The organism is Neobacillus pocheonensis, from assembly GCF_050477905.1.
GTDB classification, from domain to species: Bacteria; Bacillota; Bacilli; order Bacillales; family Cytobacillaceae; genus Neobacillus; species Neobacillus pocheonensis_A.
In genome coordinates this window covers 57,672-115,342 of sequence record NZ_JBCNAD010000045.1, presented here as the reverse complement: position 1 = coordinate 115,342, position 57,671 = coordinate 57,672, and the positions used below count along the sequence as shown (strand labels likewise).

The 57,671-nt window shown below is 39.4% G+C and carries 51 protein-coding genes (2 of these 51 cut by a window edge); 31 read left to right on the top strand and 20 right to left on the bottom strand.

The features are described from left to right. The 3 genes in view from ABES02_RS23610 to ABES02_RS23600 are tightly spaced (at most 39 nt apart) and all read right to left on the bottom strand, a layout consistent with a single transcriptional unit that may run on beyond the window. A protein-coding gene (locus ABES02_RS23610; protein WP_430140166.1) for a hypothetical protein crosses the window boundary here: on the bottom strand, window positions 1-65 show its beginning. It extends 283 nt beyond the left edge of the window; the window shows 65 of its 348 coding nt (coding positions 1-65); it begins with the start codon at window positions 63-65; its stop codon lies off the left edge, out of view. Window positions 66-104: 39 nt separating this feature from the next. Then, a complete protein-coding gene (locus ABES02_RS23605) occupies window positions 105-965 on the bottom strand; it encodes an IS3 family transposase (protein ID WP_430140170.1) in 861 nt (286 codons plus the stop codon). A gap of 5 nt (window positions 966-970) precedes the next feature. Further along, entirely contained in the window at window positions 971-1,273 is a 303-nt protein-coding gene (locus tag ABES02_RS23600) for a transposase (RefSeq protein WP_430140165.1), read from the bottom strand. Window positions 1,274-2,004: 731 nt separating this feature from the next. Here ABES02_RS23600 and ABES02_RS23595 point away from each other — a divergent pair. Both ABES02_RS23595 and ABES02_RS23590 read left to right on the top strand, forming a co-directional pair. Then, window positions 2,005-3,540 carry a YifB family Mg chelatase-like AAA ATPase gene (locus tag ABES02_RS23595; protein WP_430140164.1) on the top strand — a complete coding sequence of 512 codons (1,536 nt, stop codon included), beginning with the start codon at window positions 2,005-2,007 and terminating at the stop codon, window positions 3,538-3,540. After that, window positions 3,541-4,050 (top strand): REP-associated tyrosine transposase, encoded by a 510-nt coding sequence (locus tag ABES02_RS23590; protein ID WP_430140163.1) that lies wholly within the window; start codon window positions 3,541-3,543, stop codon window positions 4,048-4,050. A 116-nt stretch (window positions 4,051-4,166) separates the two neighbouring features. Here ABES02_RS23590 and ABES02_RS23585 read toward each other — a convergent pair whose 3' ends face one another. From ABES02_RS23585 to ABES02_RS23570, 4 genes are all read right to left on the bottom strand, one after another. Next, window positions 4,167-4,433: a helix-turn-helix domain-containing protein gene (locus ABES02_RS23585; protein ID WP_430140162.1), complete on the bottom strand. Its 267-nt coding sequence runs from the start codon at window positions 4,431-4,433 to the stop codon at window positions 4,167-4,169. A 283-nt stretch (window positions 4,434-4,716) separates the two neighbouring features. After that, window positions 4,717-4,938 carry a helix-turn-helix domain-containing protein gene (locus ABES02_RS23580; RefSeq protein WP_430140161.1) on the bottom strand — a complete coding sequence of 74 codons (222 nt, stop codon included), beginning with the start codon at window positions 4,936-4,938 and terminating at the stop codon, window positions 4,717-4,719. Window positions 4,939-4,980: 42 nt separating this feature from the next. Then, on the bottom strand, window positions 4,981-5,577 hold the full coding sequence (locus tag ABES02_RS23575) for a competence protein ComK (protein ID WP_430140160.1): 597 nt from the start codon (window positions 5,575-5,577) through the stop codon (window positions 4,981-4,983). A 419-nt stretch (window positions 5,578-5,996) separates the two neighbouring features. Beyond that, window positions 5,997-6,788 carry a hypothetical protein gene (locus ABES02_RS23570; protein ID WP_430140159.1) on the bottom strand — a complete coding sequence of 264 codons (792 nt, stop codon included), beginning with the start codon at window positions 6,786-6,788 and terminating at the stop codon, window positions 5,997-5,999. Window positions 6,789-8,786: 1,998 nt separating this feature from the next. Here ABES02_RS23570 and ABES02_RS23565 point away from each other — a divergent pair. Next, window positions 8,787-9,689: a phosphatidylinositol-specific phospholipase C/glycerophosphodiester phosphodiesterase family protein gene (locus tag ABES02_RS23565; RefSeq protein ID WP_430140158.1), complete on the top strand. Its 903-nt coding sequence runs from the start codon at window positions 8,787-8,789 to the stop codon at window positions 9,687-9,689. Between the two features lie 470 nt (window positions 9,690-10,159). Here ABES02_RS23565 and ABES02_RS23560 read toward each other — a convergent pair whose 3' ends face one another. The 4 genes from ABES02_RS23560 to murQ form a co-directional block, all read right to left on the bottom strand. Then, window positions 10,160-10,984 (bottom strand): carbohydrate ABC transporter permease, encoded by an 825-nt coding sequence (locus ABES02_RS23560; protein WP_430140157.1) that lies wholly within the window; start codon window positions 10,982-10,984, stop codon window positions 10,160-10,162. Between the two features lie 11 nt (window positions 10,985-10,995). Further along, window positions 10,996-11,961: a carbohydrate ABC transporter permease gene (locus tag ABES02_RS23555; RefSeq protein ID WP_430140156.1), complete on the bottom strand. Its 966-nt coding sequence runs from the start codon at window positions 11,959-11,961 to the stop codon at window positions 10,996-10,998. A gap of 9 nt (window positions 11,962-11,970) precedes the next feature. Next, window positions 11,971-13,254, bottom strand: coding sequence for an ABC transporter substrate-binding protein (locus ABES02_RS23550; protein ID WP_430140155.1), 1,284 nt, complete (start codon window positions 13,252-13,254; stop codon window positions 11,971-11,973). Between the two features lie 95 nt (window positions 13,255-13,349). Continuing rightward, a complete protein-coding gene (gene murQ, locus ABES02_RS23545; RefSeq protein ID WP_430140154.1) occupies window positions 13,350-14,243 on the bottom strand; it encodes an N-acetylmuramic acid 6-phosphate etherase in 894 nt (297 codons plus the stop codon). Window positions 14,244-14,803: 560 nt separating this feature from the next. Between murQ and pbp4b the strand changes: the two genes are divergently transcribed. The 5 genes from pbp4b (at window position 14,804) to ABES02_RS23520 (ending at window position 19,311) form a co-directional block, all read left to right on the top strand. Beyond that, on the top strand, window positions 14,804-16,081 hold the full coding sequence (gene pbp4b, locus ABES02_RS23540) for a penicillin binding protein PBP4B (protein ID WP_430140153.1): 1,278 nt from the start codon (window positions 14,804-14,806) through the stop codon (window positions 16,079-16,081). A 190-nt stretch (window positions 16,082-16,271) separates the two neighbouring features. Next, complete coding sequence (locus tag ABES02_RS23535; protein ID WP_430140152.1) at window positions 16,272-17,168, top strand: MurR/RpiR family transcriptional regulator; 897 nt, start codon at window positions 16,272-16,274, stop codon at window positions 17,166-17,168. Between the two features lie 20 nt (window positions 17,169-17,188). Then, the gene (locus tag ABES02_RS23530) at window positions 17,189-18,073 is read left to right on the top strand and encodes an N-acetylglucosamine kinase (RefSeq protein WP_430140151.1); all 885 of its coding nucleotides are present in this window, start codon (window positions 17,189-17,191) and stop codon (window positions 18,071-18,073) included. An 848-nt stretch (window positions 18,074-18,921) separates the two neighbouring features. Then, a complete protein-coding gene (locus tag ABES02_RS23525; RefSeq protein WP_430140150.1) occupies window positions 18,922-19,131 on the top strand; it encodes a hypothetical protein in 210 nt (69 codons plus the stop codon). Then, window positions 19,132-19,311: a hypothetical protein gene (locus tag ABES02_RS23520; RefSeq protein WP_430140149.1), complete on the top strand. Its 180-nt coding sequence runs from the start codon at window positions 19,132-19,134 to the stop codon at window positions 19,309-19,311. 72 nt (window positions 19,312-19,383) lie between these two features. Here the strand turns inward: ABES02_RS23520 and ABES02_RS23515 are convergent, their stop codons facing one another. Continuing rightward, entirely contained in the window at window positions 19,384-19,644 is a 261-nt protein-coding gene (locus tag ABES02_RS23515; RefSeq protein ID WP_430140148.1) for a Spo0E family sporulation regulatory protein-aspartic acid phosphatase, read from the bottom strand. 772 nt (window positions 19,645-20,416) lie between these two features. Here ABES02_RS23515 and ABES02_RS23510 point away from each other — a divergent pair. The 4 genes from ABES02_RS23510 to ABES02_RS23495 all read left to right on the top strand — a co-directional run bounded on the left by ABES02_RS23510 (window position 20,417) and on the right by ABES02_RS23495 (window position 21,742). Next, window positions 20,417-20,716, top strand: coding sequence for a hypothetical protein (locus ABES02_RS23510; protein WP_430140147.1), 300 nt, complete (start codon window positions 20,417-20,419; stop codon window positions 20,714-20,716). A 56-nt stretch (window positions 20,717-20,772) separates the two neighbouring features. Beyond that, the gene (locus ABES02_RS23505) at window positions 20,773-20,967 is read left to right on the top strand and encodes a DUF2187 family protein (RefSeq protein ID WP_430140146.1); all 195 of its coding nucleotides are present in this window, start codon (window positions 20,773-20,775) and stop codon (window positions 20,965-20,967) included. 165 nt (window positions 20,968-21,132) lie between these two features. Further along, window positions 21,133-21,315, top strand: coding sequence for a hypothetical protein (locus ABES02_RS23500; protein ID WP_430140145.1), 183 nt, complete (start codon window positions 21,133-21,135; stop codon window positions 21,313-21,315). A 175-nt stretch (window positions 21,316-21,490) separates the two neighbouring features. After that, window positions 21,491-21,742: a Gmad2 immunoglobulin-like domain-containing protein gene (locus ABES02_RS23495; protein WP_430140169.1), complete on the top strand. Its 252-nt coding sequence runs from the start codon at window positions 21,491-21,493 to the stop codon at window positions 21,740-21,742. Between the two features lie 883 nt (window positions 21,743-22,625). Here ABES02_RS23495 and mngB read toward each other — a convergent pair. The 3 genes from mngB to ABES02_RS23480 form a co-directional block, all read right to left on the bottom strand. Next, window positions 22,626-25,235, bottom strand: coding sequence for a mannosylglycerate hydrolase (mngB, locus tag ABES02_RS23490; RefSeq protein WP_430140144.1), 2,610 nt, complete (start codon window positions 25,233-25,235; stop codon window positions 22,626-22,628). A 233-nt stretch (window positions 25,236-25,468) separates the two neighbouring features. Continuing rightward, on the bottom strand, window positions 25,469-27,406 hold the full coding sequence (gene mngA, locus ABES02_RS23485) for a PTS 2-O-a-mannosyl-D-glycerate transporter subunit IIABC (protein WP_430140143.1): 1,938 nt from the start codon (window positions 27,404-27,406) through the stop codon (window positions 25,469-25,471). Between the two features lie 142 nt (window positions 27,407-27,548). Next, a complete protein-coding gene (locus ABES02_RS23480; RefSeq protein WP_430140142.1) occupies window positions 27,549-28,277 on the bottom strand; it encodes a MurR/RpiR family transcriptional regulator in 729 nt (242 codons plus the stop codon). 130 nt (window positions 28,278-28,407) lie between these two features. Between ABES02_RS23480 and ABES02_RS23475 the strand changes: the two genes are divergently transcribed. From ABES02_RS23475 to ABES02_RS23435, 9 genes are all read left to right on the top strand, one after another. Continuing rightward, entirely contained in the window at window positions 28,408-29,550 is a 1,143-nt protein-coding gene (locus ABES02_RS23475; RefSeq protein WP_430140141.1) for a glycerate kinase family protein, read from the top strand. Window positions 29,551-29,701: 151 nt separating this feature from the next. Further along, the gene (locus ABES02_RS23470; RefSeq protein ID WP_430140140.1) at window positions 29,702-30,724 is read left to right on the top strand and encodes a LacI family DNA-binding transcriptional regulator; all 1,023 of its coding nucleotides are present in this window, start codon (window positions 29,702-29,704) and stop codon (window positions 30,722-30,724) included. A 67-nt stretch (window positions 30,725-30,791) separates the two neighbouring features. Continuing rightward, a complete protein-coding gene (locus ABES02_RS23465; RefSeq protein ID WP_430140139.1) occupies window positions 30,792-32,156 on the top strand; it encodes a glycosyltransferase in 1,365 nt (454 codons plus the stop codon). A 36-nt stretch (window positions 32,157-32,192) separates the two neighbouring features. After that, the gene (locus ABES02_RS23460; RefSeq protein ID WP_430140138.1) at window positions 32,193-33,524 is read left to right on the top strand and encodes an ABC transporter substrate-binding protein; all 1,332 of its coding nucleotides are present in this window, start codon (window positions 32,193-32,195) and stop codon (window positions 33,522-33,524) included. 57 nt (window positions 33,525-33,581) lie between these two features. Beyond that, on the top strand, window positions 33,582-34,484 hold the full coding sequence (locus ABES02_RS23455; RefSeq protein ID WP_430067396.1) for a carbohydrate ABC transporter permease: 903 nt from the start codon (window positions 33,582-33,584) through the stop codon (window positions 34,482-34,484). Between the two features lie 11 nt (window positions 34,485-34,495). Further along, a complete protein-coding gene (locus ABES02_RS23450; RefSeq protein ID WP_430140137.1) occupies window positions 34,496-35,314 on the top strand; it encodes a carbohydrate ABC transporter permease in 819 nt (272 codons plus the stop codon). Between the two features lie 11 nt (window positions 35,315-35,325). Continuing rightward, window positions 35,326-36,015 (top strand): SGNH/GDSL hydrolase family protein, encoded by a 690-nt coding sequence (locus ABES02_RS23445; RefSeq protein ID WP_430140136.1) that lies wholly within the window; start codon window positions 35,326-35,328, stop codon window positions 36,013-36,015. A 41-nt stretch (window positions 36,016-36,056) separates the two neighbouring features. Next, a complete protein-coding gene (locus ABES02_RS23440; RefSeq protein ID WP_430140135.1) occupies window positions 36,057-37,697 on the top strand; it encodes an MGH1-like glycoside hydrolase domain-containing protein in 1,641 nt (546 codons plus the stop codon). A 223-nt stretch (window positions 37,698-37,920) separates the two neighbouring features. Beyond that, window positions 37,921-39,621, top strand: coding sequence for a sugar phosphorylase (locus tag ABES02_RS23435; RefSeq protein WP_430140134.1), 1,701 nt, complete (start codon window positions 37,921-37,923; stop codon window positions 39,619-39,621). A gap of 38 nt (window positions 39,622-39,659) precedes the next feature. On the opposite strand, the gene ABES02_RS23430 is transcribed toward ABES02_RS23435, so the two are convergent. The 3 genes from ABES02_RS23430 to ABES02_RS23420 form a co-directional block, all read right to left on the bottom strand. Continuing rightward, a complete protein-coding gene (locus ABES02_RS23430) occupies window positions 39,660-40,565 on the bottom strand; it encodes an ROK family protein (RefSeq protein WP_430140133.1) in 906 nt (301 codons plus the stop codon). Then, a complete protein-coding gene (locus ABES02_RS23425) occupies window positions 40,555-42,339 on the bottom strand; it encodes a class I mannose-6-phosphate isomerase (protein WP_430140132.1) in 1,785 nt (594 codons plus the stop codon). The genes ABES02_RS23430 and ABES02_RS23425 overlap by 11 nt, the downstream gene beginning before the upstream one ends. A gap of 132 nt (window positions 42,340-42,471) precedes the next feature. Further along, entirely contained in the window at window positions 42,472-43,362 is an 891-nt protein-coding gene (locus tag ABES02_RS23420; protein ID WP_430140131.1) for an AraC family transcriptional regulator, read from the bottom strand. A 204-nt stretch (window positions 43,363-43,566) separates the two neighbouring features. On the opposite strand from ABES02_RS23420, the gene ABES02_RS23415 reads away from it, so the two are divergent. Further along, window positions 43,567-44,514: an ROK family protein gene (locus ABES02_RS23415; protein WP_430140130.1), complete on the top strand. Its 948-nt coding sequence runs from the start codon at window positions 43,567-43,569 to the stop codon at window positions 44,512-44,514. Window positions 44,515-44,746: 232 nt separating this feature from the next. Here ABES02_RS23415 and ABES02_RS23410 read toward each other — a convergent pair whose 3' ends face one another. Both ABES02_RS23410 and ABES02_RS23405 read right to left on the bottom strand, forming a co-directional pair. Next, window positions 44,747-45,148, bottom strand: coding sequence for a PTS sugar transporter subunit IIA (locus ABES02_RS23410; protein WP_430140129.1), 402 nt, complete (start codon window positions 45,146-45,148; stop codon window positions 44,747-44,749). 612 nt (window positions 45,149-45,760) lie between these two features. Beyond that, window positions 45,761-46,927 carry a GntR family transcriptional regulator gene (locus ABES02_RS23405; protein WP_430140128.1) on the bottom strand — a complete coding sequence of 389 codons (1,167 nt, stop codon included), beginning with the start codon at window positions 46,925-46,927 and terminating at the stop codon, window positions 45,761-45,763. A gap of 422 nt (window positions 46,928-47,349) precedes the next feature. On the opposite strand from ABES02_RS23405, the gene ABES02_RS23400 reads away from it, so the two are divergent. The 9 genes from ABES02_RS23400 to ABES02_RS23360 all read left to right on the top strand — a co-directional run. Beyond that, window positions 47,350-48,717 (top strand): ABC transporter substrate-binding protein, encoded by a 1,368-nt coding sequence (locus tag ABES02_RS23400; RefSeq protein WP_430140127.1) that lies wholly within the window; start codon window positions 47,350-47,352, stop codon window positions 48,715-48,717. Window positions 48,718-48,804: 87 nt separating this feature from the next. After that, window positions 48,805-49,725 (top strand): carbohydrate ABC transporter permease, encoded by a 921-nt coding sequence (locus ABES02_RS23395; protein ID WP_430140126.1) that lies wholly within the window; start codon window positions 48,805-48,807, stop codon window positions 49,723-49,725. A 73-nt stretch (window positions 49,726-49,798) separates the two neighbouring features. Next, on the top strand, window positions 49,799-50,563 hold the full coding sequence (locus ABES02_RS23390) for a carbohydrate ABC transporter permease (protein WP_430067604.1): 765 nt from the start codon (window positions 49,799-49,801) through the stop codon (window positions 50,561-50,563). A gap of 24 nt (window positions 50,564-50,587) precedes the next feature. Then, complete coding sequence (locus tag ABES02_RS23385) at window positions 50,588-53,698, top strand: alpha-mannosidase (protein ID WP_430140125.1); 3,111 nt, start codon at window positions 50,588-50,590, stop codon at window positions 53,696-53,698. A 137-nt stretch (window positions 53,699-53,835) separates the two neighbouring features. After that, entirely contained in the window at window positions 53,836-54,519 is a 684-nt protein-coding gene (locus ABES02_RS23380) for an MgtC/SapB family protein (protein ID WP_430140124.1), read from the top strand. Window positions 54,520-54,576: 57 nt separating this feature from the next. Next, on the top strand, window positions 54,577-54,807 hold the full coding sequence (locus ABES02_RS23375; protein WP_430140123.1) for a hypothetical protein: 231 nt from the start codon (window positions 54,577-54,579) through the stop codon (window positions 54,805-54,807). 99 nt (window positions 54,808-54,906) lie between these two features. Continuing rightward, on the top strand, window positions 54,907-55,911 hold the full coding sequence (locus ABES02_RS23370) for a Gfo/Idh/MocA family protein (protein WP_430140122.1): 1,005 nt from the start codon (window positions 54,907-54,909) through the stop codon (window positions 55,909-55,911). A 24-nt stretch (window positions 55,912-55,935) separates the two neighbouring features. Beyond that, complete coding sequence (locus tag ABES02_RS23365; RefSeq protein WP_430140121.1) at window positions 55,936-57,036, top strand: Gfo/Idh/MocA family protein; 1,101 nt, start codon at window positions 55,936-55,938, stop codon at window positions 57,034-57,036. Window positions 57,037-57,412: 376 nt separating this feature from the next. Beyond that, window positions 57,413-57,671, top strand: partial view of a LacI family DNA-binding transcriptional regulator gene (locus ABES02_RS23360; protein ID WP_430140120.1) — the 5' end (the start) only. It continues 770 nt past the right edge of the window; only the first 259 of its 1,029 coding nucleotides appear in the window; the start codon lies at window positions 57,413-57,415; its stop codon lies beyond the right edge, outside the window.

Sequence of the window (57,671 nt, the reverse complement as noted above, 5' to 3'; positions counted from 1 at the left end):
ATCGTAAATAAGGAATCTTCAAGAACATCGATCGCTGCTTTTGTGGTTCCGGTGCCTGTGGTCAAGCCCCCAATTTATAGACATATTTAAAATACGACATTATGCTATTTTTTGGTACTTACGATAGTAATCTTTAGGAGAAATGAATCGAGTTTTTGTTGGATTCGTTTCTCATTGTAATATCGAACAAATCTTTTTAAATCTTCCTCAAAGGAAGGAAGTTTTACTTCGTAGAAGCAAGGAAACTCTGTTTTAAGCTGAGAAAAGAAGCTTTCAATAACGGCGTTATCCCAACAGTTAGCTTTTCGGGACATACTAGGAGTGAACTTTAATTTCTTCACTAGTTTATTATGCTCGAAAGATCGGTAAAAGCTTCCTTGATCACTGTGGATTATAACGCCCTCTAATGATTTTAATTTTCTTCTTTTTTGAGCAGCTTCAATTGTAGCTTTAATAAGCTCTTTGTTTGGACTGGAGCTAACCTGTACAGCGAGTAATTCACGGTTAAATAAATCCATTAACGCTGAAATGTAATATTTCTTATCCTCCACCCAAACCTCAGTCATATCCGTCACCCATTTTTGATCTGGATGAGTGGCTTCGAAGTCTCTATTCAGGAGGTTTTCATAGACATAACCAGCAGCCTTTCCTTTGGATTCTTTGGTAGTCTTTGGACGTCGTACAGTTGCTTTGATATTTGATTCTCTCATAATGCGAGCTACTTTTTTATGGTTAACAAGCGTCCCCTTGGCAGATAAATACTTGGCAATTCGTTTTGCGCCGTAGGTGCCTTGGTGAAGAGAAAAGACCCTTTTTATCTTGGTCAGTAACTCACGGTCTTTAGCTGATACCTGAGCCTTTGGTCTTTTAAGATAGGAATAATAACCACTTGGAGAAACTCCCAGGACAGAACAAAGTAGGCGAACTGAATAATCCTTCCTCAAGTACGTAATAGCCTCAAATATCTTGCTTATTCGTTCTCCTTGAGAAAGGCCTGGAACTTTTTTAATATCTCATTCTCCAATTCTTTTTCTTTTAGTTTTTTCTCTAACGCTCTCACTTTTTGACTATTATTTTTAGATTGAGGCGATTGGTGTGAGTTAGGATTTTTAAGTCCGTCCTCGCCGTTCTCTTTATATAAATTAACCCCCCGGTTCACAGTATCACGGTGTAGGCCTAAATCGTCCGCCACTTCTATAACTGATTTCTTTCCTTCTAGAATTTGTTGTACTGCTTCTATTTTAATTTCGACACTTGTATGTTTTTTGGCCATTCTAGTTGTTCCCCTGAGATGCAGATATGTCGTGTTTTAATCTATACTATATGTCCATTATAAGGGGGTCAACCACTGTCACCGCCCGATATTTGTCGAAGATTGATAGGGTTTTATTTTATTAGAAAATGATAGAATAGAGTTGCAACTGAATATTGTGAGGGTGGCCGGTTGTTGATCATCTTTTCCTTTATTAAGGAAGGAGGTGATGTTTCCAGGAAACTTTTCTTGAAATTCTACGAGAGATTTTAAAAGGAATTTTGCGTGAAGTTAGTGCTTATTTCTTTCGGAAAAACGTTCTAGAAAACAAGAAAACCACCCTACGCCGTAAGCAAAAGGGTGGTTCGCTCAAATAACCAACTTTAACAACCATCACCCTAACGGTAGAGGTTGCATGGAGAAGTGTTAGCAGCACTTCTCTTTTTTATTATATGTCTATTATATACAAAAAAATTCCTAATTAAAAGTGATTCCGGTGGTGTCGGAGTTCCGGTGCCTGTCGCCACTCGAATTTTGTCAAAGGTTGATTAACTTTAGGAATCTTTTTTATAACCTTTTGAAGGATTTTAGTTGTTTCTGTAGAAATTTAATTGTAGAAACCTCATTTTTACTACTCTTCTTATTTTCTTTTAACCATCACCCCACATTTTTTCCTAATTATCTGAGTTCATTTCTATGACTTTTCAATTTGTTTTAGAGGAACAATTCAATATTTATTTGGAGGTTTTTTTATGACGGTTAAAGTTTCAAGTATCGGTCTAAAAGGACTGGAAGGATATCGTGTTCAAGTGGAAGTGAAGATTTCACCGGGTACAGAATCGATGGTGATTGTTGGCTTGCCAGATGCGTCGGTCAAGGAGTCCAGAGAAAGGGTGGTAGCTGCCATTAGTCACTTCAAGGTAGATGTCACAGATCAGAAGGTTGTTGTCAATCTATCGCCATCTGAACAGAAGAAAAATGGGCCGCTATTTGATTTAGCCATAGCGATTGCTGTTTTAAAGGAACTGAATGTGATAAAATGTAAAATTCCGAATGAAGCAGTCTTTATTGGTGCTTTATCACTTGATGGGGTCATTGTAAAAGCCGAAGGGATGCTGCCGGCATTGATATCCGCAAAGAACCTTGGAGTAAAAAAAGTTTACCTCCCGTATGATCCGACAATACCGTTTAATATGATAGAAGACTTGGAATGTATTGTTGTTCAACATATTGAAGAAGTAGTACAGCAAATTGACGGACAAGAACTTCTGCCATTACTGCCTATATTTACTTCGAACGAGCAAATGCCTCTTTTCTCTAGCCCCCCACTAAAAGATTTCTGTCATGTAATTGGCCATACACAAGCGAAAAGAGCACTAGAAATCGCCGCTGCGGGTGAACACAATGTTCTAATGAGCGGACCACCGGGATGCGGAAAAAGCTTGCTGGCAGAGACCTTTCCTTCGATATTACCGGCCTTAACTAACCAGGCACAGCTAGAGGTGTTAAGCCTTTATCAACTCGCGGGGGAAAGACGAAACCTATATTCTCATGCACCATATAGACATCCACATCATTCCGCCTCTTCGGTTTCCATTATTGGAGGTGGATCAACACCACGGCCTGGGGAAATTTCACTTGCTCATCATGGTGTATTGTTTCTAGATGAAATAGCCGAATTCACCAAGAAAACCATTGATATGCTCAGACAGCCCCTTGAAACCGGACAAGTAACCATTAGCAGAGCCCATTCAACAGTGACTTATCCTTCATCATTTATCCTTATTGGCGCGATGAATCCTTGCCCATGCGGGTACCTCGGATCTAATCATCATTACTGTACATGTACAGAAAAGCAAGTTCAAACCTATCGAAACAGATTATCAGGACCGGTGTATGATCGGATTGATATTCTATTATCGCTGCAATCGATAAACTTAAATCAGCCAACCAAGCATCAAGAGTCCTCGAGTGAAATTCGAAAGCGGATAGAAGAAGCCAGATCGCTTCAGTATTTACGCTATCAAACTGAAATTTCAAATGCTAGAGTCCCATTTGAAGTCTTAACAGACACAAGTCCATTAACTAGTGACCAGCAAAAAATGATTACAAATGTGGCCGTAAAGCAAAACTGGAGCAATCGGGTTCAAATCAAAATTGTTCGACTTGCTAGAACGATTGCCGATTTAGCCGGCGAGGATAAAATATCTGATATCTCTTTTTGGGAAGCTATGAAATTAAGAAGATGGGGCCAACATAAAAAGCATTCTGTGGCAAGGGAAACGTAGATGTCACGTCAGAAAAGAATATGGATACCAAACCGCTTTTATCACATCATCTGCCGGGGGAATCGCCGCGATCCTCTATTTCGAAATTCAACTGATTTTAATGCATTCTTTCATATCCTGGATCAGTTACATGAAAAAACTCCTTTTGAAATGGCCACCTATTGTTTAATGACCAACCATTATCACTTGCAAATCCGCTCACCAGAAATGCCCTTCTCAAAACTCATGTCCCTTATTAACAAACGATATGCCAATTACTATAATACAAAGTACTGTTTAACAGGGCATGTATTTGAAAAACGTTATTATGATAAAATCATAGACGACAAAGAAGGTATGCTAGAAGTCAGCCGCTACATACATCTCAATCCAGTTGAAGCAAAAATGGTCAGGAAACCGGAATATTATCCGTGGAGCAGCTACTATTTATTTCAGCAACCGGGGGCGGTTCAACCTTGTTTTATGAACATCAATAGTATATTAGATTACTACGAAGGGACAACAAATTAAAAAAAGAGAAGTACTGCCAATCCATATTAATTTCTGTTTAAGTTAAGAGACCATGGGGACGATTCTAGTGGGTTGACACTAACCTCTTCAAAACCAGGCGAACCGTCCCTATGGAGTCATTTTTTAGGTTTATTTGCCTTTTTAAGTATTTCTTCTAAGATGCCACGTTCCTGAATTTCCACAAATAATTCATCAGGGTTCATTTCAAGGTTTATTGCAATATTTACGAAGGTTTCTAAACTAGGTAAACTCTTACCTGTTTCTATGTAACTCATGGAATTCCTTCCGATATTGCATCGAAATGCCAATTCCTCCTGTGAGAGCCTTCTAGAACGCCTTAAATCCTCTATTAATTTGCCAAATTTTACAGTGCCATTATTCAAGGGGATTCTCCTTTTTACCCCATTAGATAATGAGTAAGGAGAATGAACCACGTAGTATACTAGACAAAAGTTTGACAAAGGAAACAATTTTGCTCAATGCTTACTAATTTAGAGTTTGTCATAGGTGTAAGTGGTGTTCCAATTTCAGGAAACCTAAAGTAGATGCCCATTTATAGGTATCTGCTTAATCGCTGATACTTGGAATGTATTCCTTTTGTAGTTTTCGATGCTTCGAGTATCTAGAAACTCGATAATTCTTTGAGCTTGAATTCTACCCAAGCATTCAATCACTTTCACGATCATTTTCCAATTCCATAATAAATTCAGATGCTTTCATACCAAGGCCGAAAGCTATGGCTACAATGGTATTTAGACCAGGGTGCTGATGACCTCGTTCGAGTATACTAATAAATGACCGATTTAAAGAGCTGCGCCCCGCAAGTTCCTCTTGTGAAATGCTCAGGTTTTTTCTCAATCTTTTTAATACCATTCCATAATTCTTCAAAACATCTCTCCTCATTTAATTGATGTGGTCCAGCCTTCTTATTTAATCCTGGCTTTTCTCATCTTCTAAAACGCCAAAGTTATATTTACCTGCTTTCTCTTTGATCAACTGGTTGTTGTCTTTCGCAAGATAAAAGGTAATCGGATTTTGGTTAGTGCCTCTTTCAATCGAAAGGCGCTTTAATTGATTAGCCGACTGTATTTTGCTGTTAAAGTTAGGTAATTTTGAATCTAATAATATGGAATGGCCATTGCTAAATTCAACGATTGTCTTTTTACCGACTGCTTTGGTTTTGACAATATGTTCTGGGTTGAACCAGATGCATTCCTTTTTAAATGGTGATTTGTTTGGAAAGAGATAAATTCCTTGATAGGGATTCACCATGATTGGACACTTAACTTTTTTATTAAGGAGAAATTTCGCTCCTGCCATAGCCCCTCTTAAATCAAAGCCTATGTTTTTTAATGTATCGTCTAAAATTTTTAATGGACTTCTATCCACTAGAAAAGATGATTTTCCTGCCATGGCCCTCGTACACAGCTTCCCATATTGGTCATATTCACCCATCATTAGAATCATTTTCTGATCAATAAAATAGTTTTTAATAAAAATGGTTCTCCACTCCTTAATTGCTATCAATTTGATTTTAGCTGTTCTGGTGTGGATTCTAGAAGAATATACTCTGAAGTTTAAAACATTCCTACTTACCTCCCTTGCGATTGCATCGATTTAAAAATATTTCTTATTTGTGAGGAAATCTGCTTATATACCGTATTAGGACTGAAATCAATTTTGATTATATGTAAGCGGTTACCTTACAAATCTATTAAATAGCAACTGGGACTTTTTGACTATCTACTATAGTTAACATAAATTGCAAAATTCGAGAAAATAGTGACGAAAATGCGACAATTTTTTTATGTGTCTTTGGATAAAACTCCTTATTGAATAATAGCTATTCATAAACTAATCAATCGTTTGATTGAAAATATAATGGACGGATTTTGTCGAATTTCGGTAATGCAAGAAATTTAGGCTTTAATCGCTTCACTTGCTTTTTATTCTGTAGAAAACATATCAAATTTTTCATAGAGATCCTCATAATAACGCTGGAAAAACTTATTGTTCGAAACTCCATAAAAATAGGCGATAGGATTTTTGACGTCTCGGTTGAACTTTAATTTCCGTATCAACTGTTTAAAGGATTCGATTGCGACTTCCAGAACTCGGTCTGTTTCCTTTTCACTATTATTTTGGTAGGCAGCAATCTGTGTCATTCGCCAATACTCTTCAATCATCTTTGCTTCTGGAAAGAAGTAGTTTACCAGCTTTACAAAAGGCTGTGGAACTCGATCACTAACATAGGTAGCATCTAATGTTGACGGTTCTTTCTTACGTTTATTTATCTGTTGATTGCTTGTTTTTAAAAGATTACTAGTTTCATTATGGTGGTTCATTTTTTCCTCTTTGGGTGGTTCATTCGATGGAAAACGATTAAATTGATATAAGTTACTGGACTGTGAACCGTTTTTTCTTTCCGTTTCAAAGACGGAGATGATCCCCAATTCTGTTGCTTTCAAAACCATGCGTTTAAAGGTAGAGCGTGAAATGCCGTTATCATGATATTGTTCGTGAATCGCTTTTAAGATAGTCCCGATTTTGGCATTGCAAACACCAGGGATTTTGGCAGCAAAGCGCACGAGCCTCTTTAATCCGATCAATTCCCCTTTTGAGAATTCATCCTTGTGTTCTAATAACCACATTTCCATATGATGATTAAATTCCTGAAGAGAACTGAACTGCGAAAACTCCTTGAATCCTTCCAAATTACCAGATTTAATACCAACCATTCCATGACACCCTTTCATCGCTTTGTACAAGTTATCCTTTGTGCGGGGTTATTGTGAAAATCACCGCCATTTGCACTTCTACGATATCGGGTTTAGTTGAATGAATCGAATTGCCAAATTTCGTTTTTGAAGCCATTTTGGAGTCTAAACGTCAAAAAAAGCCTTCAAAAACGATTTTTGAAGGCATTTTTTGCATTTTTAGTTGTTTTTGCTATCAATTTATAAGGGATGAAGAGATTGTTTTTTAGCCAGTCGAAACTGAGCAAATAGGTTATATTTTGGTAGGAAATTTTGAAGGAGGATGCCTCATGCATCTGAATTTTATGTGATCATATCCCGAAAGGGATATTACTCTGATACTCATATTTTCTAAGCTACATTCATTCTCTGCTCAACTTGCGATTTATTTGGGAACTAGTCAAGAGAGGCAGTATTGATTGGGCACTATTCTAATTCAGTCACAACCCAGAGTTCCTTTTCAAAAAAAGACGCACTTCGATGTTCTTTTTATAGATTTAATGGAATAAAACCAGGATGGGGAGGGGCTGAAGGCAGTTTTAATTAAACGTTTGTGTAATGTTGAAAAAAGGGAAAGAAGTTGGAATTCTGTAAGTTAGAAAGAATGGAGTCGTTTTCTGGGGAATATTGTTCTTTTCTCTGAAAATGTCTAAAGATTTTCTCGACAAATATTTTTGAACAAAGCTGACTAAAACCCTCTCATAGCATTGCTTTCTTTCTATTTAATCAAACGATTATTTAGTATATCACATACGAAAAATGGTCGATATTTGCCCTTTTAAAAGGATAAGCCGGCAATATTGGGATAGGGATTCATTTTCATACATCTTTCAACAAATTTTTTATGCGTTTGGTAGCGAGGATACTTATGTTTCAAGGAATACAGTATTTCTAATCAAACGTTTAATTGAAAGGGAAAATAGGAGAGAATGGGCGAAGTTTGTCATTTAGAGACCATGGGGATGGTCTAGTGGTGGCATGAGCTTCATCAAAAACTATGAGAACCGTCCCTGAGGAGTTTCATTTGAATTACCAATGGATTAAGCCATATTGGGGGAAATTTTCATTTAACTAAGCACTTGTCCAATCAATTTTAATATCTAGTACATATGTTATTACTACACCAGACCAAAGACATTAAGTTTTACCTCCAAAGAACGTTTGCATTTAATGCAGACGTTTCTTGCATTCGTAAGAAAATGGATGAAATTGTCCCAAAAAGTAATGATTGTCCAACCCTTGCGTGCCTTGAGAAATATACATAGAGTGTGAGTGTTAACTACCGGATACTTTGTTTCGATTAGTGGTGTGGAAAATGGTTACTTCGGATACGGTGGTTATGGTTGGTGGTAGCAGCTTTGTATTAATTGTAGTATAAGTGTACTGTCACAGTAAAAATTAAAAGTAATCGAGTAATCCGGCTGCTCTTTTTTATGCTCATTTTTGACCTTGAAAATTTGCGTCATATGATCCAAGGACGCATTACTAACCTATTGGTCATTCAATAATTTATGCCTATGATAAGATGCTTTCATTAAAAACTTATTTCTTAAATTCTCGCACAAACAATCGTTTGCAAGCATTTTAAAATAGTTTTTTCTCCATTTATGCCATAGATTAAGCATCTAAGCACCCCATAACTATATTTATCTTTGAGTATAAGTTTTAATTGTTAAGTAGCAGTTACAGATAAATTAAGTTACTTTAAATATAGAGATCGAAATCATTTGTTATTGGAAAATGATTTAAATTTAAAAAAATTAATTAACTCTATTTTATGAGCAACTAATCCAATCCAATCCCTCATATTAGGTAAGTACTTTAAAATAGGTTCATTTTTTTGTAAAAATAATTTGTTATTTATATAAATTATGTAAAGTAGTTAAAGGGTTTGTTAAGAATCCTGTAATGTCATTGAACTCTAAGGGTTTTTCTCTAAAATGAAAAAGGTAAACTATTATTACTGGAGGTCTGGAGTTCATGAAAAAAAGTTTGGCTGTTTTAACCCTAATCGTCTCTGTTTTCATGCTATCATTTTCAAATGTTTTTGCTGCCGGTCAAGGTAGTTCTAACCAAGAGACTGTGGTTCCTCTTGCAAAAGCTCACGCACATAACGATTACGAACATACGCGTCCATTAACAGATGCCCTGGAACATGGATTTACCAGTGTAGAAGCCGATGTTTGGCTTGTTGATGGAGAGCTCCTTGTTGCCCATGATAAAGAGGATATTCGACCGGATCGAACATTGAAATCCCTATATCTTGACCCATTGATGAAAAGAGTTAAAGACAATAAGGGAGCCGTCTATCCAGGATATGACAAAGAGTTTATCCTATGGATCGATGTGAAGTCGGAGGATGCAGCAACCTATCAAGTTATCCATGAACAGCTTACAAAATATCAAAATATGCTTACAAAGTTTTTGCCTTCAGGGGTAAAACCGGGGGCGATTACTGTATATATTTCAGGGAATCGTCCAAAAGAACTAATGGAGAGCCAGCCTGTTCGCTATGCAGCCTATGATGGACGAATGAGCGACCTCGAATCAGGTGCCTCCAATGAGTTTATGCCAATCATTAGTGATAACTGGACAAAACATTTTACATGGATGGGTGTAGGTGAGATGCCAAAAAATGAAAGGGAAAAACTAAATCATATCGTCGCAACCGCTCATGCTAATGGTCAGAAAGTCCGTTTTTGGGCGACTCCCGACAGCGCATCTCCAGAAAGAGATGCAGTATGGAAGGAACTTTTAAATGCGGGTGTGGATTTTATCAATACTGATGATTTAGCAGGCTTGCAGCTTTTCTTGTTGAAAAATGATCCTCATCCATCAGAACCTAATATTACTTGGGAAGATAGGAACAAAAATAATTTCTGATGATTGATTGTGATCATTTAAAATAATATTAGTAAATCAACCACTGGTGTTATATGTGAATTATCCATACAAATGTAAGGTGATGGCTGAGTGTCATCGCCTTTTTTTTGTGTAGGTATGACTTCCCAATGCCTTATTGTTTTAATTAGCATCCATTTAACCCCTTTTTTGTATTAACTAGGAATAAAAAACACTTAATAATGGTGCCTGTGCATAATTCTAATTCACTGTCACCGCCCGAATAATCTTGTTTCATAATATGGTTCTACATAAAACCCTCGAGTTTGTCCACAGAGTATATGTAGAAAAATACTGTTTTTACGCGAACCAGATTTTTTATGCAAGGAACATTAAATTCATATTTCTCCATCAACCTTTGAATACGCGCAAGACCATGGGGACGGTTCTTGTGGCTTAAAATAATGCCATATGAAACCATTAGAACCGTCCCCGTGGTTGTATGTGGTGTTCTACTTGACTGCGCCTGCTGTGAGCCCCTCCATGAACTGCCTCGAAGCGAAGAAGAATAGGAGAATCATCGGCAGAGACGACAGGGTTAGTCCTGCAAACAAGGTGCTCCAGTCCGCAGAATGTTCTCCAAACAAGGATAACATGCCAATCGGAATGGTTTTCTTGGCATCATCGGTGATGAAGATGAGCGGGAAGAAAAAATCATTCCAGGCACCGATAAAGTTTACGATCATCACGGTACCCAAGACAGGACGCATTAATGGAAAAATGATACTTCGGAGGATCCTAAAATCGCCGGCACCGTCGATACGCGCTGCTTCTTCGAGCTCATGCGGCAGTGTTTTAAAGAAACTCGTTAATATCAGAACGGCAAGGGGCAGCCCAGTTGCCGTGTACATACAAATCAAAGACAGCAAGTTGTTCGTCAATCCCAAGTTTTTCATTAACATATACAATGGGACAATCCCAAGCTTGATGGGTATCATCATCCCGAGCAGGAAGAAGAACAAAAGTCCTCCATTCCACTTGAAGGAGAAACGTGCAATATAAAAAGAGGCCATTGAACCGAATAGAATCACGAGCAACACACTTGCCACACTCACGATAATGCTGTTCGTAAAATAGGATCCGAATGGGACTTGGTCCAATAATTTCTTATAAGTATCCAAACTCCATGCGGACGGCATGGCAAACGGATTCTTGAAGATTTCAATGGTTGTCTTGAACGAACTTAAGAACATTAACAACAACGGATACAGGGCCAGTAAGGCAAAGATGACTGCGGCCAGGTACCATATTACTCGAGATGACCATGATGATTTCACTGTAACCCCTCCTATTGTTCAACTTCAAAGCGACGCATAAACTTCATTAATAACGCTGTAATCAGCGCGATCATCGCAAACAGAACCACTGCCAATGCAGACCCAAGACCCAGCGCGGAGCTGTCCGCACCCGAACCGCTGCCAAAAGCCAAACGGTAAAAATAAACAGCCAGGGTATCTGTCGAATAATACGGTTCACCCATCGATCCTTGCATCGCATACACAAGTTCAAACGCTTCAAACGATTGAATGAATGTCAGGACGGTCATGATGGTGATGCTCGGCATGACTAATGGGATAATAATTTTTCGTAATAAGGTCCATCCTGTCGCACCGTCTAATTTTGCGGCCTCCACTAGTTCTGCAGGGATATTTTGTAACCCCGCCAAGAATATCAAGGTCGCGAACCCGATGCCGAACCAGCAGTTCACCAAAATGATCGTGATGAGAGCGGTTTCTGGTTCACCAAGCCAGGCATGCTTCCAGGATGAAAGCCCAACCAAATCCAAAAATTTGTTCAGCGTCCCGAAATTTGGATTTAATATGAGTTTCCATAAGAAACCGACTACGATCACCGATAACAGGCGTGGTAAGAAAAACGCAATTTTGAAGAATCCCGTTCCTCGAATCCGTTTATATAACGCATAGGCAAGCAGAAACCCGATGCCGTTTTGGACAACCATTTCAATACCGAAGTACAAAAGATTGTGCTGTAAAGCATTCCAGAACAAACCGCTGAATGGCTCTGTCACAAATAATCTACGAAAGTTTTCAAGCCCGATAAATGCGCCTTTTGAAAACCCCTTCCAGGAAAAGAAGCTATAACTGAACGCCGCAAACAGCGGGTATACCACAAACACACTATAGACAAGTAATGCAGGAAGAGGGAACAGGTGAAGAATCCACCTGTTCCCCCTCTTTTTCTTCGCAGTCAAGACGGTTTTCGTATGAATGGTTAATTTTCCAGGGCTCGTCATCGAGTTCACCTAGTTCTGCGGCTTAAACCATGTATCAGCACTAGCCTTTACTTTTGCTGCTACATCAGCCGGTGTTGTTTTATCAAGGTACATACCTTGTAATTCTGTTTCTAAAGTCCCTTTTGTAGATGGTTCTCCAAGTGCAAAATTCACCAGCCAGAAGTACGGCACTGCGTCGCTGTTTGCCGCTTTTGTCAAGGAATCTACCAACTTATCGTCTGAGGATACACCAGGTACAGCGGAAATCATCTTGAACTCATTTGCGAATTTGTTACCAAATTCTTTCGTTGTCATAAATTCCAAGAACTTTTTCGCTTCTTCCTTATGCTTGGATTTCGCATTCAATGCATAACTGCCGTCCACCCAGCGAGTGACAGTCGGTTTGCCGCCTGTTGCGGATGGGATTGGGAAGAAACCAAAATCAAGATCCGGATTTAAGCTGCGGATTTGTTGAATTTCCCAGCTGCCCATTGGAAGCATGGCTGCTTGCTCTGTTGCAAACAAGGTACGAATATCATCCATTCCTAAACCTTGGGAGTTTTCAGGGAAGTATTTGTCTAAGTCTTTCAATACTTCAAAGCTCTTAACGATGGACGGATCATTCAATTGTTTTTTGCCGCTTACGAGGTCATCAATTGTCGCCTGTCCGCCAAATTGACCAGGACCTACCATGCCATGAAGCAAGGATAGCAGCCAAGATTCTTTTGTACCGTAAGCGATTGGTGTCACTTTTTTGGATTTTAATGTATCAGCCACTTTTATGAATTCATCCCACGTTTTTGGCACGTCAAGGTTGTACTTTTTGAAAATGGCTTTGTTGTAGAAAATTTGTGTCGTGGAGATATTGAGCGGCACCCCGTATTGTTTACCGTCCTTGCTTTGTGACGCCTGCAGCAGTTCTTTATCAAACGTATCGAGTCCTTTCAGACCATTCAACGGCTCTAAAAACCCTTCATCACCAAGTGAGATGCCGCTTCCATATGGACGCAAGTGAATTAAGTCCGGACCTTCTCCGCTTTGTAACGCCGTATTCAGTAGGGTGTTGTATTCTGTGTTTTTCGAAGGCTTGAATTCGATATGAATGTTCGGATACTTTTTGTTAAACTCAGCAATAACCGTTTTGTATGCCTCTGTATCCTCCGTACGCCAGCTTCCCATGGAGAGTGTCACTTCTTCTTGCTTTGAATCCGTACTCTTACCTGTTGTTTTCTCTTCGGTTTTGCTAGAACAGCCTGAAAGAATCAACGTGCCCGCAAATACTGATGCCGCTAACATTTTCCAACCCTTTTTCATCTCATGTCCTCCTTTTTTATCCATGACTTCTGTCATGAATCGTACGATATTTGATTAAAAGATAGATTCCCAACAAACGGAAAGACTCTGCTGTTTTACTTTGTATGTACGCTTTTTCGGATCCATCCGCCATGTTCGGCTAGTTTTTCTCTCGCCGACGCTGCATCACAGTTCGCCAAGATCATCACAATGGCCGTTTTGACGTGTTGATCTGCTTCCTCGAATGTACGGGAAGCCGTTTCGTAATCGACTTCTGTCGCATCCATGATGATACGTTTTGAACGTTCCACGAGCTTTTGGTTCGTCGGCTTCATATCCACCATGAGATTTTTGTAAACCTTCCCGATCCCGATCATGGATGCGGTCGATATCATGTTCAATACTAATTTTTGAGCCGTTCCCGCTTTCAAGCGCGTTGAGCCTGTCAGCACCTCTGGACCCGTTACGATTTCAATCGCGACATCAGCGTATTGACTGATGACAGCGTCTTTGTTGCAGGAAATACTACCTGTCGATGCGCCGATTTCTTTGGCGTATCGCATCGCCCCAACCACATACGGTGTACGGCCGCTTGCGGCGATCCCGATTATGGTATCTTTCGATGTAATAGTAAGCGCGTGCAAATCGTGCCTGCCCATTGCTTCGTTATCTTCAGCACCTTCAACGGCCACTTGGATCGCACTGATACCGCCTGCGATTAATCCTTGGACCATCTCAGGCGGGGTACTGAAGGTAGGAGGACATTCTGCCGCATCCAAAATACCAAGACGGCCGCTCGTGCCCGCACCGACGTATATCAATCTTCCACCTGTTTGAAAAGACGAGATGACACGTTGCACCAATCTTTCAATCTGGAGAATTTGGCCGCGGATGACCGTAGGAACACTGGCGTCTTCATCATTCATGATAGACAAGATATCGTGAGTGTTCATGGTATCGAGATGCATGGTTTGGAGATTAGATTTCTCGGTCGTTAGGGATTCTAACATGGATTTCACCTCTCTTGTGTAAAATATTATTTCATGGAATTATTATAACAATCTGAATTTTTAAATCAATATTAATTTTCAAAAAATATTTCTATGCTTGCTTGACCAGAAACGCGCCCTGTACCTTTTGGATGTGCGCAATCTACGTCAAACCGGCCATCGAGCATAAGCCTTTTATTTGTGAAAATTAAACTTTACAAACTACGAATCTTAAATCTATAATAATATTTGAAATTTTCTATTAATTTAAATTGTGTAAATGATGAAATATAGTTTTATTCATCAAGACAAATCTTCAGTCCAATTGAAATCCTTAAAAATAAAACGCTGCTAACTGAGGTTGTTGCTTTTTTGACAGCGTTTCCATTTTCTTGATTTGTTTTTGGCTCTCACTTGGAAGAATAGCGTCCGGTTTATTGAAATCGATTTTTGGGGGAGGAGAACTAAATTGACCCGAATTGCCCACAGTATTCACAGCAACAACTCTTTCTACAGCCTGGCCTGTCAGCCTTACACAAAGATAATCGACGAAGGAATCTGTTTCTACAGAGTCGAATGTGATGATGCAAGCGAAATATAGAGATCCCTTTCCAGTGTTGAGCAAGGCGAAACATCCTGAAGAAGTTGGATTTTCCTCAGAGAAACTGAAACAGGTTGATGAATGGATTCAGCAAGATGTCGACAATGGGTTTCCAGGCGCTGCTTTACTGATTATCAAAGATGGAAAAGTGGTAAAGAACACGGCTTATGGGTATTCGAAAAAATATGACGGCCTGATGCCAATGAGTCATGCTGAGAAAATAAAAGCCGATACCATGTTCGACTTGGCCTCAAACACCAAAATGTATGCAACCAATTACTCGCTGCAAAAGCTTGTTAGCGAAGGGAAAATCGATTTAGATGCCCGGGTGCGGCAATATATACCTGACTTTAAGGATGAGCCGGAAGACAAGATCAAAGGAAAGGATAGGCTGCGTCTTATCGACATCCTGCATCACAGTGCGGGTTTTCAAGCTGATCCTCAATATCATCATCCCACTGCAGCTGGTAGGCTTTATTCGCAAGATCGCGATAGGACGCTGAAAATGTTATCTAGAACACCTCTGCAATATGAACCAGGCACAAAGAACATATATAGTGATGTGGATTATATGCTATTAGGATATATTGTTGAAAAAGTGACCGGACAATTGCTTGACGATTATGTTGAAAATAACATTTACAGGCCACTAGGCCTTATGCATACCATGTTTAATCCTCTTCAAAAAGGTTTTAAACAAAAGGACTTTGCTGCAACTGAATTATTGGGCAATACTCGTGACGGAGTCATAAATTTTCCAAATATGCGGACATACACCTTACAAGGGGAAGTACATGATGAAAAAGCATTCTATTCGATGGATGGTATTTCTGGACATGCAGGACTTTTCTCTACCACAGACGACTTAGCTGTGTTATTGCAAGTGATGTTAAATGGGGGCGGATATGGGAAAGAGAAAGTATTTGATCAGCAAACCATTCATACTTTCGTCCGTCCATCTGAAACAAATCCAACGTATGGACTCGGGTGGAGAAGAAACGGTAATAGCAGCATGACGTGGATGTTTGGTCCGCATGCAAGCGAGACAGCAGTTGGACACACAGGCTGGACAGGGACAGTTACTATTATTGATTTCGAAAAAAATTTAGCTATTGCTTTACTGACCAATAAAAAGCATTCATCCGTTGTAGATCCAATAAAAGCTCCAAACACTTTTGCTGGGGATGTGTTCAACACCGGAAAATATGGCAGTGTGGTTACTGGCATTTATGAGGCTTTAACAGCAACTCCATCTTAATAAATCACGTTTAAGGTTACTGAAACCTGTATAGAAGCCTTATCTATACAGGTTTTATCATCTTCACAATTGATTAAAAATGGATGCAAATTTTTCTATACATAAACCAGCACGGGGTCTGAAAATTTTCATGTCAAGCCGCTGTGTTTCAATTTGCAATTTAAACGATGAAAAGAAAGAGTTGATGAATATGTCTTTTATGACTGGCGGACTAGTAAGGCTTTCAGAGTTGCTTCCGATACTGCCTCCATCTGAGAAAAAAATAGCCACATACATTTTAGAAAATCCGCAAGAGGCCCTTTCACTAACCACACATGAAATTGGGAAAAGAAGTTTTACCAGTGGAGCAGCTGTCATTCGACTATGTAAATCATTGGATTTAAAAGGTTTTCAAGATTTAAAGTTACGAATAGCCGGTGATTTACAAAAGGCTGCAGTTCAAGGATTTCGGGATATCGATCTGGATGAATCCCCCTTTTCGATTATTGAGAAAATGACGAGCAACAGCATTCAAGCGATAAAAGAAACGGCTGAACTAATAAGTCCGGATGAATTATCGAGAGCCGTTACTGTATTGCAAAATGCGCGTACCATTCATTTTTTTGGTGTCGGTGCCTCCAGCATTATTGCGCAGGATGCTCAGCAAAAATTTATGAGAATTGATAAATCAGCCACAGCATTCTCAGATTTCCATATGGCAGCATCTTTAGCGGCTATTACCCATAAGGATGACGTAGTTTTTGGAATTTCTTTTTCCGGCAATACATTTGAGGTGGTAAAAATTCTAGAGCTGGCGAACCGAAAAGGAGCACAAACCATAAGTTTAACAAAATACGGCCCTTCTTTGGTTTCTGAACAAGCAGACATTCGGCTTTATACTTCAAAAACAAAAGAAGCAGCCTTCCGAAGTGGAGCAACTTCTTCACGAATCGCCCAATTGCATGTGATGGATATTCTTTTTATGTCTGTTGCCTCTCAACAATACGAGAAAACACTAAGGCATATAGATGAGACAAGAGAAGCCATTGGTTTTTTAACAGAAAGCATTAAATATAGGAAAAAGAGATTTTTTTATGAAAATTCATAGATGACGGTGGGGAATGAAACATGACATATATGATCGGAATCGATGGGGGAGGTACAAAAACAAAGGCCACTTCATTTGATCTCACAACGGGGAAGACCCTCTTTTCAGTTCAAACTGGGCCTGCTAATTTCTCCGTTCAATATCAAGGCAGCATCGACCAGGTTCGAAAGTCAATCCAATTATGTATAGAACAGATGGGCGGGATTCAACCTGAACGGATTCTCTTAGGAGCCTCAGGTGCCCATTCAAAGGAGTTTTGTCAACAAATAAAAGTTCATCTCGTGGAAACCTTAAATTGCAAGCTTACTGTGATTGATGATGCGCAACTTGCCCATACTGCACTTCTTAAAGGGAAAGATGGCATTTTAGTCATCGCAGGAACTGGTTCGATTGCTTTAGGACGATATAATGGTGAAGAATGGCGTACTGGTGGCTGGGGGTATTTATTGGGGGATGAAGGAAGCGGATATTGGATCAGTAAAAAGGCCTTACAATTTGTCATGTTTCAATTGGAAATAAAAAATAACAATGATGTATTAACACAGGCAATTCTAAACTCGATTGAAGGCCAGAGCATGTCTGATATTAAAAGCTTTGTTTACTCAGCCTCTAAACAAGAAATGGCTAAAATATCAGAACTCGTTTATGATGCTGCACAAAAAAATTGTGAACCTGCTATATCCATTTTACGCGAAGCTGGAGAAAAATTAGCTCAGCTTGTAAAGAGAGCATTAACTATTCCGAATTCTTTACATTCTCAAATGAAGATTGCTGTATCTGGTAGTCTGTTGTTAAAAAATGATATCGTCTATGATTCATTTGAAAACATTATTAGACAAGATTTGCCGAAACATGAACTTGTACGAGAAAATCGTAATGTTTGTGAGGGCGTATTGTATTGTTAGACATTCCTTAAGGTGAATCGGGTTATGGAGCCCATGGGAAGAACGAAATCACCCCGCGATGGCTCTTGGGCAATCATCCATTTTGCGAAAAAATCCTACCCCTAAAATTACACAAAGGCCCGACTAGCTCCAATCCACTAGTCGGGCCTTTTCGCGCGCAAAACTTCCGATTGACCCAAAAGAACCGTCCCCGTGACGTTATTTAAAGGAGTGATGACCAAATGAAATTAAAATCTATTATTTGTTTTTTACGAAGACATCATAAATACAGTTATTATACTCATGAGTGCATTAGATGTGGTAAGAGAAGTAGTTATCACTCTATTAATATGAAATCCAATTAGAAAAGGACTCCTTAATATTGCCAAATCATTGGCAATATTAAGGAGTCCTTTTTTTATGATCTCAAAACAAGTGAAAAGGTATATTGGAAGTTACAAGAATAGTAGACATGAAAGAGAAGAGTTGACGGTTGAGGAGTAGTTTGGGAGTGAGGTGTAAGTGTGTAGGTGTAATCAAATCATTAAAAAAGTTAAATGGTTCCTTAAAGAAGATTAAATCAAGCGGGAAGAATTCTGTGAAGCCAAAGGGAAGCCAAAGAGAACTAGCCTCTTTGATTTGCTAAGAGGAGGAAAAGTTGGTATTGGTTATTGTATCATCGATGGTTCAGCAAGATTAACTTTTATTAACTTTACTTGAAAGGGGCAAAAAGATGAAAAAACCTCCCATTGCTTTAATGCGCCGTTCATTACAATGCAGCTTAGCTTTGTTGTTGACGACTTCCTTGTCTTTGATTAATGCCGAAGTTCCAGCGGTTGCAGCTTCCTGAAGTGTAACTGGAAATATAAGTGTTTCACCGGATGCTATATTGCGGACAATCCACTACAGTGACAATGAATCTTACTGGACAAAACGGAATTACCCAGAATCCTGTCGATGTGGAACTTGTTTTGGATACATCGGGAAGTATGCAGGGCATACCATTCACTAATTTAATAGCAGCAGCAAATAAATTTATTGACGTCCTTGATAAAGGATCATATGGAGTCCAAAATTGAGTGATTGGGAACGGAAACCACATTGGAATTGTTGGTTTCGATAGCAGTGCTTTTGTTAGAGCTCCCTTAACGAATAGTGCAAATCTCTATACTGTAACCTATAAAGCATATGATCAAGCTGGAAATTCCGTTATCAAATCCCAAGAAATTATTGTTCCACATGATAACTCGAACAAATAAACAGACCAAGGTAACGGTTCTCATGGTTTTTTTGAACCATGAGAACGGTCACTGTGGTGCTCTGTGGTGTTTTCAATTAATAAAAAAATATCTGTGATGAATCGATAAAATCCTTTGTAGGTGTTTAAGAATTATAGAGGATAAGTCAACGTAAGGATTTATTGGTTTAGAATGTTTATCCTCCATTAATAACCGATTATAATCGTTAAGCAGTTTGTCTAGTTCTTGGCTGCAATAGATGGTTTCTTCATTTTGAAGTCCTTTTCTCATTCCTAATTTAATCATCTCGACCTTTTTCTCATTTATAGCCTCTTCAAATTGTTCAAGTCTCATTGCATGTGTCACCTCGTAAACTATCAGCAAACTGATTTTAATTGAGATGAATTATAGCATTCTATACCTAATATGGAATAGATTCGATAAAACAAGATAAAAGAAGACAAAAATAGACAAGGACCATGGGGACGGTTCTCACGGCTTTTTTGTGTTATGAAGCATCCTTAGAATATTGGAACTCTATGCTGTAAGATGACCATGTGGACAATTCTTGAGGGTTTGTAAGAGGAAGGATCCAATGTTTTTTTGTTCGTTGTTGGACGAATTGACTTTCCTGATACATCTTAATTGAAGGTTAGGGATCGCGATGATTCGATCGCAACAATTTCGGCACACCTGAATTTTTAGATTCGTGATATGCAATGAATGAGACCAGGGGACGGTTCCTCTGGTTTTTGTCCGTTGTTTGACAAATTGACTTTCCCATCCAAAACCATGAGAACCGTCACTGTGGCTTTCTTCTAGGTATTTTCTCCTTAAGATTTTGTTTTTTCGGAATAAACACTACATTTTACATATTCTAATTTTATAATTTTATTACTATAATTATAGGACCTAGTTTAGGAGAGAAATTAAAATAGTTATCTATGTTTCTTTGTTTTGGACTTCATTCAAATTGGTTTCATTATCCATAAAAGGAGTTGTTTAAATGTCGATTTGGCTAATTGTTATTTCTCTAATTTTCGTCCTATTGATCATATTGGAGGAGGCAGGTCCTTATATCTTGCATCGTTATATAAATGGATTGAACAATGGGAAGCAACTGAAATTGAAGAAAAGAATGATGGACATTTTCACTTTTTTCAAGAAAAAACTTCAATCAGAAATACATGAAAATAAAGAAAAAAGTTCACAAGGTATTCTAAAATTTTTAAGGAGGGACTTCAAAAAGGATTTAGAGGTATTTATCTGTAAGGCCCTCATTAAGCCATTACGAATGATAAAAAGTGGCTATTTTAAAGGGAGTCAAGGCCCGGCAAATCATGAGGTGATAAGGTTCATCTGCAAATATTTGAAGGGATTCTCTATTACGAAGGTCATAAAAAAATCAAGCAACAACAGGCTTTGAATTTAAGAATGATAAAGTAAAAGGCTTAATGTATTTTTTAGATTGGAGGGAATAAAATGAATTTCAAGGCAAAGAAGCTCGCAGAAATAGGGGAACATATCCTTTTTAAGAATGGAATCCAAGGGGTCGTTGAGAAGGTCAAGGAAAATTCAGTGATTGTAAATATAACCGTAAATAGGACGGAATTGGATTTTGGAGGAAATAGAACAGTTGTATCACATAAAAATTACAAGGTTATTGATTTTGCATGAAGCGAAGGAAATCAATTATCCTCAATTTTATATGAAACTTTTTGTACTCATTCTATTCAAATTTGAATATGTAAGCATTTTCCTTTGGAAGAGATGAACAAATAGTAAATGACTTAATGAGTTTTGTACTCTGGGGGGGAATATAACAATTAGGGGGAACGACCGATGACAAATTATCAATCCTATCTAATGAACGAAAAGGAATTGAAACAATTATCATTAGGAACCGTTACCAAGATACTATTTGATTTACACTTACAAGATCCAAAACGATATTCCGCTGAATTTATCTTAAACGAATTATTTATCTTTTATAGTAACTTGCAATTGGATACGGAGGAAAAATAACAAAAAGCTTGGTATTTATTAACGGGTTTATAGAAGAGGTATAATCATTAAAATGACACGGAGAAACACACGGCATTTCAAATAGGAAAATACCGTATGTTTTTGCTCTTTTAAACAATCGTGTGCGTATCCGGAAAATGCAGATACGCTTTTTTAATTGCCTTTTATCAGTTGAATAACTCGAATCATTGTAACAGGGAAGGCCCAAGTTTTTGAAGGCGTGTTCCATTATGCTCTTTATGACGGAGAAAAAGTGCTGCTCGAAAATAAATACCAAACAGATGGTGCACCTGCCTGGGGAGAATTTGAAATCACTTTTGCAAAACAGTTAGTAACTACGAATGACATCAAATTGGAACTATATGTATTTTCAACGAAAGATGGTTCAAAAGTGGATACGTTAGAAATTCCCATTCCAAAACCTTAGTATTTTCCAGAAGTTTTTCGGGAACTACCTAATTATACTCCTGCAATAGTAGTGATAAAAAAGCAACATTCTAAAGGATAGAACAATTTGGGTAACGTATATTGGGCGGCGATACACGCTCCGCAAAGAAATGTGATAGTAGGAAAAAGGGCATCTTTTTAAGGGGGAAATCGACAATCTTTTCACCTTACTACATGGAAAAAGCCCATAGGAGATAGGCTGTAGCACTTTTTAATCAAACGTTTGACTAGTGTAGGAAAAGAAGAAAAATAGAAGAATCAAATAGCAGTGATTTCCTTCTATTTAATCAAACGATTATTTAGTATATCAGATACGAAAAATGGTCGATATTTGTCCTTTTAAAAGGAAAAACTCGCAATGTTGGGATAGGGATTAATTTTCATACAAATTTCAACAAATTTTCTATACGTTTGGTGGTGAGGATACTTACGTTTCAAGGAATGCGGCAATTCTAATCAAGCGTTTAATTGAAGGGGAAAATAGGGGAGAATGGGCGAAGTTTGTCATTTATAGACTTTGTATATTCATACTATTTCAAAAGGATACGCTTGTCCCTATTGATTTTTTTCATTTGCTTAACCTTTGAAATAATATAATCAGTGTCCATTGGAGCATGACCAAAAACGTACAAATCCGCATGGGTTAATGTCTAAAAGGCAACGTCAGGTCCTGCCATCCTTTTTCGGCCAACTGGTGCCTAGAAGACTATTGAAAGATGGTTACGCAACACTATAGGGGCTAAGGTCTTTGTGCTAAGTTTGCTAGTTGTCAAATACTAGTTAATTAGGTGATAAAGGGTACCTGATTTGGATAAATAAAAAGGCCTAATCCTTCGAGAATTAGAAGGACTAGGCTTTTTTTGTTAAAATAAAACAGTTTTTACTTGGTTGCGCTTTAATGGGACACTAAATTGATTGTTGTCCAATGCTAATGAGGCAATCGTTTTTTCGTGCAAGTTTCCTTCCTGTACATGGTCAACAGAACGATTCACTGTAAATGCTGCTTGCGTATCTGCTTCAGTCGGGTTGAAGAAGCGGAGAACGAAGCGGTCTTCCTTTTCTGCTTTTTTCAGTGTGCTTAAAACCGCAGCAGGGCTTGTTTCATTCAGGAAGCTAAAAGATAATGGTGTTTTTACACCAGACGCATTTAACTTCATAGCATTATACGGAATCTTATTATAGGTTTGGATCGGTGTCGTATATTCCTTTGCCATTCTACCGATGTTTGCTTTAGTTGTTGAGAGCTTATGTGTTGTAATCGCAAAATCTAGTTTGAGTTTCCCAATCATTTGCGAGTCAGGTGTCGGCAGTTTAATTCCGGATGGACGCCCTGGTCTTCTTAGCATTTCCTCTTTTCCTAAAAATCCAACACTGCGGAATAGCGTAATCGCGATTGTATCATAATTCTCCCCGACAATTTCATATTCTCTTGTGCTGTTGGTTAGAACACTTACACCATGTTCCTCATCAGACAGGCCGACGAATGACAGCATTGGATAAATGGAATCCGGACGCTCATCCCAATTTTCTTTTTCCCAATATTCCATCGCCGAATCATAGACATCTCGCTTAATGAAACCAAATTGGTTGTCAGATACCGAGAAGGAAGCGGCTATGCCAGTCGGAATCAAGGTGCGGAGACGGTGGTCGTTCGCCTGATTGTCTATTTCTGCATCAATTTTAATAATTGGCTGATGGTTTGGAATGGTTACCTTCCAGTGAACATCAACATAGCGATCGACTTTATTCATTTTTCGATTTTCTAAATCGCCAGGGACATCAAGCTTAACCTGAATGTCAATTTGGGCTTCATACTGATTTTGTGTCATTTTTATTTCAGCCTGGGCATTTTCACTATAAATAAGTTTTTCATCTAACAGAGGAGAGAAGTCATATTCGTCTCCATCATCGCCGCCGTTTTCTAATAGCAGCACATTGTTGAATTCTTTTTCAAGCTGTTTATCGTATATCTTTAGCGTGCCGTTTGGATTTACAGAAATAGTATAAAAGTCCGTTTCTACCATTTCTTTTTCCAGTAGGGTATTGGACATATTTGTCTCAGCGTTAACGACAAAGTATGTTTTATAGCCCATTGCTGGAATCAAATCTTTTAATTGAACGGTATATTGGAAAAATGGATCATAGTTTCCGTAGTGAACGATTTGACGGTCAATTAGGCCTGGATCCAGGATTTCTTTTTCCAATACCTCAAAAGGAATGGAGTTTCCGTCTGAATCTTCGAGAGTAAAGGAATTCAGTTTTGAAACAACTGTAGTGGTCACTACATCTTTACGCTCATATGGCAGTAGATTAAACGCTGTTAAGCGGTCATCATTTCGGTCAGTATCAATGGAATCCGTGATTTTCCGCTTATAAAATTCAATTAGTTGATCGGTCTTTTCCTCTGCAAGGAAGAATCGATTCATAATCTCACGATGCACCTTATCGGAGCAGCAGCAGCCAATACTGTCATGGGCATGGTTTTTCATGATTTCTTTCCAGATTAACTCGATCAAGCCATGATGGTATTCGAAGCCTAGCGAATAAGCAATGGAAGCTAGTGGCTCCAGGATATTCGTGAGTTTATTTTCGATTCGGGCGTTCGCTGCTTTAATATCCATTCGGGTAGAATAGATACTTCTGTGAACACGCATGTATTTTCCATCCAAAAATTCACCTTGAATGGTTGGCAGAGTTTGATTTTTTTCAAGTTCTGCAAAAACATTTTCGTATTTGCTTAGGAAAAATTCGCGGTCTGGGTAAAGCTTTTGCAGTTTTTCCATAATGGTAAAGATATTTTTTTGAATTGGCATTTGGTCATGGCCATTCGGCAGGATAATGTTTTCTGTTGTTGCGCCGCGGTCCAGAACGGTAAAATATTTGTCGATTCGTTCTTGTAGTTTTTCCTCATCCTCTGGCAGATATTTTCCGATCGCATAGCCTAGCGGGAATAGCTGTACTAACACTTTTGAGCCGTCATCGCTTTCCCAGTAGAATTCAGTCTTGTCCGTGCCATGGCGTTCGGATGTTCCGCGCCAGAAAATAGAGTACTTAATATCAAATCCATTTAGAATTTGCGGCATTTGGGAGGATTGGCCAAAAGAATCGGGAAGGTAGCCAATCATCATTGGCTGGCCAAATTCCTCGGTATCCTTTAATCCGTAAAGTAAGTTGCGGACGATGGATTCGCCGCCAACGACCATTTCATCTGTTTGCGTATACCAGGGGCCGATAATGAGTTTGCCATCTTGGACGAGTTTTTTTACGCGCTCTTTATTTTCTGGTTTTACAGCAAAGTAGTCTTCAAGGATCGAAGTTTGGCCATCCAATACGTAGTAAGGGTAGTCTGGATTGTTTTCGAGCATTTCCATGATTTCTTCCATGTTGTTAACAAGTAAAATTCGAGACTCTTCGGTTGAAAAGTACCACTCTCTGTCCCAATGCATATGGGGTACGATATGAACTTTTTTCATGATGTCCTCCAAATATCAATGGTACCTAGCGAGTTGTTCTCTAGGTACCATATGTTTTTGTTGTGATCTTTACTGATTGAAATTCCGTTTCGCAGATAAAATCGATTTTTTCGCAGATAAATTGTATCTTTTCGCAGATAAATGACTAGTTTTCGCAGATAAATCCTAAATTTTCGCAGATAAACTGCTTTTGATTGGAAAACCAATCCCTTTTTTTAAAAAAACTACCCTTTCTAAGCTGCTTTTGCAGCTGAAATCTCTTTGTTTTCTTTTTTTAGCTTATTTTTTCGGGTTGCAATTAATAGGACCATTGAAATTAGGGCTCCGATTAAGGCTGCACCAAGCCAAATGCTTGCAGCAAGTAGAGCTGGTTGTCCTTTTAATAAAGCTAGGGAGAAAATTCCTGCGCCAGGAACGTTTAATCCGATATTAAAGTAAGCGACAATCGCACCTGTTACTGCAGAACCTGCAATTAAGGATGGAATTACGCGTAATGGATCATTGATCATAAATGGAATTGCCCCTTCGGTGATACCTGCTAAACCTAAAAGCCATGTTTGTTTGCCAATTTCTTGTTCTTGTTTCGTAAAGTACCGTTTGCCGATAATAGTTGCGCCTGTTACCGAGAAAGCTGATACCATTTTTACAGAAGCAAAGGCAGCGTAAGGAATGAAGTTTCCACTTGCCATTGCGCCGATACAGAAGGTATAAGCTGCTTTATTGACTGGGCCGCCTAGGTCAAAAGAAACCATTGCGCCAAGAATCGCTCCTAAAATGAGGGCGTTCGCACCAGATAAACTGCCGAGCCAGTCGATTAAACCTTGATTAATCATGGCCAGTGGTTTGCCAATTACGAATAGCATGATGGAACCGACGACCAGTGTTCCGACAACTGGGTATACCCAGAAGCTAATGAAGCCTGCAAATGTTCCTTTTGGTTGAATTTTTTTCTTTAAGAACTTTAAGAAGAAACCAGCTAAGAAACCACCGAGCATACCGCCTAAGAATCCGGAGCCAATTAAGTTGGCTGCCACACCAGCCGCAAAACCAGGTCCAAGTGCTGGTTTATCTGCAATCGCATAAGCCATATAAGCTGCTAATATCGGAACCATTAGCTGTCCAAGTAGTCCGCCGCCAAGCTGTCTTAATAGCCATAGCCAAGAACCTTCTTGTGCATATACGTCTTGTAAATCAAATGCTTGAGAAATCAATACCGCTGCCGCTAAGGTCATCCCGCCGGCAACAATGACGGGAATAATATAAGAAATACCTGTTAAAATTGAGTCTTTAATTTCTGTTTTAAATGATTTTTCACCGCTTTCTTCAGCCTCAGCGGTTTGAGTTGGATTGTACTTTTTCTTCGGTGTCGCTTCCGCCTTTTCTAGTGCTTGATGAATTAGGTCTGTCGCGTTTCTAAGTGGTGCTGCGACCGATGTTTTTACCTTTGGCAAGTGTGCGAAGCGTTCTTCACTTTTAACGGCAACGTCATTGGCGAAGATAACCGCGTCCGCCTTATTCAACAGGGCTATTGTGTGGCGGTCTTCAATGCCGTTTGCCCCTTGCTTTTCAACAAATACATCAACGCCTAGTTCCTTACCGGCTTTCGTTAGCGCTTCCGCTGCCATATAAGTATGGGCAATTCCTGCCGGACAGGCTGTGATGGCTAAAATTGTTTTGTTCAATTTTTTAACGGTTGCTTTTGGAGATTCTGTTTCTGTTTTATCTAATTGGTTGAAAAGTTCTGTATTTGTCTTTGCATGTAACAGTCTGTTTTTATATTCTTCGTTTGACAATCTTCTAACGAATTCCGCTAGCAATGTAAGATGGGTTGAGCCTGCCTCATTTTCTGGAATGGCAAGCAGGATAACAAGCTGTACCTTGTTTGTTGGATCAATGCTTTCCCAGTCTGTTACTGGGGTTTTAAGGGTCGCTATAGCAAAAGCGGCTTCCTTGACGGCTGTCGATTTGCCGTGAGGAATAGCAAGTCCGCCTTCAAACCCTGTGGGTGACATCTTTTCTCTATCGAAAACAGATTGAAGAAATTCTTTTTCAGAATGTAATTTTCCAGCTTCACCTAGCTGCTTGACCAAGTACTGGATAACTTCTTTTTTAGAGCTGAAGCTTTTTCCGGTACTGATTAAGCTTGGTGAGGTAAGTGCTTGTAGTTGCATATGGTTTACCTCCTTATTTTTCGTGAAAGTGTTTTCAATTCCTGGGTCTATCGTAGCAAAAAAAAAATAAGAAGATCGATTCTTCTTATTTTTACACAGTGGTTTATATATTAAGCGTTTTCACGTGTATATGTACACATTTTTAAAAGTGGTCCCAATAATATTGCGATAATGTTTGCAGAACAATCATCACTGGTGTTCGGTCCGTAATATTGTAACCGTTTTTGATTTTTTTTGGTGCATAGCAAAATAGATTGACTGCAGCAGTTTCTTGAAGAGAGTTCCTCGTAAAGTGTGTTAATGAAATAATCGGAATTTCTCTTTGATCCGCTATTTCAGCCATTTCGAGAATTTGCGGTGTTTCACCGGATAGGCTGATGAGAAACAAAACATCGTGTTTCGTCATTTGATCAAGCATGTGAACCATTTCATGGCGGTGAATAAAGTGTTGGGAGGTTTTCCCTACTACTCTCAGGTTCCGGACCATGATGTCGCAAAAATCAGCCGTGTCACCAACACCAAAGAAGATGACATGCTTTGCGTCATGAAGCATTTTCGCCGACGTTTCGATTCGTTCCAAGTCGATGAGTTCGAAGGTTTTCTGGATAAAAAAATAAGAACTATCCTCAACAGGTGCTTTGGCAGATTCCAGTTCTTCCTTAATACTATTTTTGAGGTGTGAGAATCCATCATATCCAAGTTTTTTAGATAGTCTTGTTATCGTATTCGGTACAGTATAGAGACTGGCTGCTAAGGATTGAATGGATTGGTTCACGAAATCTTCTTTGTTTTTTTCGATATATTCAATAATTTGATCATCAGTATCATTTAATTTGTATTCATACTTATGGACGCGCTCTTCAAATTGCAAGTTTATTCACCTCAGTGGGATTATTATAGCAAATAATGAAGGCTGTTTCACCACCGGGTGTGGTATATTGCATGTTGGGGAGGCTTAACTGAAAAGAAGCAAAACCACCAATTTAGTTAGGAGGTAGAAGATGAATATTTTAGTTGCGATGGACTCCTTAAAGGGAAGTCTTTCATCTTTAGAGGCAAATAAGGTGATTGCAGAAGGATTTTTACAAGCTCATGCGGCGTTCAACATTCAGACTGTGCCGATTGCCGATGGCGGGGAAGGTACGGTTGAAGCTCTCGTCCATGCGACAGATGGACGCTTTGTCAATACTGTTGTCACAGGGCCATTAGGTAAGCGAGTGAAGGCTAGATACGGAATTTTAGGGGATCAGGTGACAGCGGTCATTGAGATTGCCGAAGCCAGTGGCCTGCCTTTATTAAAGAAGGAAGAGCGGAATCCTTTTATCACCACATCCTTTGGTGTTGGAGAGATGATTTTGGAAGCGATTGATAAAGGCTGCCGTGATTTAATTATTGGACTTGGCGGTAGTGCCACCAATGATGCCGGAGTCGGAATGCTTCAAGCGCTAGGATACCAATTTTTGAATAAGGAAGGTTTAAATGTCGGTCATGGCGGTGCTGAGTTGAAGAGCATTGTCAAAATAGATGTCAGTTCAGTTCCTGAAATATTGAAACAGGTGAGGTTTCGAGTAGCTTGTGATGTCAATAACCCTCTCTATGGGGAAAATGGTGCGGCCTGCATTTATGGACCACAGAAAGGGGCCACTCCTGAAATGGTCAAGGAATTAGATAATGCTCTTAAACATTTTGCTGAAGTGGTTTTGGAACAGTTCGGCACCGATTTACAGGGGATTTCCGGGGCAGGTGCTGCAGGTGGATTGGGTGCAGCCTTTGCTGGGTTCTTAAATGCTGAATTGGAATCCGGTGTACGCCTTATCCTTGATCAGGCACGTCTGGAGGAGAAGCTTCAGGGAGTGAACCTTGTTATCACGGGTGAAGGCAAGCTGGATGGACAAACCTCGATGGGTAAAGCTCCAGCGGGTATTGCGCTTCTAGCCAGGAAGCACGGAATACCTGTAATTGCGCTTGCTGGTGATGTGTCAGAAGGGAATCCTTCTTTGCATGAGTCCGGAATAAGCGCTTATTTTACGATTGTAAGCGGTCCTATTGACTTAGATAGAGCAATGAATTCAGAAGTAACTCGTATGAATTTGAGACGGACAGCTGAGCAAATTGGCAGGGTTTATGGTGTGTTCATGAATTAGTAGGGGAGGAGTAAAGCATTATTCCCGGGTGACCTGAAATCAAATTCTAAAGAACAAAAAAATATTTTCAAAAAAAGTTGTAAACGGTAACAAACACATGTTATTATGAATCCAAGTTCCAAAAACGTTTTCGGAAATTTAGGTGAATAACATGACTTCAATTAAAGATATCGCTCGAAAAGCTGGAGTATCTGTATCGACAGTTTCTAGGGCACTGAATAATTACCAGGATGTTAATCCACAAACAAGAGAGAAAATCATGCAGCTGGCAAAAGAATTAAACTATTTTGCGAATGCAGCTGCCAAAAGTTTAGTACAAAAGCGCTCTTACACCATTGGGATTTTCTTTGGTGATCAAAAGAATTCTGGTTTTGATCATCCGTTCTTTATCGAAGTAATCTCAGCTGTCAGAGAGGTAGCAGGCAATGCAGGATATGACTTGTTGATTTTTACCAATTCCCACAAACAAAGAGCCACCTATACGACACTTTGCAGAGAACGCGGCGTTGACGGGGTATTCTTGATTTTGACCGGGGAAGGGAAAAAGAAAAATGAACAGCTCCTTGAATTACAGGAAAGCGGCATCCCATGCGTAGCGATTGATTTACCTTTAGAGGGTGAAAGATGCAGCTATGTAGAGTCAAACAACTACTTAGGAGCGAAGAAAGCGGTTAACTATTTGTTAGGATTGGGGCATAAAAAGATTGGCTTCATCGGTGGGGATGAGATTGGTAAACTAAGTTTTGACCGGCTATACGGTTATAAAGCTGGACTAGGCGAAGGTAAAATTGAAGTTGATTCTGATCTAGTGAAGCTTGGGTATTTCTCAGATGAAAAAACAAAAGAAGCCACTCAAGCCGTTATAAAGAAACATCAAGATGTTACGGCATTGTTTGTCGCTAGTGATAGCATGGCACTTGTTGTGATGGAAACGTTGATGGAAAATGGCTATCGCGTACCTGAAGACATTTCTGTTATTGGGTTTGATGATATTAAAGAAGCGTCTCAGCATAAGCCAGCACTAACGACAGTGAGACAGTCAAAGTATGAAATGGGTAGTGAAGCGATGCGTTTATTGATGAAAATCATTGACGACGCTGCCTATCGACCATACCCAGTGGTAGTACCTTGTGAGCTAATTATTAGAGAAACAACGGCTCCTTGTAAGAAATAATTTTTTTTGCCTTTTACCAAAAACGTTTTCGGTGGAAGGCCAAAATATATACAAATGAGGTGATCATTTGAAAATAGCGTTAGCCCACTTTCGAGTTGGTGAAACCGATGGAGTTTCACTTGAAATGGAAAAATGGAAGTTGATTTTTGAACGAATGGGGCATGAGGTTGTCTTTTTAGCAGGCAGTGAAGGGTTAACAAATTCATTTATCATTGAAGAGCTTCACTATAAGCATCCTATTAATGACCGCATTGTAGAGAATGCTTATGACAACCTGAAGGATTATCCTGACGAAGCTTCATTGAAAAAAGAAATCCTCGAGTTTGCCCAAAAAATTGAGCAAAAGCTTCTGGAATTTATCGAAAAAGAAAAGATTGACGTGATGATTCCAAATAATATTTTGTCTTTAGGCTGGGGATTGCCAGCGGGGATTGCTTTTACGAATGCGGCGAAAAAATCAGGGATAAAGTTTGTCGCCCATCACCACGATTTCCATTGGGAAAGAGATCGGTATAGTCATCCAACGTGCAGCTTTATCCAAGAGTATCTTGAGGAATACTTTCCACCAAATCTAGCTAACATCACTCATGTTGTCATCAACCATATCGCTAAGGAAGAGCTGGAAAAACGAAAAGGAATTATAGCAACGGTTGTTCCAAATGTTTTTCATTTTGAAGGTGACGCTTGGAAGGTTGATGAGTATAACCAGGATTTTCGAAAGTCGATCAATGTAGGGGAAGATGACATTCTTGTTTTGCAAGCTACTAGAATCACGGAAAGAAAAGCGATTGAGCTTGGAATTGAAGTGGTAGGTGAACTGCAAAATGCCGATCATCTAACCAAAATGAAGCAGCTTTATAATGGGAAATCGTTCAGTGAAAACAGCAGAATTGTATATGTTTTGGCAGGGTTACCTGAATCGACTCCGCAATATCTCGAACACTTAAAGAATAAGGCGGAAAGTCTTGGTGTAGATATCAGGTTTGTGAATGATAAAATCGACCATTCCAGAAGAATCGAAAATAATGAAAAGGTTTACTCCTTATGGGATGCTTACGTATTTTCGGATTTGGTTACCTACCCTAGCATTTTAGAGGGCTGGGGGAACCAGCTGTTAGAGGCGGTTTTTGCCAAAAAACCGATGGTGGTTTATGAATATCCGGTCTATTTGACCGACATTCAAGATAAAGGGTTCTCATTTATATCTCTTGGTGACACACATACTATTAATAATCAAGGTTTAGTAGAAATCCCGAATGAAAAAGTAGTTTCAGCAGGATTGAAAGCGAATCAAATCCTATCTGATGAAAAGCTGTATAAGGATGTAACGGAAAACAACTTTGAAATGGCAAAAAAATATTATTCCTATGAAGCTCTATATAAATACCTTCATAGTCTTCCAATCTTCAATAAAGCAGCATTGCCGCTTTAATTGTGTATAAAAAATAATAGTAAGGGTGGTTTTTTCATGAGAAAGTTGATTTTGCTAGTAATTGCAGTCCTCACACTATCTTTAGGTTTATTGGGTTGCGGCAAAGAAAAAGAAAGTTCAGCCGCAAGTAAAGAAAGCAAATCAAAAGAGCCTGTCTCCATTAGAATGCAAATTGCATGGCCAAGCGATTCAGACAGAGGCTTAGCGGTTCGAGAAGTTTTGAATAAATTCGAAGAAAAGAATCCGAATATTAAAGTAGAATTGATTGGCAGTTCTCAAGGAGATCAGAAATTATTAACACAGATTCTAAGTGGAAAAGCTCCAGAGGTCATTCAAGTAGCTTACAGAGATTTACTTGGGCTGGCACCTCAGCAAGGATTTACAGATTTAACGAAAGAATTAAGCGGTCAGAAAAATAATTACTATAAGCAGTCTTGGAATCAAGCTGTATATGATAAGAAAGTTTATGGTCTTCCATGGTTAGGTCATACGATTCAATTAGTTTACAATAAAGATTTATTTGAAAAGGCTGGAATTAAAGAGGCTCCAAAAACATGGGAAGAGCTATATGCAGATGCCAAAAAATTAACGGTTGATACGAACGGCGACGGAAAAATTGATCAATATGGACTTGGGCTTGTAGGTAAACAAACCTATGATATCACTTGGATGGTTAATATGTTTATGACACAGGCTGGCGCAGATTTAGTCAAAAAGGATGGAAGCGATTATAAAATAGCACTTAATTCACCAGAAGGAAAAGAAGCTCTTGAATTTTACAAGAAGTTAGTTGCAGAAACCTCTCCTTCAGATACAACTAATAAAGATGGCGGCGGCGTCATGGCTGATTTCCGCAACCAAGTAACAGCAATGGAATTCCAAGGACCATGGGGAGTTACAGATATTTGGAAAACAGGAAATGCGTTTGAAGTAGGAACAGCAGCCATGCCAGCAGGTCCAGCAGGAAAAGGCGCAGACGTTTCGACTTACATGTTGAGTATTCCTACCGGAGTTGAGGGAGCTAAATTCGATGCCTCTGTAGAACTAATTAAATATCTTGGTTCTAAAGAAGCGCAAGAAATGATCATGAAGGGTGAAAAAATCAACGGACAATACTACCCATTCCGTATTCCAATCCGTAAAGATTTAGCGGATATGCAATATTTAAAGGATCATCCAGAGTTTAATGTTTTCATTGATGGATTAAAGTATCCTAGTATTTCAACACCAATTCCAGCATGGACACAAATTGAAACAGAGGTTTATACAAGTGTACTAAACCAGGTTGTATCAGGGAAAATCAGTGTTGAAGAAGGCTTGAAACAAATCGAAGACCGAGGAAATGACATCATTAAACAGTCCAAATAAGTTTTGGAGACGAGCACCTATTTTTTAGGTGCTCTCCTTGTAAGGAGGGCGTAAACAGTGAAGAAAATACGAGGTTCAATCGGTGAACTGAACAGTTATGTATTTATATTGCCTACTATTATCGTTTTAGGATTATTTTTGCTTTATCCTATCATTTGGTCTTTTCTAGCTAGCTTTAAGGATGTTAATCCTATCCTGCTGAAAAATTCAAGTTTATTTGACGTACCCGGATCTTTTGTGGGGCTTGGTCAATATAAGAAGGCACTTGATAATCCATTATTTATAAAATCTATTTTTAATACACTTTACTTTGGCGTTATTTTTATTCCAATCACAATGTTTGCTTCCGCAGGCCTTGCAATCTTGTTGAATCAGAAGTTAAAAGGCGTAAACTTTGTGCGTTCCGTCATTTTTATTCCTTATATTATATCCGTGGTCAGTACCAGTTTAATCTTTATGTTCCTTTTTAATGGGGACAGAGGGCTAGTCAATGCATTGCTTCAAAACTTTGGCGTGACAGGACCGAATTGGTTATCTAGCACCCTATGGGCCATGCCGGTCATAGCCATCATGACCTGTTGGGAAAAAATTGGCTACTTCATGTTGATTTATTTAGCTGGATTACAAAATATTCCAAAGGATTTGTATGAGGCTGCTGATGTAGATGGTGCAACTACGTTTCAGAAATTCAGGCTGATCACTTGGCCATTATTGGGGCGAGTATCGTTGGTTGTATCAATTTTATTAATTATTGATACACTGCACATTTTCCAGGAGATTATCATTATGACGGGAGGCGGCCCGGCGGATTCAACTATAACAGTTCCGTTCTTAATTTATAATGAAGCTTTTAAGTATTTTAGAATTGGACCTGCCGCTGCCATGTCGTATTTGTTATTCATTTTTGTCATTGTCGTTACCTTAATACAAAAAAGGATTGTCGATAAAAGATTAGGATAGGAGGGGAAAACATGAAAAACAATAAGTCAATATTAACAATAGTACTCTGGGTTACAGGTTTTTTATTTTTTCTTCCCATTTATTGGTTGGTCGTAAGCAGCTTTAAAAGTGATGCGGAGATTACTCAATTTCCTCCAACCTATTGGCCAAAGGAATTTGTCTGGAGTAACTACCCGCAGATATGGGATTTATTGAATTTTGGCCAAACAATGTTCAATTCCATTATTGTTTCTATATCTACAACGGTTTTAATTGTCATTTTCTCTACCATGGCTGGCTATGCATTTTCGAAGAAGCGGTTTTTAGGTAAAAATACATTATTTCTTATTCTAATAGGAACAATGACCGTTCCACCGACTGTATTATTGCTGCCTCTATATTTTATTATTTCGAAAATGGGTATGTACGATACTTTGACAGGGCTAATTTTACCGTTTTCTGTAACGGTGTTTGGTATCTTTTTTACCAAACAATATATTGATGATGTTCCGACAGAATTACTTGAGGCTGCAAGAATTGATGGCTGCGGAGAGTTCCGTATTTTCTTCCAAATGGTCTTCCCATTAATTAAGCCTGCCGTTACTACATTAACGATTATTATGTTCGTACAAAATTGGAATTCCTTCACGATGCCGTTAGTTTTACTTCAAAGTGAAGATAAATTTACGATTCCATTGCGTTTAGCGATGCTGGCTCAACAAAATGTGGCTGTTCCTTGGTCACACATCCTTGCTGCGAATGTAATATCTCTGCTTCCAGTAGTTATTATATTTATAAGTCTACAAAAACAATTCATTACAGGCCTCATGGCTGGTTCTGTAAAAGGATAGGAGGCTTATTGATGAGCAAAAAGAAAGTAATTGCCTGTTTAGGGGACTCAATGACAGCATTTTGGGGTACTGAAATGCGGGAGTTAAAAGAAAGTTTATCTACTGCATTTAGTGACTTGGAGTTTGAATTACTCAATTATGGTGTAAGCGGAACGCGGGCTGAATATGGAAAATATCGGATTACTCATGAATATCCCAATCCTTTTAAAGAAGGAAATATGAAATGTTTATCTGCCATTAGCCCGGATTTAGTTATTGTGGAGTCGTTTGCATATAATCATCGTTTGGATGGAGGCCATCAAATTCTAAACTATCAAAATGAATTGCGGCTGCTTGTTCAAACCATAAAAGAAACGACTCCAGCCAAGGTATTATTTTTAGTAACCATTCCCCCTGATAAAGAAAACTTTTTAGGGAATATCCCTACCTATAATGATGTTAATGTAGAACTAAGAAGAGAATGGGCTGAGTATTCAGATCGTTACCTTAAAGCGGCTCTTGAATTTGCTAAGAAAGAAGGTCTTCCTTTAGCAAACGTATATGAACGTGTACAACAAGAAGTGAATCAGGGAACACCGATTCAATGGTTTATCGATCAAAATGACACTATACATCCAAGTAGATATGCTTACCTTATTACTGCAAGTGAAATTGTGAACACTATAGAAAAATATCAATTACTGACTTCTAATAAAAAGTAAATTAATAGGATTTCTTAATTTTTATAAAGTGAGGCATATCCATGGAATTTCAATCTTCTAAAACACAACAGCGGGGACTGTTTTTTAATAAAAAAGAGTATCAGGATCAACCAATCATTCCTTTTAGTGAAGCACGCCATTTCATTCCGGAGCCAATCTGTGAAAAGTACCCGAATGAAATTAATTGTTATTGGCGAACATGGGAGATTGCCTATCAAAATGTGTATGCTCCTACAGAAAAGAGCGGCTTTGTCAGTAATTTTGTCGACGCGGCTTTTAATGCAGATATTTTTATGTGGGATACGGCCTTTATTACGATGTTTTGTAATCTTGCCCATCCTTTTATCCCAGGAATCCGTTCGCTAGATAATTTCTATTGTAAACAGTTTGAGAATGGTGAGATTCCAAGAGAAATCGTCAGAGAAACAGGCGAAGATTTCCCAAAGTGGGTGAACCATGATCGGAAACCACTTCATTCATTTTTTCATAATCATTATAAGCATCGTGGTTTACAGGGTGTGGAGCCGCCAAAGTATGAGAACATGCTTCAACCAAAGTTAGGACGAGAAGTAGAAGTACCTCCTTATCTAACGCTGGATAACTTGAACCATCCGATTATGGCTTGGGCAGAATTGGAGAGTTATCAGCATACGGGCGATATTGACCGTTTAGAATTAGTTTGGAAGCCTCTTTTTAAATACTATGAAGCGATGTGTTATCACTTATATAACCAGTACGGATTATTTGTAACAGACTGGGCGAGTATGGATAACTCACCTAGAAACAAATATCTCGGCAGCGGCGTTGATATTAGCTGCGAGATGGTATTGTTTGCCCGTAACTTAGTAGAAATGGCCCGCATCCTTTCAGCAAAATCGGAAAATGCTGACCTAGTAAATGAAATAACTGTGCACATGGAACGATTGGACCGTGATTCACGGGAATTTACAGATTCCATTAATCAATATATGTGGGATGATCACAAAGGCTTTTATTTTGATGTTACGGATGATGGTGAACGCGCTCCTATCAAAACCGTTGCTGCCTTTTGGTCATTGTTAGCAGAGGTGGCAAATCAAGAACAGGCAAAACGTTTAGCTGAATGGCTCGAAGACCCAAAAACCTTTAACCGGGTTCATCGTGTGCCGACGTTAGCTGCGGATGAAGAAGAATACAATCCATTGGGCGGCTATTGGCAAGGTTCGGTATGGGCTCCTACCAATACGATGGTGGTTCGTGGACTTGAGAAATATGGATATGATGCATTAGCGAAAGAAATTGCCATCAATCATTTAGAAAATGTCGTCCAAGTATTTGAAGATACCGGAACGATTTGGGAAAATTACGCACCTGATAGTGTTACGGCTGGTGATGCCGATAAAAAAGATTTTGTTGGCTGGTCCGGAATTGCACCGGTCCTGTATTTTGTGGAATATAGGCTAGGACTAAGAGGGAACGCACCTCTCAATGAACTTACATGGAAAATAGACACTGGCTTAGGGGAAATCGGCTGCAATCGCTATTGGTTTAACGGAAAAACGATTCATCTTCTTGCTGTACCACAGGAAGACGGGACTGTGAAGGTGAAGGCAGAAAGTAATGGTCCTTTAACTCTTAAGGTATATGCAGATGGAAGAGAAAAAATCATGGAGCTTAATGGGCACCTGCAATTTATTCTTTAGCTATGTTAAAGGACAATGTTGATTTTCAAAGCTCGTTGATTAGAGCGGAAGGCGCGAAGACTCCTGCGGGAGTACGGGGCAGGGGAGACCCCACAGGCGCGAATGCGCCGAGGAGGCTCCCCGGCACGCCCGCGAACCGCTCGCGCCTGGAGCGGAAATCAACAGACTAGTTTAACAGAGCCTATTCTTTAATATTCAACGTAAAGAGATGATGGAGGAACATATGACTATGAATAAAACAAGTTTAGAAAAAAGGGAGAGTATCAGCCAAAAACTGGAGCTATTGTATGGTGAAAAGGTCCAGGGGGTCTATCAAGATATTGAAAAATTAATAGAGAAATATTCAAGCGCGAATGTATCACCGAAGCCTTGGGTAACAGAAGATGATGTCATGTTGATCACCTACGGTGACTCGATTAAAGAGGATGGAAAAGCTCCATTGCAAACACTAAGGGAATTTTTGGGGAAGTATACAAAGGATACTTTATCAGCGGTTCATATTTTACCGTTTTATCCCTATACTTCCGATGATGGGTTTTCGGTAGTGGATTATCGAGAAATCGACCCGCAACTAGGCAGCTGGTCAGATGTGAATGACATAGCCAATGATTTTGATTTAATGTTCGATGCGGTTATTAACCACATTTCCAAAAGCAGCGATTGGTTTCAAGGGTATCTTAAGGGTGATGAGAAGTATAAAGATTATTTTATCGAGGCAGATCCTTCCTTGGACTATAGTAAAGTAACGCGCCCAAGAGCATTGCCTTTACTGACTCCGTTTGAAACAAATGAAGGAATAAAGCATATTTGGACAACGTTTAGTGACGATCAAATTGATATTAATTTTGAGAATCCAAAGGTATTATTAGAGATTCTTGATATATTAAATATGTATGCAGTGAATGGTTCAAGGTTCATAAGACTCGACGCCATCGGATTCATGTGGAAAAAACTTGGGACTACCTGTATGCATCTTGAAGAAACCCATGCCATCATTAAACTAATTAGAGAAGTGTTGGAACTGAGTGCACCTGGAACGATTTTAATCACCGAAACCAATGTACCGCACAAAGATAATATTAGCTATTTTGGAAATGGTTATGATGAAGCGCAAATGGTCTATCAATTCCCATTGCCGCCATTAACGCTTTTCTCCTTCCATACCGGGAATGCCCGAAAATTATCGGAGTGGGCTGCAAGCCTTGAACCTACAACGAATGCGACTTCCTTCTTTAATTTCTTATCATCCCATGATGGAGTTGGCATGAGGCCCACTGAGGGAATTTTATCGGAGGAAGAGAAACAATTCATGGTTGATAAAACGATTACTCATGGAGGACTTGTCTCTTTTAAAGATAATGGAGATGGAACAAAGAGCCCCTATGAGTTGAATATCAACTACCTGGATGCCTTGACACACCCTGATGAACAACAGGATGTTAGGGTAAACAAGTTTCTTGCGGCACACACGATTTTATTATCCGTCATTGGAGTTCCAGGAATCTATATTCATAGCTTACTAGGGTCTCGAAACTATTATCAGGGTGTCGAGGAATCAGGAATTAATCGAAGAATCAATCGTGAGAAATTAAATAAAGAAACGTTATTAGCTGAATTAGAGGCTGACTCCCTTCGGAATACGATTTTCACCGAGTTTTCCAATCGCATTAAACTGAGAAGAAGTCAAAAAGCCTTTAGCCCGAACGCTAAGCAGGAAGTGTTATTTTTAGATGATCGCGTGTTTTCCATTAAAAGAACGAATGCAGAAACAGGTGATGAAATGGTCGTCCTTGTTAACGTTTCAAATGATACCGTAAATCTAAATACTGAGTTTTCAGGCTTGGATATTATTGGGTCAGAGGAAATTGTTAACACTGTAACATTACAGCCATACCAATCCATGTGGATCAAAATCGAAGAATAATAGAAAAAGGAAAACGACGATGATCGTTTTCCTTTTTTCTATGCAAACATTCGGGAAATGCCCAAGAAGGTATAATGTAAGGCGTTATCAAGCGAGATTATTTTTGTTCTTGTCAGGTTTTCTTCCAAGTTGTTTTGAAATAAATCAAAGGCTTTGGCGATTTGTCCTCCGATAATGATTCGATGCGGCTGGAATTTCTCGATATAAGGGAGGAGCATTTCACCAAGGTCATCGCCGAATTGAGCGAAAAGGGACGCAGCGGTCCTATTTCCGTTTCTGGACATCTCTGCAAGTTCTTTCACATCTACCCCAACTTGGGTCATTCCTTTTGCTGCTGCAGCGTTTAAAATACCTCTCCGGGAGAAATGATTGTCGATCATGTTATCCCTAAAGGGTTGATTGTAGAGATACCCTTCAGCAGGGATGCTTTCAGCCGTTTTGATGATTTTCCCATGGTCAATAAAGACGGAGCCGAGTCCGGTGCCGATGGTCAAGCAAATGATTCGTTCATCTGGAAAAAGTGTACTCGCGCCTAAGCCGAAAAGTCGGCCATCATTCTCAAACATCAGTTTGATATTCTTCGCCTCATGCCCAAGCTCAGTCGCGCGTAATCGATCGAGTAATTGTTCCCGGAGGTTCACGCCGTACAAGGACTCAAACTTATTTAGTCCTTTTATATAGCTGATACCATTCTCATAATCGAATGGACCAGGGAAGGTGAAGCCAATCCCTAGTCCTTTTTGATAGAGTGTGGCGTTCGTTTTGTATTTGGCTGCTAGGGCTGTAAGGATGCCGACAAAATGAGTCATGATGTTTTCTAGGCTTTCATGTGAATGCGCCTCAAATTGACAAATGGTCTCTTCTAGAATCCTATCTTGTTCGAGTACGCAAGCCTTGATATATGTTCCCCCTACATCTAAAGCAAAAACAACATCAGCCTTCAATGAAACTCACATCCCAATTAGGTGAGACTCCTGCTTTTATGAGTTTACAAGGAGTGGACCCCAGATTCATGATTTTATAGGCTCCGAGCACAGAAGGCAGAATATAAGATTCAGCATATTCAAGTTCTACAAATATAGATTCATCCGTACTGGAAACAATCCGGATGCGTTCTCCTTCGACGAGATTATACATGACAAACTCATTGTTTGTGTTATCCATCCATTCTGTTTGAAGGTGAATCCTTTTTACGTAGAAAAGGAGGTCATCTCTTTGTCCAAGCAAGTATTCTTCATTCTCACCTTGTACTTGGACTAACTGTGGTTCAGGGATCAAATTTTCTTTGACCCAATCTGTTTTTTTATAAAAATCAATATTCTTAAAGGCATGATCAATGTTAACTGGGCGCGGCTTTCCGTCCAAGTCTTTTCGTAAATAATCATAGATTTTAAACGTAAACCACCATGTAGTAGATGAAATTTCAAGAACAAGATTATCTTTTCCAGAGCAGTGAACTGTCCCGGTTGGAATAAGAAATAAATCGCCTTTTTCTGCAGGAAACTCATTTACATAGTCTGTGAAAGGCATTGGTACAGCTGTTTCTTGTGCGGTTGTTACCGCATTTAGGAATCCTTCTCGCGTACAGTTTTCTGTTAATCCAAGATAGACCTTTGAATCGCCCTTTTTATCCATAATGTAGTAGGATTCCTGCTGCGTCATCAGTTCATTAAACTGCTTCCGGACATATTCTTGTTTCGGATGAACTTGGCACGATAGATTATCTCCATCGATTGTGTCCAGATAATCGAAGCGGACAGGGAAATAGTCGCCAAACAACCCTACATTGCGTTCTCCCATGATGGTTAAGTGTTCATAGGCCATCACGATGAGAAACGGTACCTCAATGATTGTATCTTGATAGCCAATCAGAATGGAGTTTTCAGGTGCAATGGGTTCAAATCCCCAAGCGCAGTTTACCCAATCTTCTGGTAAATCGACCATTTCCTTCAGATGCTGACCGCCCCAAACCCCTGGTGCGAAGAAAGGCTTTACCCTCATCGGTGCGCGTGTGATTTGCGCGATCATTTCTTTAAGCCCAGTTCCGGTAGTGGCGACTGGTTTGTTCGGCTGGTTCATATCCACGTAAACATCGATTTTGCTAAGTAGTTTTTTACGGTAAGTTTCAAGAATCGGCCATTCTACGAAATAAGCAATTTTATATTTTTCCACCCCGTCCCGGTTCCAGGTCATGCCGAAATTTAACAGCTGTTTTTTATATTCCAACTGCTGGGCCTCTCTGGAAATGTCGAGAAAATAGAACAAATCGTATTTGCCTTCTGTAAGCCAATAGGCACCTGGGCCAAAGACGATGGCCACTTTCTTTTCGCATTCGTCTATTTGTAATGAATGAGCGAGGGTTGACTGGGCATCATCAACAAAATAGGTAGAGATATCTGATTCGATTACATATCCAAATGCGCGATTGTCGGTAATGTTCTCCGCAAATTGCTTTCGGAGCAGTTCTCCGGATTTTAAGTAGCCAGCAGTACTGTGGACAATTGGCGTGTAACCTTGTTTTTCGATTGTAGCGATTAAAGGTTGAAGAAACGCTTGAAAATCGGCACCGTGAGTCCCGTCTAAGGCAAGAATAGGGTTTTCATTTTGCTGTTTTTCTAAAAAAGATAAGATGCCGTTAATAATAGATTCATAACCAACGGTGAGCGGGTTGGTTTCAAGCTGCTCCCGAACTTGGTTTACTGGATATTTATTGAACATGACGCAGTTCCTCCATTTTTCATTAATTTCTACACTCATCATATCGATAGAAGGGTGTGAAGTATTTACATAAGGAAGTCATGTTTTTTCAAAAAGAGGACATGAAAAGCCTTCCAATTTGATGGAAGGCCGTTAATAATTTGTTGTCAGCTGTTTGTTAAATTCACCAGGTGTGACTCCGATGATTTCTTTGAACACCGTGGTGAAGTAATGGACAGTATCAAATCCAGTCTCAGAAGCGATTGCTTTTATCGATAAGTCCGTGGTCGTCAACAGAAGGGCAGCTAGATTAATTCTTTCATTCCTGACATACTGCGTAAAGGAAACCCCTAATTCCTCTGTAAATAATCTAGATAGATGCCGGCTTGAAATATGTAAATTGTCTGCTACATCTTTTAAGCGAAGCGGCTGGGATAGGTTATCACGAATATATAATTTTGCCCTGTGAATATGTGTGGTTGATACCGACAGATGGTTCGTGTCACTCACTTTATAATTGCCGATAAAAAATTGCTGTACGATTGAAAAAATCAGTGAGCAGCTCAAGGAAAGGATGGTATCATGGATAAAATTCGTGCTGCGCTGTGCTTGCAATATCAACAATTTCCACATCAATTCAATGAAAAGATCTTCCTCATTTTTTATGAGGAACGGTTCTACCGCTGCCAAGCGCTGAAACCATTTTTTTCCTTGCTCTGTGGTTTCGGCATAGATGGGTTCAAAGCCAACAAATAATATGTATAGGTCATTTTGGCTGATGATTTGATGGTTAAAATGGGGACGAGATACGAAAAGTGTTCCTTTGGACAATGGATATTCGGTTTCATTTTCCAAATAAACGCCTGTTCCACTTACAATATAGCAGATTTCATAGAAAGAATGCTTATGTGGCCTATTCGATTTCAGGGATTTGTCTCCGCCCCAATAGTGTATATACAGAGATCCTTCCATTCCCCTTATATTAACCACGTGTTGATTCAATAGGGAAATCCCTTTTTGCAATTGATTTTGAGTTAACTCCATGGCTGTCTCTCATTTCTTTATCATCAAATATGACACCGTTGCTGGTTTATCCTTATTATTTATAGTAAAGTGTCAAAAAGGATTGTCAAGGATAGAGATCCCCTTTTACAATGGGATGTCTTTATTTTATAAAATGATGACTTGTGGGTGTATAGACGATGAATGACGTGCGTGTCTATACTGAAATAAAGGAAGTGAACTTTCATGTACAATCATTATTATCTTGCTTTTGATGTGGGTGGGTTATTTATCAACGGGGCGGTGTTAAATTCCCGCGGAGAAATCATACCTAATACTGAGTCGTATTTTCCTTCTAAAAGTAATGCAGACCGTGAAGAACTGTTAAATCATTTTGTACATATTATTTGCCGGCAAATCGGAAAGATTTTAGATAAGTACTTTATTATTGATGGCATTGGTTTTGCCTTTCCGGGTCCATTTGATTATCAAAAAGGTGTCTCATTTATTAGTGGAGTCAATAAGTTTGAATCTCTTTATGGAGTGGATTTACGTACTGAATTGACAGTAAGATTAAAGCAGCAAAAGTTATTTTTACAGCATGCTTCTGCACCATTTCGCATTGTGTTTGAAAACAATGTGGATATGTTTGCATTGGGTGAGTGGACCACTGGCAAAGCGAAGGAATATGACCGCGTCATGTTTATAACCCTTGGAAATGGCACTGGGTCTGCCTTTATGGAGAATGGAGTATTGATAAAAAATCGTGAGGATATCCCGGCAAACGGTTGGGTTTACTGCCATCCTTTCCATGATTCCATTGTAGATGACTATCTATCAATGAGAGGTATCCTTCGAATTGCCAAGCAATTAAATGTCCATCCTGGCTTAGGCTTAAAAGAAATTGCGGATGCTGCACGTTCCGGTCTTGAAGATGAGAAAGAAGTTTTTCGTAGATTTGGTGAGCTATTAGGGGAAATGCTTTTGTTATTCATTAAACCGTTTCAACCTGATGCTTTGGTCATTGGTGGACAAATTTGTAACAGTCATGATTTGTTTATAGGTGAGGCGCAAAAGGCATTAGGAAATGAACGAGTCGCTATTTTATTGTCAGACCAAACCTCTTACCGTACCTTTGTGGGTCTGTCAAAGGCGATTGTTTTAGCGGCGAAGGCCAGGATTCCAGAAGTGTGATATTCTTTTAATACGATTAAGTTTTTAGGGGGTAAGTTACCATGTTAGGTGCAATTGAAGCCGGCGGCGTTATGAATCAAAGCAAGTTTTCCTTTCTGTTTACAAGTATTTGCCTGAGTTGTTGAACGATTATGTTTCACTGCCAGAGCTAACAGAATATATCGTAAGTCCCGGATTGGGCGATCGTGCAGGAACTGGAGCTCTCCTGCTTGGCCATCAATCATTGAATGAGTCAAGACAAAGTTAAAATGTATGATTGAATAAAAAAAGGTGTCCGCACCATGTGGACAAACCGAAGGGTTTGTCCACGAATGGTGCCTGACACCTTTTTAAGCTGTACCTTGTTGTTTGGGTCAATGCTTTCCCAATCTGTTACAGGTGTTTTAAGGGTTGCGACCGCAAAAGCGGCTTCTTTGGCGGAAGTTGATTTACCGTGCGGAATGGCAAGTCCGCCTTCAAAGCCAGTTGGAGAAAGTTTTTCTCTATCGAAAACAGATTGAAGAAATTCTTGTTCTGAATGTAATTTTCCAGCTTCACCTAGCTGTTTGACTAAGTACTGAATGACTTCTTTTTTTGAAGAGAAGCTTTTTCCGGTACTGATTAGGCTTGGTGAGGTAAGTGCTTGTAGTTGCATAAGGTTTACCTCCTTATTTTTTTGAAAGTGTTTTCAACTTCATGGGTCAATCGTAGCAAAAAAAAATAAGAAGAGCGATTCTTCTTATTTTTACACAGCTAGGATTAAATTAAGCGGTTTCACGTGTATATGTACACATTTTTAAAAGTGATCCCAATAATATTGAGATAATGTTTGCAGCACAATCATTACCGGAGTTCGGTCCGTTATATTGTAGCCGTTCTTTTCTTTCTTTGGCGCATAGCAATATAGATTGACTTGGGCAGCTTCTTGTAGAGAATTCCGGGTAAAGTGACGCGATCTTCGAATTGCATGTTTATTCACCTCATGGGGTTTATTATAGCAGACAGTGAAAGGGTTTCACTACCGGGCTTTGGGGGAATTTGAGACAAACTGCGGAACAGATTGGGAGGGTATTGGTCTCTGGTTTCAAGTAAATGGTACTGTATTGAAGTTTTTTAAAATAGTACAATGGGTTCTCATGATAGCTTATCAAGAAGGCGGCAAAAAAAAGACTTCCAACTAAAATATTGAAAGTCTCGATAAAAAACTATTTATTTTGATTGAGGCAGACAGATGTAATATCCACATCGATATGCAACTAATCACATTCTAGGAATGTGCTTTGGCAGGCAGGATTACTTTTGATACGGTATTACCTTCAACCAATTGGAAATCGATCATATTTTGTATAGGTACATTTTCTCCATGAATTTGTTTGTGGAGTAATTCTACTGTTTTTGTTCCAATTAATTCCTCATCTTGTTGGATATGAGTGAAAATCAAATCATTGTACAGCGTTCCGGGATGATCGAAGCAAGCTATGGTATAATCATTTGGAATCGATTTTCCAAGTGATTTAAGTACTTGGGCGAGTACACAAGCTATTTCATACTCACAAGCAATGAATGCTGTTACATCTGGATTTTCTTCGATGAATTTCCGTAATTTTATTTGATCTTCAAAAAACTCATCTGATTGATTAAACACCGGCGATGTACTGAACATATCTGTTAATAAATAATTTGGACTAACCCCGATTCCCCTTTGCGAATAAGCGGTCATAAATCCTTGAATTCTCTCTTCGATAGAAGAAGTAAATTCCTCTGGTGGGGAAACGAACGCAATATCCTTATGTCCCTGAGAAAACAGAAATTCAGTTAGGTTTTGAGCTGCTGTCTTATTGTCGGTATAAACGGAGCAAGCTGGTATTCCTTTTAAATGCCTGTCAATTAAGACGAGGGGAAATCCCTCAAGTACCAATCGCAATAAGCTTGCGGTGTAATGCTGCCCGTTGACTGGATAAATAATGACCCCTTTTACCTGATGCTCGATCATTGTATTGATGGCTTCTTCTTCTTCCTCTTGGCACCCATATGTCAACTTAACTAATAAGTTTAAATTCAATTCCGAGCAGCGTTTCTCAATATTTCTCAGCATTTTCCTGCCAAAAAAATCCGAAAAGAATTCTGGGATAATCACGCCGATTAACCCATTCACTGCTTGACTTTGACGGACAATTTGTTCGTCATCGTTCTTTGGAACAAGTGCTCCAAAATCAGGAAGTGTGTCCGATACATAGGAGCCTTTCCCTCGAATGCGGTCTATTGCTCCGATTTGCACTAATTTATCAAGCGCTTTTTTTGAAGTAATTCTACTGACTTGATATTGGTCTGCCAATTCTTTCTCGGTGGGAACCTGATCCCGTGGTTGTAATTGACCAGTCTCAATCTGTTTTAATAAATTAAGATAAATTTTTTCATATAATGGAGTTTCCATCTATATATCCTCATCCTTAATAGTCGTCGTAATGATATATTAAATATATTATATATTACAACCATTTACAATACGTTTTTTACGGCAAAAACATCCAATCCATATCAATCATGGAAAATAATTGGTATATTTTAAGGTTAATAATGTTTAATCTCTAAATGATAATAAACAAAATTAGGAATGATATTACTAGATTATAGTACTTTTATATCATTTGTTAACTGAATATAAAAAATATTCAATTAGTAAATTGACATATAGCAAATATATCAATTATGCTATCAACATATCAATTTGGAAAATTAAAAAGGGGGGGAATTAAAATAATCCAAGCAGTGGTATCATCCTAATTTTTTTAATTCAATTTGTAATCGTTTTCTTTTTTGAAAAAATTAATTGGAATGGGTGAGAGGTTGATGAAAATGAAAAAGTATAAGAAAATTGCCGCTGTTTCCCTTATTGCTGGCAGCGTTTTGTTGAGTGCTGCATGTTCGAATCAAAGCGCTTCGACAAACGGCAGTAATAAAGAAGTCATTAAAATTACATACCGATCTGGTGGAGGATCAAACAAAGGGTTTACAGATTGGCTCAATAAAGAAGTTATTCCGCAGTTTGAAAAGAACAACCCAAAAGTAGATGTTCAGCTGGCACCACTAAATGTGTCAGAAGGGGATTATTTTGCAAAAATTGCTTTAATGCTGAAATCGAAAAATACATCGCCTGACATCGTAACAGAGGATACCTTTATGGTGAATTCAGATGCGAGCGCCGGTTATTTGACACCGCTTGATGATAAGGTCAAGGACTGGAGCGAGTGGAGCAATTATACCGAAAATGTCAAGAAGGGTGTTATTGCTCAGGACGGAAAAACTTATGGGGTGCCTTATAACACTGACTCACGGGGACTTTGGTACAACAAGGATCTATTCGCAAAAGCTGGACTTCCTGTTCCATGGGAGCCTAAGACATGGGATGATATCCTACAAGCCGCAAGGACCATTAAGGAAAAGCTGCCTGGTGTGACACCGTTTTGGATGAACTCCGGCAAAGCATCAGGGGAAGGAACATCGATGCAGACATTTGAAATGCTGCTTTATGGTACGAAAACTCCACTTTATGATAACGATTCGAAAAAATGGATTGTGAAAAGCCAAGGGCTTACGGATACCTTCAAATTTATCGATACAATTTATAAGGAGAAGCTTGGTCCAAATCTTTCCCAAGTATTAAATGGACAGGCAGGTGCCGTGGCCTATCAGCAATTAATGCCTAAAGGAAAGCTTGCCATCGGACTGGACGGAATCTGGCAGACAGGAAACTGGGGTGAGTCGGGTTCCGCACCTTGGCCTGAAGCCTTTAAGACGTTAGGATTTGCACCGATGCCGACCGAAAATGGGGATGCTCCTGGAACCATAACGATGTCAGGCGGATGGGCGCTCTCTATTCCAAACAATTCACACCATAAAGATAAAGCTTGGGAATTTATTAAATTTGCTTCAAGCAAGGAACGCACACTGTCACTCTTAACAAAAGAAAGAAACTTAACTACGCGTGATGATGTGGCAAAAGAGAAGTCGTATCAGGAAATTCCGATGTTTAAGGAAGCCACTGAATTCTTGAAATTTGCTCAATTCCGTCCTGCAGTTGATAAATATCCAACTGTATCCACACAAATTCAATCACTTGTCGAGGACGTTGTAACAGGAAAACTAACTCCAGAGCAGGCTGCGAAGGAATATCAGACCAATGTGACAAAAATTGTCGGACAAGATAATGTGATCGAAAAATAAGAATTCACTAAAAGTAAAATAAAGGTTGCCTTTTTCTAAATTATAAAAGGTAACCTTTGTTTTAAATATAATCGACCGGGGTGTGAAATGAGTACAAATACGGTTGTATCAACAACAGTCAACATAAAGGAGAAAACAAGAAAGGATCATACACTGCTGAAATCGGTTCTCTTTTTATTGCCTGCTTGGATCCTGCTGCTTGTCTTTTTTGTCGGACCTATATTACTAACCTTTTATTTTGCTTTTACGAATCTTACTTTAACGGGAACAGAGGCAAAGAGTGTTCAGTTTATAGGATTTCAAAACTTTATATCCATGTTCCAAGACCCTGATTTCCGAATCAGTGTAGTAAAAACCATCGTGTTCTTGCTTTTTTCTGCCGTCATTGGCCAGCAGGTTTTAGGGTTTATTTTGGCTGTCCTAATGAAGGAGAAAAACAAAACGTTTCGCCGAATTATCGGCATTATTGTCCTCGCCGGCTGGGTAACCCCTGAAATTGTGGTAGCTTTTTGTTGGGTGGCATTCTTAAGTGATAACGGAACCTTAAATATGATTTTACAGCATATTGGATTAAAGCCAGTCACATGGTTATACACTTTTCCAATGGTCAGCGTGGTCGTTGCGAATATTTGGCACGGTACCGCCTTTTCCATGCTCGTTTTCCAAGCAGCCTTGGATGATGTTCCGAAAAGTGTGGAAGAGGCAGCGATGATGGATGGAGCATCTCGCTTTCAAGTCATGTACCGCATTGTCCTGCCAATGGTTAAAGGGTCAATTGTTACCAATATGGTTCTGGTAACCCTCCAAACATTAGGTGTGTTTTCCTTAATTTTTTCCATGACAGGCGGAGGGCCTGGAACATCAACACAAACTCTTCCTATTTTTATGTACAACCAGGCGTTTGTCAATTACCAACTTGGCTATGGAACGGCGATTTCACTAATCCTGCTCGTTATCGGTATTGGTGCAAGCTTGATTTATATCCGCTCCATGAAGGTCAATATTTAAGGGAGGAGTTACTGTGAATCGTTATAAAACTGAAAAAGTTGTCCCATACGTTATTTTAACCGTTCTTGGAATCATGTTTCTTTTACCGCTTTTGTGGGTGTTATTTGCATCAATCGATCCACATGCCCAGCAAGCTTTAAAAATGCCCAGTTCTTTTACGGCAGAGAACTTTACTTCCATCCTGACTGATCCTGCGAATCTTCGTTCCTTTGGAATCGGGCTGTTTATTTCATTAGGCCAGGCAGTGCTGGTTGTAGTTGTTGCCGTCATGGCAGCATATCCACTTTCACGTTATGCCTTGAAATTTAAAAAGCCTTTTATGTATTCCATTTTATTTATGACCGCTTTGCCAATTACTGCGGTAATGGTTCCTGTCTATCAACTATTTATTTATATCAATATGCAGGATTCACTCATTGGGACGATTTTATTTTTGACTGCATCCGGGTTGCCATATGCGATTTGGATGATGAAAAACTTTATGGATTCTGTTCCATTGGAATTGGAAGAATCCGCGTGGATCGACGGTGCCTCTGTATGGGCAGGATTAAGGAAGGTTGTTGCTCCCTTGATGATTCCTGGTATTTGCACTGTCGCCATCTTTACTTTTTCCGGAAGTTGGGGGAACTTTTTCGTACCGTACATCTTGATTCAGTCACCTGATAAATTTCCTGCTTCGGTGACGATTTTCCAATTTTTCGGTAACTTCGGAATGATCGAATACGGAAAACTGGCCGCTTTCTCGATGATTTATACGATGCCTTCTGTCATTTTGTATATGTTTTCACAGCGATTTATGTCTCAGGGCTTCAGTCTCGGTGGAGCATCCAAAGGATAATTACTATTTAGAGGAGTGTTTGATATGTTTTGGACTATTGAAAAGTTGGAAAGAAGGATAGAGGAACTAGATCAATATCGTTATCGGAATATACAGCCAGTGGCATCTTTTCAAGCTCAAGAGGATGAAGAAGGCAAGGTTTCAGAGAGGCCTCCCGAGGATGGATCATGGAGGACCATGAATGTACGGGAAAGATGGGAAGGACGCGATACGTACATTTGGCTTAAAACGTTAATCCCCATTCCTGAAAATTGGGGACAACAGAAAATTGTCGGTGTATTTGATTTTGGAAAAACAGGCGGCGGTAATAATTCAGGGTTTGAGTCCCTGCTGTATGTAAACGGGTACCCATATCAAGGCGTAGACATGAATCATCAGGAGGTATTTTTAGATAGAAGCCTAGCTGGAACCACCATTGAAGTATGCTTCCGGCTGTGGTCAGGGCTCGAAGGCGGAGGTAAGCCGACGCTGCAGGAACACCAGTTAAAAACCGCTTTTATCGCCTGTCTGGATGAAACGGTGGATGATCTGTATTACACAGCTAGGGCTGCACTAGCGACGATCGAGTACCTGCAGGAAAATCAGCCTGAAAGGCAAACACTATTAAAAGCCTTAGACAGGGCCTTTCTGATGATCGATTGGTCTGTTCCTGGTTCAGAAGGCTTCTATGATTCTCTTTATCAAGCACAATCTGCTTTAAATGAAGAAATAGAGCGAATTCCGAAAAATTATCCTGTCACCGTAACGGCAATCGGACACACTCATATCGATGTGGCTTGGCTCTGGAGGCTGAAACATACTAGAGAAAAGGCAGCACGTTCTTTTTCTACCGTTCTTCGTTTAATGGAGCAATACCCAGATTACGTTTTTTTACAAACACAGCCTCAATTATATGATTATATTAAAAAAGATTACCCGGAAATTTATAAACAAATTGAAAAAAGAGTTCAAGAAGGCCGTTGGGAAACAGACGGTGGAATGTGGCTGGAAGCAGACTGTAATCTGACATCAGGTGAATCACTTGTCCGTCAATTGTTGCTGGGTACGAAATTCTTCCGTGAAAACTTTGGGAAGGAATGCGAATATTTGTGGCTTCCAGATGTTTTTGGGTATAGCTGGGCACTTCCGCAAATTTTGGATAAATCTGGCATTAAAACCTTCATGACTACAAAAATTAGCTGGAGCCAGTTTAATAGAATGCCGCATGATACCTTTAAATGGAGAGGGATCGATGGAACAGAGATTTTAACTCATTTTATCACTACCCCTGAGGATGACCGCTGGTTCTATACATATAACGGACAGATTACTCCCCGTTCGGTAAAAGGGGTTTGGGAAACGTATCGCGATAAAGCTGTGAACCAGGAGCTGCTCATTTCCTATGGTTATGGAGACGGCGGCGGCGGCGTTAATCGTGAAATGTTAGAGATGAGAAGAAAATTAGATAAGATGCCGGGCTTGCCTGCTGTTAAAACAGGCAGAGCGGATGAATTTTTTAAACGCCTGCATGAGACTGTAGACAATACCGATCAATATGTTCACACGTGGGATGGAGAACTCTATCTGGAGTATCACCGCGGCACCTATACATCTCAGGCGTATAATAAACGGATGAATCGTAAAATGGAGCTGCTTCTCCGTGAAACAGAATGGCTGAATACCCTTAACAGTGTACTTTCACGTTCATGGTCAGCTTATCCTGTGCAAAATTTGGAGGAAAGCTGGAAGATTGTGCTGCGCAATCAATTCCACGACATCATTCCGGGATCATCCATTCACGAGGTTTATGAAGACAGCAAACTGGAATATGCCGAAGCATATGAGCTTGCGGCTAATGCATGGAAGGAGGCTTCACAGTCTTTAGCCGTGAATCCTGGCCAGCGATTGTATACGATTTATAATTCCTCTTCGTGGAAGCGAAATGCTTCCGTTAAGATCAACACAAACACGACTGGAGAAGTAGTGTGGAAGAAAGAGACAGGAGAGGTATTGGAAGCTCAGCAAACGGCTGATGGAGAATGGCTTGTTAAAGTGGATGAAGTTCCTTCCCTTGGAAAAAGCTCCGTTTATTATGAACAGGGAACGACTGAAACAGCTTCGTCTTTCCATGTTTCTGGAAATAGTATTTCTTCCGATTACTATGAGATTTCATGGAATGAAAATGGTCAGTTAACGAAACTATATGACAGGAAAAATCAAAGGAATGTTTTAGCTCCGAATGCACGCGGAAATGTGTTCCAGGTGTTTGAGGATAAACCAATGCAATATGATGCATGGGATATCGATCTTTATTATCAAGAAAAGATGAAAGAGATTACGACTTTAAAGGAAACCAAAGTCTTGGAAAATGGTCCGATTCGTTGTGTGGTTGAGTTTACATGGGCCTACTCCAACTCGGTTATCCATCAGAAAATGACCTTGTTTGCGGACAATCCCCGTATCGATTTTGAAACAAAGATTGATTGGTACGATCAAAACCAATTGTTGAAGGTAGCGTTCCCAGTGGAAATTCGGGCAACAGAAGCGACCTACGATATTCAGTATGGAAATGTAAAACGTCCAACTCATTGGAATACAAGCTGGGATTACGCTCGGTTTGAAACGGTTGGTCATCAGTGGGCGGATCTCTCTGAAAGGGATTATGGTGTCAGCTTATTGAACGATTGCAAATACGGACATGACATTAAAGATAATGTCATGCGCCTTACACTATTAAAATCGGCTACTTATCCGGATGTACAAGCAGACCAAGGTGAACATGTGTTTACGTATTCCTTGCTTCCTCATGCTGGAAGCTGGTATGAAGGGAACACAGTACGGCAGGCCTGGGAGCTCAATAATCCATTAAGCTGCGCAGAAGGCCAGACAGATAGCGTTTCGCTATTCAACGTGACCGCTCCGAATGTATTGGTCGATGCTGTTAAAAAAGGAGAAAATGGTGACCACGTCATTATCCGTTTGCATGAATTTGCTGGTGCAAGAGGAACGGTTGAAGTAACAAGTGATTTCCAAATTAATTCCTGGCAGGAATGTGATTTAATGGAAAGAAGTATTTCCGAAGCCCGAGGCAATGAGGCCTTTTCGTTTGACATCAAACCATACGAAATTAAGACATTTATCGTTGAGTTGAAATAGGATCAAGGCAGAATGGGGGTTAATCCCACCCAATGGGATTGGCCCCTCCATTCGTTAAAAGCTTTACAAACTAGCATATTCACAAAATACAATCATGTAAAAACCTAGAACCTGAATAAAAGAAAGAGTGATAGATTATGAGTTTAGAGGTTATTAGTATCAGACTGGGTATGGCAGCGGTTCTAGGAATCATCATTGGATTGGAAAGGGAGTTGAAACAAAAGCCGTTAGGTTTAAAAACCTGCGTGGTCATTGCGGTCATCAGCTGCTTGATCACCGTTGTTTCCATTGAGTCTTCCGTTTTTTATAGCAAGTTTAATTCAAACATGAGGACGGATCCCATGAGGTTAACGGCACAGGTGATTAGTGGAATTGGGTTCCTGGGTGCCGGTGTTATTTTAAGGAAAAGAAATAATGTGATTTCCGGATTAACAACAGCTGCGATTATCTGGGGGGCATCAGGAGTTGGAATAGCGGTAGGTGCCGGTTTTTATTATGAGGCGTTCATAAGCATTGGGATTATATTGTTTTCACTAAAGGTACTGCCGATGATTATGAATTTATTCATCCCAAGGTCGCTTTCATCTAAAGAAATAAAAGTGAAATTTCTCATCCTTAATCAGGTCGATTTTTCTAAAATTATCGAAAAAGTGAAAAGTCAAAATTACTCTATTAATGATATCTATATTAAAGACTTGCAGGCAGGACAGTTCCAGATGGAATTGGTGCTGAGAGTGCCAAAAGAGAAGAATGCCTCTGAAATATTTACGTCCATCCGAGAAATAAGAGATATAAGTGTTTTAGAGATTGGAAGCGCTTAATAGGTATCGATTGTTCGGATGAAAAATAAACCAACATCATTAAGTGGGAGGGCAGCAATGGATTATCTTTATGAAGTTGAGGGGAAAGTAACTCCCTCTTGTGCAAGCAGTCATATCACTTATTCATTTTTTGTAGTGAAACCATATAAAACGATTAAGTGCTTTTTTGAATATTCACCTAAGAATTTAAATAATGAAGAGCAATCTAAGAAGATAATTTTAGAATCTCTTAGAAAGTATGGTTATGAGGACAGCGGTCATGGGCGTGCATTCCATTACTTCCAATGAAGTCAGAAAATTGGCGGAACTAATGGGCCGCAGTATCTAAAAGGAACCAAAAGGATGTTTTTGTATTAATCATTTTTAAGATGAAAAGGAGAAATGACGATGATTAAAGTTGCCTTATTAAGTAAATGGCATGTCCATGCAGAGGACTATGCACGTCAGGCTGAAACTAGTAAAAATCTGTCGATTCGATTCGTTTGGGACGAAAATAGGGAACGTGGGCAAAAATGGGCGGAGGAACTGGGTGTTCCGTTTGAACGTGATTTAGATGTGGTTTTATCGAATCCTGAAATTGATGCAGTGATTGTTTCTACTCCAACGAATTTACATACAGAAGTCATTTTAGCAGCGGCCAAACACAAAAAGCATATTTTTACGGAAAAAGTATTAGCGTTCAGCAGTAAAGAGGTTAATGACATTTTTACTGCCGTAGAAGAATCGAACGTCCAATTAATGGTTTCTTTACCACGATTGACAGAGTCGTATTATTTATATGCACAAGAGGTCGTAGACAAAGGGCTGCTTGGCAGGCTGACCACGGTGCGCTGCCGTCTGGCTCATAATGGAGCAGTTTCAACGGATGAACATTCGAATGGTTGGCTTCCTGAACACTTTTTCAATCTTGAACAATGTGGCGGAGGAGCCTTAATTGACCTGGGGGCGCATCCTATCTATTTAACAAACCGTCTAGCAGGAGATGTGGAAGCCATTAGCGCGAGACTACAAAACACTCAAGGCAGGGAGGTGGACGATAACGCTGTTGTCATTGTGGAGTACAAGTCAGGGGCGTTAGGAATCATTGAGACGGGATTTCTATCAGCAGGAAGTCCGTTTCAGCTGGAGCTTTATGGAACAGAAGGTACCTTGTTAATTGAAGATGATCAAATCCGTATTAAAAGTGTTCATATGGATAAGAAGTCCTGGATTGATCCAAAGGTTTTACCAAATACACTTCCGATGCCGATGGAACAATGGATTCACGCGATCCAGCATGGAACGGTACCTGCCATCACAAATCAGGATGTCTATCATTTAACTTTGATCAATCAGGCTGCGGCCCTTTCTTCTAAAGAAGGAAGAAGAGTTGAATTGACTGAGATAAAATAATTCATTTATATCGGAGGGAATAGAATGAGTAAAAAATTAAAAGTAGCGATAATTGGCTGTGGCGGCATTGCCAATGGAAAACATTTGCCAAGCTTAGCGAAATTAAAAAACGTGGAATTGGCGGCTTTTTGTGATGTGCTGTTGGCAAGAGCTCAAAAAGCGGCTCGGGAGTACGGAGCTGAAAATGCCAAAGTTTACGACCATTATCAAGATTTACTTCTGGATGACTCGATCGATGTGGTGCACGTGCTTACTCCAAACGATACCCATGCTGAAATTTCGGTTGCCGCCCTGGATTCCGGTAAACATGTCATGTGTGAAAAGCCGATGGCAAAGACGGCGGCAGAAGCACGGCAAATGGTGGAGGCTGCTAAACGCTCGGGTAAAAAATTGACAATCGGGTATAACAATCGTTTCCGTCCGGACAGCCAGTATTTACATCAGGTATGTGAACGCGGTGAACTTGGTGAGATTTATTTTGCGAAAGCACACGCGATTCGCCGCCGCGCTGTACCTACATGGGGAGTTTTTCTTGATGAAGAAAAGCAAGGCGGCGGTCCATTAATTGATATTGGTACACATGCTCTTGATTTAACCCTATGGATGATGAACAACTATAAGCCAAAATCTGTGATGGGCACGACGTATCATAAATTAAGTCAGAAGAAAGATGCCGCGAATGCTTGGGGATCATGGGATCCTGAAAAGTTCACTGTAGAAGATTCTGCCTTTGGATTTATTACAATGGAAAATGGCGCAACAATTGTTTTAGAGTCCAGCTGGGCCCTCAATTCGCTAGAAGTAGGTGAAGCGAAATGCTCACTAAGTGGAACAGAAGGTGGAGCAGATATGAAGAATGGCTTATGTATTCACGGAGAGAAGTACGGTAAATTATACACGACGAATGTAGAACTGAATGCTGGCGGTGTGGCTTTCTATGATGGAAAACAAGAAAGTGATGCGGATCTGGAAGCCCGTTTATGGATGGAGAGCATTGTCAACGATACCGAACCGCTCGTAAAACCTGAAGAAGCGCTTGTTGTAACCGAAATCTTAGAAGCCATCTATGAATCTGCTAAAACAGGGAAAGCTGTCTATTTTGAGGAAAAAAGCTTGGTTCAATAGGAAGTATAGACATTAAAACGAATAGTCATTAAATAAATAAACAGTCAACTAGTCGAAACTAGTTGACTGTTTATTATTTTTGTACCACCTGAAATAAATCCCTGCAAAAAACTAAAACTAAAGTCCTATCATTAAAAAGTCTTGGTGAGGTAAAAGTATTAATTTTTAGAATTTTTATAAAAAAGTAATAATTGAATATTGTTTTCTATTAAACTTCTCATTATAATGAAAGCGAATTCATTAAACCGGTTTTATAAAAAACTGGTAGATAAACATCGAATATAGACGAAAACGTTGTTTTCTTGTAAATGTAGTGTAAATTTTTTTAATTTTCAATTAAACCGGTTTAATTATACAGGGAGTTTAGGTGATAATAATGGTGACAATTGATGATGTTGCAAAACGGGCTGGAGTTTCCAAGGGAACCGTTTCTAGTGTGTTTAGTAAAAAAAGGCCAATCAGTGCCGAAGTAACGGAACGGGTATTGAATGTGGCGAAGGAACTAAACTATGTCCCCAACCATGTTGCCAGAAGTCTGGCGATGAAGAAGACGATGATAATCGGGTTGAAAATGCCAACACTCGATACTGAACTAAGCAGCTTTGATTTGAAAGTGATTAATGGAGTCGTTAAAA

What these genes read in the sequence shown, in the direction of transcription:
- ABES02_RS23365 (WP_430140121.1), top strand. Translation starts at nt 55,936, where the DNA reads ATGAGTAAAAAATTAAAAGTAGCGATAATTGGCTGTGGCGGCATTGCC.
- ABES02_RS23420 (WP_430140131.1), bottom strand. Translation starts at nt 43,362, where the DNA reads ATGGAGTTAACTCAAAATCAATTGCAAAAAGGGATTTCCCTATTGAAT.
- ABES02_RS23400 (WP_430140127.1), top strand. Translation starts at nt 47,350, where the DNA reads ATGAAAAAGTATAAGAAAATTGCCGCTGTTTCCCTTATTGCTGGCAGC.
- ABES02_RS23435 (WP_430140134.1), top strand. Translation starts at nt 37,921, where the DNA reads ATGACTATGAATAAAACAAGTTTAGAAAAAAGGGAGAGTATCAGCCAA.
- ABES02_RS23395 (WP_430140126.1), top strand. Translation starts at nt 48,805, where the DNA reads ATGAGTACAAATACGGTTGTATCAACAACAGTCAACATAAAGGAGAAA.
- ABES02_RS23410 (WP_430140129.1), bottom strand. Translation starts at nt 45,148, where the DNA reads ATGCAACTACAAGCACTTACCTCACCAAGCCTAATCAGTACCGGAAAA.
- ABES02_RS23550 (WP_430140155.1), bottom strand. Translation starts at nt 13,254, where the DNA reads ATGAAAAAGGGTTGGAAAATGTTAGCGGCATCAGTATTTGCGGGCACG.
- mngB (WP_430140144.1), bottom strand. Translation starts at nt 25,235, where the DNA reads ATGAAAAAAGTTCATATCGTACCCCATATGCATTGGGACAGAGAGTGG.
- ABES02_RS23565 (WP_430140158.1), top strand. Translation starts at nt 8,787, where the DNA reads ATGAAAAAAAGTTTGGCTGTTTTAACCCTAATCGTCTCTGTTTTCATG.
- pbp4b (WP_430140153.1), top strand. Translation starts at nt 14,804, where the DNA reads ATGATGCAAGCGAAATATAGAGATCCCTTTCCAGTGTTGAGCAAGGCG.
- ABES02_RS23600 (WP_430140165.1), bottom strand. Translation starts at nt 1,273, where the DNA reads ATGGCCAAAAAACATACAAGTGTCGAAATTAAAATAGAAGCAGTACAA.
- ABES02_RS23425 (WP_430140132.1), bottom strand. Translation starts at nt 42,339, where the DNA reads ATGTTCAATAAATATCCAGTAAACCAAGTTCGGGAGCAGCTTGAAACC.
- ABES02_RS23440 (WP_430140135.1), top strand. Translation starts at nt 36,057, where the DNA reads ATGGAATTTCAATCTTCTAAAACACAACAGCGGGGACTGTTTTTTAAT.
- ABES02_RS23405 (WP_430140128.1), bottom strand. Translation starts at nt 46,927, where the DNA reads ATGGAAACTCCATTATATGAAAAAATTTATCTTAATTTATTAAAACAG.
- ABES02_RS23500 (WP_430140145.1), top strand. Translation starts at nt 21,133, where the DNA reads ATGACAAATTATCAATCCTATCTAATGAACGAAAAGGAATTGAAACAA.
- ABES02_RS23475 (WP_430140141.1), top strand. Translation starts at nt 28,408, where the DNA reads ATGAATATTTTAGTTGCGATGGACTCCTTAAAGGGAAGTCTTTCATCT.
- ABES02_RS23375 (WP_430140123.1), top strand. Translation starts at nt 54,577, where the DNA reads ATGGATTATCTTTATGAAGTTGAGGGGAAAGTAACTCCCTCTTGTGCA.
- ABES02_RS23470 (WP_430140140.1), top strand. Translation starts at nt 29,702, where the DNA reads ATGACTTCAATTAAAGATATCGCTCGAAAAGCTGGAGTATCTGTATCG.
- ABES02_RS23460 (WP_430140138.1), top strand. Translation starts at nt 32,193, where the DNA reads ATGAGAAAGTTGATTTTGCTAGTAATTGCAGTCCTCACACTATCTTTA.
- mngA (WP_430140143.1), bottom strand. Translation starts at nt 27,406, where the DNA reads ATGCAACTACAAGCACTTACCTCACCAAGCTTAATCAGTACCGGAAAA.
- ABES02_RS23535 (WP_430140152.1), top strand. Translation starts at nt 16,272, where the DNA reads ATGTCTTTTATGACTGGCGGACTAGTAAGGCTTTCAGAGTTGCTTCCG.
- murQ (WP_430140154.1), bottom strand. Translation starts at nt 14,243, where the DNA reads ATGTTAGAATCCCTAACGACCGAGAAATCTAATCTCCAAACCATGCAT.
- ABES02_RS23530 (WP_430140151.1), top strand. Translation starts at nt 17,189, where the DNA reads ATGACATATATGATCGGAATCGATGGGGGAGGTACAAAAACAAAGGCC.
- ABES02_RS23595 (WP_430140164.1), top strand. Translation starts at nt 2,005, where the DNA reads ATGACGGTTAAAGTTTCAAGTATCGGTCTAAAAGGACTGGAAGGATAT.
- ABES02_RS23570 (WP_430140159.1), bottom strand. Translation starts at nt 6,788, where the DNA reads ATGGTTGGTATTAAATCTGGTAATTTGGAAGGATTCAAGGAGTTTTCG.
- ABES02_RS23450 (WP_430140137.1), top strand. Translation starts at nt 34,496, where the DNA reads ATGAAAAACAATAAGTCAATATTAACAATAGTACTCTGGGTTACAGGT.
- ABES02_RS23505 (WP_430140146.1), top strand. Translation starts at nt 20,773, where the DNA reads ATGAATTTCAAGGCAAAGAAGCTCGCAGAAATAGGGGAACATATCCTT.
- ABES02_RS23385 (WP_430140125.1), top strand. Translation starts at nt 50,588, where the DNA reads ATGTTTTGGACTATTGAAAAGTTGGAAAGAAGGATAGAGGAACTAGAT.
- ABES02_RS23445 (WP_430140136.1), top strand. Translation starts at nt 35,326, where the DNA reads ATGAGCAAAAAGAAAGTAATTGCCTGTTTAGGGGACTCAATGACAGCA.
- ABES02_RS23370 (WP_430140122.1), top strand. Translation starts at nt 54,907, where the DNA reads ATGATTAAAGTTGCCTTATTAAGTAAATGGCATGTCCATGCAGAGGAC.
- ABES02_RS23515 (WP_430140148.1), bottom strand. Translation starts at nt 19,644, where the DNA reads ATGAGACTTGAACAATTTGAAGAGGCTATAAATGAGAAAAAGGTCGAG.
- ABES02_RS23555 (WP_430140156.1), bottom strand. Translation starts at nt 11,961, where the DNA reads ATGACGAGCCCTGGAAAATTAACCATTCATACGAAAACCGTCTTGACT.
- ABES02_RS23415 (WP_430140130.1), top strand. Translation starts at nt 43,567, where the DNA reads ATGTACAATCATTATTATCTTGCTTTTGATGTGGGTGGGTTATTTATC.
- ABES02_RS23590 (WP_430140163.1), top strand. Translation starts at nt 3,541, where the DNA reads ATGTCACGTCAGAAAAGAATATGGATACCAAACCGCTTTTATCACATC.
- ABES02_RS23390 (WP_430067604.1), top strand. Translation starts at nt 49,799, where the DNA reads ATGTTTCTTTTACCGCTTTTGTGGGTGTTATTTGCATCAATCGATCCA.
- ABES02_RS23380 (WP_430140124.1), top strand. Translation starts at nt 53,836, where the DNA reads ATGAGTTTAGAGGTTATTAGTATCAGACTGGGTATGGCAGCGGTTCTA.